Here is a 55,173-nt window from a genome sequence, read left to right on the forward strand (position 1 = left end):
CAGGTCGAGCCGCTGGCCCAGGAGGGCGACAAGCGGGCGCGGCGGGTGCTGTGGGGGTTGGAGCACGTGTCGGCGCTGCTGGCCGCCGCCCAGCTGGGCATCACGCTGTGCACGCTGGTGCTCGGTGTGGTCGCGGAGCCCGCCATCGCGCATCTGCTGGAGCCGGTGTTCCACGCGGCCGGGGTGCCCTCGGGCGCCGGGCACGTGGTGTCCTTCGTGATCGCGCTGACCCTGGCCACCTATCTGCACATGCTGCTGGGCGAGATGGTGCCGAAGAACATCGCGCTGGCCGAACCGGTGCGCAGCGCGCTGCTGCTCGGCCCGCCGCTGGTGGCGCTGGCCCGCGCCCTGCGTCCGGTGATCTTCACGATCAACGCCTTCGCCAACGGGCTGCTGAAGCTGCTGCGGGTGGAGGCCAAGGACGAGGTGTCGGCGACGTTCACCGACACCGAGCTGGCCGAGATCGTGAAGGACGCCACCGAGGCGGGGCTGATCGACGGCCGGGCGCAGGAGCGGCTGCACGACGCGCTGGAGCTGGGCAGCCGCCCGGTCCGGGACGTGGTGGTACCGCTGGAGCGGGTGGTCTACGCGGGCGTCGGTGTCACCCCGGAGGAGCTGGAGCGGCTGTCGGCCGAGTCGGGGTTCTCCCGGTTCCCGGTGGTCGACGTGGGGCGCCGGATCGTGGGCTATCTCCATGTGAAGGACGCGCTGGACGCCTCGCCGCGCGACGTGCCGTTCCGGCTGCGCGACATGCGGCCGATCGCGCGGGTGCGGGAGACCTCCCCGCTGGACGACGTGCTGACCGCGATGCGCGGCAGCCGTACGCATGTGGCGGCGGTGACCGGCGCGGACGGGAAGCTGGCCGGTCTGGTGACCATGGAGGACGTGCTGCGGGAGCTGTTCGGCCAGCCCGCCTGAGCGGTGCCGCGGGCGCGGGTGGGGGGACCGACCGGTGGGTATGGCGTCGCGGGTTACCATCTCTGTCGCCATGCAGACGAATCCCACACCTCCCGCGTACACCAGCCTCGTCGCCGTCGGCGACTCCTTCACCGAAGGCATGTCGGACCTGCTGCCCGACGGCTCCTACCGGGGCTGGGCGGACCTCCTCGCGGCCCGGATGGCCGCCCGGACCCCCGGCTTCCGGTACGCCAACCTGGCGGTGCGCGGCAAGCTGATCCAGCAGATCGTGGATGAGCAGGTCCCGCTCGCGGCCGCGATGCGCCCCGACGTGATCACGCTGGTCGGCGGCCTCAACGACACCCTGCGGCCCAAGTGCGACATGGTCCGGGTACGGGACCTGCTGACCGAGGCCGTGGAGACGCTGGCGCCGAACTGCGAGCGGCTGGTGCTGATGCGCAGCCCCGGCCGCCAGGGCCCGGTGCTGGACCGGTTCCGGCCGCGCATGGAGGAGCTGTTCGCCTGCGTCGACGAGCTGGCCGCCAAGCACGACGCGGTGGTGGTCGACCTGTACGGCGCGCCCTCGCTGGGCGACCCGCGCCTGTGGGACGTGGACCGGCTGCACCTGACCCACGAGGGACACCGCAGGGTGGCGGAGGCGGTCTGGCAGACCCTCGGCCACGACGCGGAGGACGCCGAGTGGCGCACCCCCATGGCGGCCACCCCGCCGCCCGGCTGGCGGGACCGCCGGGTCGCGGACGTCCGCTTCACCCGGCAGTACCTGCTGCCGTGGATAGCCCGCCGCCTCACCGGCCGCTCCTCCGGCGACGGACTCCCGGCCAAGCGCCCGGACCTGCTGCCGTACGAGCTGATCCAGGAGGACCGGGCGTAGCAACGCGGGCACAGGACCGTCCGCCGGGCCGGAAGGGCCGGACCGGACCGGCGGACGGTGATCAGGGGTTCAGCGCAGGGACCACACCTGGTTGGGCTGGGTGCCGCCCGCGAAGCAGTCCCAGATCTGGATGCGGGTGCGGTTGGCGGTTCCCTGGCCGACCGCGTCCAGGCACTTGCCCGAGTTGGGGTTGACGATCGTGCCGTTGGCGTTGGTGACCCACTGCTGGGCCGGGTTGTTCAGGCAGGTCCAGAGCTGGACCGGCGTGCCGTTGGCGGTGCGCTGACCGGAGACGTCGAGGCACTTGCCCGAGTTCGGGTTCACGAAGGTGTTCCCCACCCGGTTCCACTTCTGCGCGACCGAGCCGTTGCAGTCCCAGAGCTGGACGGTGGCGCCGTCGGCGGTGCCCGCGGCGTCGACATCGAGGCAGCGCCCGCTGCCCCGGCCGACGACCGTGCCGCCGCCTCCCCCGCCACTTCCGTCGGCGGTGAAGGAGAAGTTGTCCACACCGAGTCCGGTACCGCCGACCCACGGCTCGAAGCCGAACTGCACGCTGGTCATGTACCAGGCGGAACTCATGTAGCCGCGGGCGATGACGTCGCTGGTGAAGTCCTTGATGCGGACATCGAGGCTGTTGGTGCCCTGCTGCCGGACGTAGGAGACGACGTTCCAGGAGATTCCGCCGTTGGACAGGCGGCCCTCCCAGACGTCCCAGGTGGCGCCCGCGAGGTTCGCGGTGCCGACCTTGCTGCCGGCCGGCTGGGGCGGTCCGGCGTGGTTGCCCCAGATCATCAGCTCGGCGCCGTTGTTCTGTCCCGCCGGGTTGGGGCTGGTGTCGAACCAGACGTCGTACGCGGCGTCCCACGAGCCACCGGCGGTGTGGTAGGCGACGGTGGTCCGCGGGTTGCCGAAGTCGCTGACTCTCAGGGGCAGTCCGCTGCCGGAGGTGCAGTTGCCGTAGTGGCAGCCCGCGTAGATCGAGGGGTAGGCCGCGGGCGCGCCGTTGGTCGGGACGTTGTGGCTCGCGGTGGTGATGTCGAAGCCGGAGGCGGTGACGTCGAGACACTGCGGGGTGTCGTCACCCCACTCGTTGTTCTGCACGATGTAGCGGCCGCCGCCGATGGTCGCGCTGCCGAACTTGTCGCAGATCCGGGTGCCCGCATGGGCGGTTCCGGGATGTACCAGAGCCAGTGAGGCGCCCAGCAGCAGCACGGTCAGCACGCCGGTGAGGCGGCGGAGCAGGGGGGTTAAGGACAGGTTCATCGGGTCTCCTCGTGTCAGCCGGCGGAAAGCACTGCCCAGTCGAGTTCGGCGTAGCCGTCGGCCTTGGCCAGGCGGATGTGGTTGACGCCCTGGGTGAGGGTGACCTGCACCGAGGACTGCGCCTCCACCCGGTCCTGGGCGGCCGTGCCGAGCCACGCGCCGGTGGGCTGGTAGGTCATGGACTGCTGGTCGCGGCCGTTGACCGTCACCCGGTGGGTGGCCGGTGCCGTGGTGCCGTCGGCGTAGCCGACGGTGAAGCGGTAGGTGCCGGCCGCCGGGGCCTGGACGGCGAAGTCGACCGCGCTGTCGCTCTGGTCGAGGCCGCCGACGTAGTCGGGGAACGCGTTGTAGGCGAAGGGACGGATGCGCGCCGCGGTGACGGCGGCGAGTTCGGCTTCGTACCGGTGGGTGTCGGGGCGGACGTCGATGTAGTCCAGCTCCGCGTAGCCGGTGCCCTTGGCCAGGGTGACGGTGTTCTGGCCCGCGTCGAGCCGCACGCGCGTATGGACGAGATGCGGTTCGGTGTCGAGCCAGCCTCCCGTCGGCGGGTAGGTGACGGGCTGCTGGTAGCGGCCGTTGACCGTCACCCGGTGGGTGGCGTCCGTCGTGGTGCCGTTGGCGTAGCGCACGGCCATCGTGTAGATGCCCGCGGCCGGGGCGTCGACGGTGAAGGCGGCCGAGGACGCGGACGTGTCCAGGCCGCCGACGTACGCGCCGCCGGAGGCCCACGCGGTGTCGGAGCCGGTGTGGAGCACGGCGCCGGTCAGGCGGGCCTTCTCGGCCTCGTACTTGGTGGGGTAGGAGGCGGGCGCCGCGGTGGGGGTGACGGTGACGCGGTAGCCGTCGTACTGCCGCATGCCCTGGATCGGCACGGTCAGGTTGCCGGAACCGTCCAGGGTCATGGTCTTGTCGAGGATGTTGTAGCCGCCGCTCTGCGGGTCCCCGGCGCGTTCGACGGTGCGGTCGGTGGCGTTCGGGTCGTCCGTCCAGTGCGCGTGGTCCAGCCGCACCCGGACCTGGGGGCCGAGACCGCGGGCGGCGAGGCCCAGCAGCCGTACCTGCTGGTCGCCCGTCTCGCCCCCGGCCAGCAGGGTCACGGCGCGGCTGGCGGAGTCCCAGGAGGCCACTCCGTCGGCGGCCTGGTAGTGCCGGGTGTCCCAGCGGCTGACCGCCAGTTGGGTGCCCCGCAGCTGCTGGTACCAGTTCTCGAAGTACCACCCGGCGTTCGGTGCGAGCCGCCCCGCCGCCGTGCGCCTGAGCGTGTTGCCCAGCAGCCCGACGTTCGTGTACGTGCCCATCGACGCGGCGTCGACGCCGTAACGGGCGAACTCCGCCCAGTGCTTGACCATCGTTCCGGGCACGCCCTCGAAGTCGCCGCTGCCCGGGCCGTACTCCTCGATCACCACGGGTTTCGGCGCGCCCGGCAGGCCGAGTTCACGCTCGAGCGGCCGGTAGTAGCGGGTCAGGTTCTCGGGTACGTCACCGGGGCTCGGGCCCAGGCTGTGCCAGCCGATGATGTCCGGGACGGTTCCGTCCCGCATGGCGTTGACCAGGAACGCGCGCATCCTCGGCTGCCGGTCGGCGGACTCCCACGGGTTGTAGTGCTCGTAGCCGGGTCCCGTGATCGGGACCGTGGCGTCGATGGCCCGGATGCGGCGCACGGTCTGCGTCCACAGCCAGTTCACCTTGGCGTCGTAGGTGCCGCCCTGGACCTGCGGGTCGGTCATGAACGGGCTGTCGGGCGAGGTGCCGAGCTTGTTGTCCGGCTCGTTGAAGGGGGCGACCGCGTAGACCTGGGAGCGGTACTTCTGTATCGACCTCGTCGCGCTGTCCACCTTGGACAGCCAGTCGTTCATGCCCTTCCAGACGTACGGCCAGCCGCCCATCAGGTCGTTGTAGCGGACGATCATCCGCACTCCGGTACCGGACAGCTTCCCCGCCACGGTCTCCGTGGAGGTCGGATAGGTGGTGTCGCCGTCCGCGCTCGCGTGCTGAGCGAGGAGGTTCTGCGTCTGCCCGGCGAGGGTGGCGGGGGTGTCGGGCTGTGAGGCGACCCCTAACAGCGAACCGAGCCCGGGCTTCTTCATCGGCCCGCTCTGCGCTCCGGTGTCCACCGTGATCACCTGGGGCGCCGCGGCCGCCGCTGTCGCCGGAGTCGTCGGGGCCGCCGGGGCCGCGGTGGGCAGCAGCACGCCCAGGACCGAGCCCGCCGTCACCGCCGCCTTCCACGTTGCCTTCCACGTCGCGTGTCTCATGAGTCCTCCTCGGTCATCGGCAGGTGGTGGCGAAGCCGTCGCCGCTCAGCATGCGGCAGAAGGCGGCGCGGCCCTGGGGGTAGCGGCTGATCAGGGAGTTGACGTGCCAGCCGCTGGAGGGAGGTACGGACATGGGGGCGCCGGGCGAGGTCTGGCCGTCGAAGCCGTAGCGCCAGTCGATGTTGATGTAGGTGACGGCGCGCACCACGTCGGAGAGGTCGTAGCCGGTGCCGATGAAGCGGGTCTGGGCGCCGTCGACGACGCCGTTGGGCAGCGGGCCCCGGTAGGTGACCAGGGTGTGCAGCCGCTGCATGAACGCGGTGTGGTCGGCGTCCGGCTGGGTGCCGTCGGAGGCCAGCCGGTCGGACATCCGCTGGACGCCGGACTCCGCGACGAGCATCGGCTTGCGGTGCTGCTTCGCCCACCACATCATCCGGAGGATGTTGAGGTCGACCGGGTAGCCGTGCGGGATGGCGTTGACGTTGCCGTTGACGTAGTCGTCGTAGTAGCCGGAGCAGGTGCGGGCGGCGGTGTCCTGGGTGCCGTTCCAGTAGGTGGTGCCGTTCTCCCGGTAGGGCTGGCACAGGTCCTGGTTGAAGACGCTGACGCCGACCCAGTCCACGGTGTCGTCGCCGGGATAGAGCTTGTCGAACTCCCCGCGCACCGGGTGGTAGACGAACTGCACCCGGCTCCCGGCCCCGCTGCGCGCCCGAACGGTCTGGGCGACATGGCGGAAGGCGTTCCGGTACGGGGCGCAGTCGGTGCCGTTGGTGCAGAAGAAGGCCGAGCTGACCTCGTAGTCGACGCGGACGAGGAAGGTGGCCGAGGGGTGGGCGGCGATGAAGGAGGAAAGGGCCGCGAACTGGCCGTCGTACCGGCCCGCGGCGATGTCGGCGGTCGCCCGCTGGACTGCGGTCTGCTTGGTGGCGTTGTCACCGTTCCAGCCGGGCGGGTCGTCCTTCCAGCTCACGCCGACCTCGATCTGCTTGCCCCGGTCGGCGAGGAACGAGGCGTAGTCGCTCTGGCAGCCGCTGCCGCAGGCGCCGGAGAAGCGGCCGTCGCGGACGCCGTAGTAGACCGAACCGCCCTGGGGGTTCGCCCCGGTGGCGGAGGTCAGGTCGTTCCAGGCTCCGGTGTTGCCCTGGCCGACGAGCAGGGCGCGCGGGGCTGGGGCCGCCGCGCGGGTGGCCGGGGCGGCGGCGGTGAGGGCGGCGACGACGCAGAGGAGGGCCGCGAGCAGGGCGGTGGGGCGGCGTTTCGACAGGGGCACGATGGAACTCCTTGCGCGGTGGGGGGAGTCAGTGCTCGTGGTAGGTCGCGTGGTCGAAGTCGGCGTACCCGCCGTCGGCGCCGATGTCCTGGACCCACAGGCCGAGGAAGGCGCCGGTGAAGGCGGGGCTGGCGGCCCGGCCGTCGGGGGCCTGCTTCTCGCCCGCGTACTCGTCGGACAGGATCGTCGCGTCCAGCGGACCGCCGAGGGCCGTCCAACTCCCTTCCGGCAGGCGGTACTCGAACCGGACGCGGGGCAGGTCCAGCGTCACCCGCAGGCCGACGGGCCCGCTGTCGGGCAGCTCCAGCGTGGGGCCCTCCAGCCGCTCACCGTCGTCGCAGGTGAGCAGCGCCAGCACCCGGCGGCCCTGGTCGTCGCGGGTGAGGTAGGCGTAGTGCCAGTCGCGGCTGTCGTAGTACGCGGTGACACCGGCGAGTTGGCGGGTGGTGGCGGGGGCGAACTCGACCGAGGTCTCCAGGGAGCAGTGCGGGGCGGTGGCGCGCCGGGCGACCAGGCTGGGGGTGCGGAGGCCGCGCGGTGACTGGCCGCCGTGCAGGCGGAGGTGGGAGGGGCGGGCGGCCAGGTCGGCCCAGTCGGGGGTGGCGGGGCGGCGCAGGGTGGCCCAGTAGGGGCCGAGCCGGGCGGTGTCGAAGTCGTCGCGGGCGGGCGGGGCCGGGAAGGGGTGGGCGGGGAGCCGGGGTGCGGGAACGTGCTCGGCGGGGATGCCGCCGGGGACGCGCGGCCAGCCGTCGGGCGACCACTCCACCCGCTGGAGGGCGGTCTCGCGGCCGAGGACGCACCGGCCGAGCGGGGTGCCGGGGCGGCCGGTGAGGTGGGCGAGGTACCACTCGCCGGTCTGCGTCTCGACCAGGCTGCCGTGACCGGCCTTCTGCAGCGGGAGGTGGGGGCGGCCCCGCGAGGTGAGGGTGGGTCCGGCCGGGTCGGGTTCGTACGGGCCGAGCAGGGTGCGGGAGCGGGCGACGGTGACCTGGTGGTCGTAGGACGTGCCGCCCTCGGCGGTCATCAGGTAGTAGAAGCCGTCGCGCCGGTACAGGTGGGGGCCCTCGGTGACGCCCGCCCCGGTGCCGTGGAAGATGGTGCGGACCTCGCCGGTGAGGCGGCCGGTGGCGCAGTCCCAGCGCTGGGCCTGGATACCGGCGAACGGGTCGCGGCGCGGGCGCCAGTCGCCGGTCAGCGACAGCATCCAGCAGCGGCCGTCCTCGTCGTGGAACAGCGACGGGTCGAAGCCGCGGGCGTGCACCGGCACCGGGTCGGACCAGGGCCCCTCGGCGGTGGGTGCGGTGGTGACGAGGTTCTGCGCGTCCCACCAGCCGCCGTGGTGGTTGTCCACGCGGGTGAAGACCAGGTGGAACAGCCCGTGCGCGTACGACAGGCAGGGCGCCCACACCCCGCCGGAGTCCGGGACCCCGGCGAGGTCCAGCAGTCGGCGCTCCCCCAGCGCGCCGGGCAGCGGGCGCCAGTGGACGAGGTCGCGGGAGTGGTGGATACGGACGCCGGGGCACCATTCGAAGGTCGAGGTGGCCAGGTAGTAGTCGTCGCCGACGCGCAGGAGGGAGGGGTCGGGGTGGAAGCCGGGCAGCACCGGGTTGGTGATGGTGGCGGGCTGTCCGGCGCGGGACGCGGACGGGGTGGCGGAGGTGGTGGCTCCGGTGGTCATGGATGCCTTTCCGGGCGGGCTGCGGGAGTCACTTGCCGAAACCGGCGGTCAGGCCGCCGAGCAGCTGGCGGCGGCCGAAGAGGTAGGCGACGAGCAGCGGCAGCAGGGACAGGACGACGGCGGCCATGGTCGCGGGGACGTCGACGCCGCCCTGCTGGCCCTGGTAGTTCCACAGGCCGAGCGTCGCGGTGCGGCGGGCGTCGCTCTGGGTGAGGACCAGCGGGAAGATGAAGCCGTTCCAGGCGCCGAGCGAGGTGTAGATACCGATGGTGACCAGGCCGGGCCGGGTCAGGGGCAGCACCAGGGCGCGGAAGGTGTGGGTGGCGTTCGCGCCGTCCACGGTCATCGCCTCGTACAGCTCGCCGGGGATGTCCCGCAGGGTCGAGGTGAGGACCAGGACCGCCATCGGCAGGGAGAAGGCGGCGGTGGGCAGGACGATCGCGGTGAGGGTGTCGTAGGTGTGCAGCCGGGTGATCAGCAGGTAGACGGGCACGATGGTGGCCTGCGCCGGGATGGCCAGGCCCATCAGCAGCGCCGAGAAGCCGAGCCCTACGAACCGGCTGCGGCCGCGGACGATCGCGTAGGCGGCGGGCAGCGCCAGGGCGAGGACCAGGGCGACCGTGCAGACGGTGACCAGGAGGCTGTTCCACAGGTAGGTGGCGAAACCGGAGTCCAGCACGGTGCGGTAGTTGGACAGCACGGGGTGGTGCGGCGGGGACAGGGGGCCGGAGTCCAGGTAGTCGCTCTTCTCGCGGAGGCTGGAGGCCACCACGTAGTAGAGCGGCACGGCCACGATCACCAGCCAGATCCCGGCTCCCAGGCCGCCGAGCCGGTCGGGGGTCCGGGCGGCCATCACAGTCCTTCCCGGCGGCTGGTCATGCGCCCGAAGCCGGTGACGCGGACGACCACCAGGGACAGCGTGGTGCCGGTGACCAGCAGCAGCACGGCGAGGACGCTCGCGTAGCCCATGTCGAAGCTGCTGAACCCGGTCAGGTACATGTGCAGCGGCAGGATGCGGGTGGCGGTGCCGGGGCCGCCGTTGGTGAGGATGAGCACGATGTCGAAGTACGTCAGCGAGCCGACCAGGATGAGCACCGACGAGGTGACGACGGTGTCCCTCAGCTGGGGCAGGGTGACGGAGAAGAACTGCCGCCAGCGCCCGGCGCCGTCGATGGTGGCCGCCTCGTAGAGCTGGGCGGGCACCTGGCGGGCGGCGGCCTGGTAGAGCAGGGTGTGGAACGGTACGAACTGCCAGGTGATGACGGCCATGATCGTCCACAGCGCCAGGCGGGGGCTGCCGATGAAGTTGCCGTCGCCGACCCCCAGCCAGGGGCCGACGGTGTGCGCCAGACCGAAGTTGGGGTCCAGCAGGGCGGCGAAGAGCAGGGCGACCGCGGCGGTGGACATCAGCAGCGGGAGGAAGAAGAGCGTGCTCAGTACGGCCCGGCCGCGCTGGTGACCGGCGCACCAGACGCCGAGCGGCAGGCAGATCAGGGTCTGCGCGGCCCAGGTGACCGCGGTCAGCAGCAGGGTGAGGCGCAGCGACTGGCCGAGCTGCGGATCGTGCGTCAGGCGGGCCCAGTTGGCCGTCCCGGCCCAGGACGGGCTGCCGAGGCCGCTCCACGAGCAGAAGCTCAGGACCACGACCAGGGCCATGGGCACGACGGCGAACAGGGCGAAGTAGAGGAGGGCGGGGACGGCCCAGAGCGCGCCGGGCCGTCCGGAGGCGGGGGTTCTCATCCGGCTTCCATGGCTGAGACGAACTGGCGGGGCGTGGATTGCTTGTTGAACACCCGCTGGAGGTTGGTCAGCAGCTTCTGGGCGGTGGCCGGGTCCAGTGCCTGGTCCCAGGACTGGGTGAAGGACGTTGCCTGCTTGACCAGTTGGTAGACGAAGGTGGTGTAGTCGGCGTTCGGGCCGGACTCCAGCTCGTCCTCGATGCCGACGATGGCCGGGACCTGGCCGATGGCGATGAGGTCCTTGACGTAGGCGGGCCGGGTGACGGTGTCGGTGATGAAGCCGACGGCCGCGTCCCGGTCACGGGACTTGGCGGTGACGGAGAAGAAGTTGGAGGGGTTGCCGACGACATTGCGCGGGTCGCCCTTGCCGTCGGGGACGGTCGGGAACGTCGTCCAGCCGAGCTTGCCCTGCTGCACGAAGTCCGGGGCGGTGGCGAGCTGGCCCGCGTACTCCCACGAGCCCATCAGCTCCATCCCGGCGCGCCCCTTGGCGAGCAGGGCGTCGGCGCCACCCGAATCCTGGCCCACCGAACCGTAGTTGGTGCCGAAGGCGCCCCGGTCGACCAGCTGGCGGATCATGGTGAGCGCGGTGCGTACCGCGGGGTCCTTCCAGGCGCCGGGGCTGCCGTCCTGGATGCGGGCGAAGACCTGGGGGCCGCCGACGCGGTCCAACAGGTACTCCAGCCACATCAGTTCGGTCCAGGGCTGGGAGCCGGCCAGCGCGATCGGGGTGACGCCCTTGGCCTTCATCCGGTCGACGGCGTCCAGCAACTCCGTCCAGGACTTGGGCGGGTGGGCGACACCGGCCGCGGCGAGGACGTCCTTGTTGGTGAACAGGGCGACCGGCTGCATGCCCTCCATCGGTACGCCGTAGCTCTTGCCGTCGATCGTTCCGGCGGCCAGCACGCTCGGCAGGAACTTCGCCTTGAAGGACGGGGAGAGGCCGCTGCCGAGATCGGCGGCGTCGCCGGACTTCACATAGGTGGAGAGGTTGCCGCCGCCCCAGTTGAGGAAGACGTCCGGCGCGGCGGGTGAGCCCAGCGCGGTCTGGAGCTTCTGCTTGTAGGGGTCGTTGACGAAGAACTGGATCGACGCCTCGGTGCCCTCGGCGGAGGCGTTGAAGGCGCTGACCGATCTCTTCTGCACCGGGTTCAGCGCCGTGTCCTGGAGGGACCAGACGGTGACCTTGCCGGGCCCCGCTCCCCCGCCGCCCGGACCGCCGCTGCCGCACGCGGTCGCCGTGAGAGCGAGGACGATGGCCGTCACCAGGGGGGCCGTTCTGAGGATCAGTGCGCGCTTCATCGTGACGAGCTCCTCCGAGGAGCCGTGCGACCACGGCCCCACTCGAACGAAACTAACGATAGTTTCCGCGACAGGGAACGTAGGATTTCGAACGGTCGGCGTCAACGCTTCGGTAAGTAACAGTGGCATCACGGGTGAAGGCGGGGCGTCAGGGCTCCGGGCCACGGAAACTTTCCACGGCGTCCTCTACGCTGGCCGCGACCGTCGACAGCAGCGAGGTGCCCCGTGGCCGAGACCGACCGCACGTCCATGCCCGAGAGCACCGGTTCCGGCGCCCGCGTGACGATCGCGGAGATCGCCCGTGAGGCGGGGGTGTCGGTGGCGACGGTCTCCAAGGTCCTCAACGGCCACGCGCATGTCGCCGACGCCACCCGGCAGCGCGTCGAGTCGCTGCTGGAGAGCCACAACTACGTGCGGCGCCGCAGCCGTCCGACCCACACCGTCGGGCTGATCGACCTGGTCATCAACGAGCTGGACAGCCCCTGGTCGGTCGAGGTGGTGCGCGGGGTCCAGGAGGCCGCCGCCCAGCACGACACCGGTCTGGTGGTCACCGCCGTGCACGGCAGGCCCGCGGACACCCTGCGCTGGCTGGACAACCTCACCAAGCGGGGCAGCGACGGCGTCATCCTGGCCGTCACGGTCCTGGCCGAGGCCCAGCGGCGCAAGATCCAGGAGCTGGGCGTCCCGCTGGTCGTCATCGACCCGGTCGGCAACCCCGACGCCTCCATCCCGTCGGTCGGCGCGACCAACTGGCACGGCGGCCTCGCCGCGACCCAGCACCTGCTCGGCCTCGGCCACCGCCGGATCGGCGTGATCACCGGCCCCGAGGACGTCCTCAGCGCCCGCGCCCGCCTCGACGGCTACCGCGCCGCCCTGGAGAGCGCCGGGATCGGCGTGGACCCCCGGCTGGAGGTGCGCGGCGACTTCCACCACGGGACCGGCATCACCGGCGCCGAGCACCTGCTCGCGCTGCCCGAGCCGCCCACCGCGATCTTCGCCAGCAGCGACCTCCAGGCGCTCGGCGCCTACGACGCGGTCCGCCGCGCCGGGCTGCAGGTCGGGCGGGACATCAGCGTCGTCGGCTTCGACGACCTGCCCGTCGCCTCCTGGGCGTCCCCGCCGCTGACCACCGTGCGCCAGCCGCTCAGCGACATGGCCACCATGGCCGCGCGCATCGTCCTGCGGGGCGTCGACGAGGTGCTGCCCGGCGGGATGCGCCGCCTGGAGCTGGCCACCACCCTCGTCGAACGGCAGAGCACCGGCCACCCTCCGGCCCACTGATCCGAGGCGGCGCCACAGGGCGATCCGGTCGGGGCATTGACGTGTCCCCGGTGCGCTTCTACGGTTCCGGATCGGAAACTGACGGATAGTTTCCGATTCTCGGAACCTCTTCTCGCACGCACAGCATGCGCCAGCGCACCGTGCCGGTCACGGCACCCGCACCCCCACCGCATCCACCGCCGGGGAGATCCGCCTTGAGACTTCGCGCCGCCCTCGTGGCATCCACCGCCTCACTGGCCGCCGTACTCGCCCTGCTCACCACGGGCACGGCGACCGGAACCACCACGCCCACCGCACCCATCGCGGCCCTGACCGCCCGCAACCTGCCCGCCGACGGCAGAATCCTGCCCGTCATGGGCCAGGACTCCGACACCCTGTCCGACTACAAGACGCAGGTCCTCGACAACAGCGCGCTGGGCGCCCCGAGACCCGGCGGCGTCACGCTCTACACCAACCTCGTCGAGGGCGGCAGCCCGGCGCCGCTGGCCGGTGTGTTCTCCCCGGCGAACTGGGGCAGCGGCACGGTCGACTTCGGCAGGACGCTCTCCCAGTACCCGGGCGCGTCCCTCGCCGTCGGCCTCTACCTGTCCGACGCCACCTCGGGCTGCGTCAACAAGCCGCTCCGGGCCCTCATCGGCCGCACCGACGCCGACATCACCCCGCAGCTCACCCAGCAGTACCGGGGCGACCTCGACCGGCTGCTGAACCAGTTCAAGACCTGGAACCGCCCGGTGTTCCTGCGGATCGGCTACGAGTTCGACGGGCCGTGGAACTGCTACAACAGCGACTACTTCAAGCAGGCGTTCCAGTACGTCAAGGGCCGCATCGACGCGCTCGGCGCCACGAAGGTCGCCACCGTCTGGCAGACCGCCGCCTGGCCGCTGAACACCTCGCCGGACCATCCCGAGTACCACTACACGGTCACCGACCCGAACCACCTGAACCCCTGGTACCCCGGTGACGGTTACGTGGACTACGTGGGGCTCTCCGACTTCTACAACGCCGGTTCCCTGGCCACCCAGTGGGGCTGCAGCCGGTACGACATCAGCCCCGTCACGCTGCAGAACCGGGTCCTCGACTTCAGCCGCGCCCACGGCAAGCCAGTCATGGTCGCGGAGGCCGCGCCGCAGGGCTACAGCACCTCCGCCCCGACCAAGAGCTGCATCATGCGCAAGAGCCCGCAGGCCACCAGCGCCGCCACACTGCTGAACGAGTGGTACGCGGGCTACTGGTCCTGGATCGAGGCCAACCGGGACGTCGTCCGGGTCGCCGCGTACATCAACACCAACTGGGACTCCCAGACCCAGTGGCAGTGCGCCGACGGCGCCGCGGCGGGCGGTCCCGGCTGCGCCAACGGCTACTGGGGCGACTCCCGTATCCAGGCGAACCCGGCCGTCCGGGACAGCTTCCTGGGTGAGCTGCGCAAGTGCTACTTCGTCGGCGGCGCCAGCGGGTCCTGCACGGGCGGGGGCACGACACCGCCCCCGACCACACCGCCCCCGGCCGGTGACTACACCCAGGGGGTGGCCACCGGCGGCGACGGCGGCCGCACGATCTGGTTCAAGCCCACGACGGGCGCGGAGTCCTTCGTCGCGGTCCACTACGCCATCGACGGCGGCAGCACGCTGAACTACATGGCCACCTACAACAGCTCCACCGGCCGCTGGGAACTACCGGTCAGGGTGGCCGCCGGGCACACGCTCACGTACTCCTTCGACTACCAGCCCACTACGCAGACGTACCAGATCACCACGCAGACCTACTCCTTCACCGGCTGAGTCCGGCGCCGTCGGCCGGCGTCGCCTCCCCTAGGGCGACGCCGAGCCGGTCGGCGACGGTGGTGAGGGCGGGGCCCAGCGGGAGGGCGACCCGTGCGCGGGCGTGGACGTCGCCCCGGGTCGGGTCCAGGTTGACGACGAGCACCGGCTTCCCGGCCTTGGCCGCCTGGCGGACGAAGCGGAGCCCGGACATCACCGTCAGCGAGGAGCCCAGCACCAGCAGCGCGGCCGCCTCGTGGACCAGGGCGCGGCAGTGCTCGACCCTCGGGACCGGGACGGACTCGCCGAAGAACACCACGTCCGGCTTGAGAACGCCGCCGCAGACCGTGCAGGGCAGGACGCGGAAGTCCCCGACCTGGTCGTCGGTGAGGTCGGCGTCGCCGTCCGGGTTGATCCCGGCGGCCACCGGGTCGAAGCCGGGGTTCGCCTCCTCCAGGCGCGCGGCGAGGACGCGGCGGGCGCTGACGTCGCCGCAGGAGAGGCAGACGACACGGTCGAGGCTGCCGTGGAGTTCCACCACGTCCTCGCTCCCGGCCGCCTGGTGCAGGCCGTCGACGTTCTGCGTGATCACGCCCGAGAGCAGGCCGTGCCGTCCGAACGCGGCGACCGCCCGGTGCCCGGCGTTGGGGCGGGCCCGGCCGAAGGTGCGCCAGCCGAGGTGGCTGCGGGCCCAGTACCGGCGCCGGGCCTGGGGTCCGGCGGTGAAGTCCTGGTAGGTCATCGGGGTGTGCCGACTCAGGCTCCCGCCCTCGCCCCGGTAGTCGGGGATGCCGGACTCCGTGGAGATGCCCGCCCCGCTGAGGACGAGCACCCCGCCCGCGCCCAGCGCCTCGACGACCGGCTCCGGATCAGTGATGCCCGGCGGCAGCTCCCCGCTCGGGGTCCAGCTCAACGTAGGACGCATGCGCATACTGCAAGAGTAAGGAACGCGCCCCCGGTGCCCGCCCGGCGCGTCTTCGCTGCCCGCCTCGCGCGCCTTGTAGCTTCCTCCGAGCCGCCCCGCGACGCTGGCCTGCACGAATCGCCAGTACACTCGGTCCACGTGACTTCAGCGCCCGTCAAGCCCCGCATCCCCAACGTCCTCGCCGGACGGTACGCCTCCGCCGAGCTCGCCACGCTCTGGTCGCCCGAGCAGAAGGTGAGGCTGGAGCGGCAGCTCTGGCTCGCCGTGCTGCGTGCCCAGAAGGACCTGGGCATCGAGGTGCCGGACGAGGCGATCGCCGACTACGAGCGCGTCCTCGACACCGTGGACCTGGCCTCCATCGCCGAGCGCGAGAAGGTCACCCGGCACGACGTGAAGGCGCGGATCGAGGAGTTCAACGACCTCGCCGGGCACGAGCACGTCCACAAGGGCATGACCTCGCGCGACCTCACCGAGAATGTCGAGCAGCTGCAGATCCGGCTTTCCCTGGAGCTGGTCCGCGACCGCGCGGTGGCCGTGCTGGCCCGCCTCGGCAGGCTCTCCGGCGAGTACGCCGAGCTGGTCATGGCCGGGCGCTCGCACAACGTGGCCGCGCAGGCCACCACCCTGGGCAAGCGCTTCGCCACCGCCGCCGACGAGCTGCTGGTGGCCTACGGCCGGGTCGACGAGCTGCTGGGCCGCTACCCGCTGCGCGGCATCAAGGGCCCGGTCGGCACCGCGCAGGACATGCTGGACCTGCTGGGCGGGGACGCGGCCAAGCTGGCCGAGCTGGAGCAGCGCATCGCCCACCACCTGGGCTTCGGCCAGGCGTTCACCTCGGTCGGCCAGGTCTACCCGCGCTCGCTGGACTACGAGGTCGTCACCGCGCTGGTGCAGCTGGCGGCGGCGCCGTCCTCGCTGGCCAAGACGGTCCGGCTGATGGCCGGGCACGAGCTGGTCACCGAGGGCTTCAAGCCGGGCCAGGTCGGCTCGTCCGCGATGCCGCACAAGATGAACACCCGCTCCTGCGAGCGCGTCAACGGCCTGATGGTGATCCTGCGCGGCTACGCCTCGATGACCGGCGAGCTGGCGGGCGACCAGTGGAACGAGGGCGACGTGTCCTGTTCGGTGGTGCGCCGGGTCGCGCTGCCGGACGCGTTCTTCGCGCTGGACGGCCTGCTGGAGACGTTCCTGACCGTGCTCGACGAGTTCGGCGCCTTCCCGGCCGTCGTCGCCCGCGAGCTGGACCGCTACCTGCCGTTCCTCGCCACCACCAAGGTGCTGATGGGCGCGGTGCGCGCGGGCGTGGGCCGCGAGGTCGCGCACGAGGCGATCAAGGAGAACGCGGTGGCCACCGCGCTCGCCATGCGGGAGCAGGGCGCCGAGCGCAACGACCTGCTGGACAAGCTCGCCGCCGACGACCGGCTGCCGCTGGACCGCGAGCAGCTGGCCGCGCTGATGGCGGACAAGCTCTCCTTCACGGGCGCCGCCGCCGACCAGGTCGGTGTGGTCGTGGGCCGGATCGAGGAGATCGCCAAGCAGCGCCCGGAGGCGGCCGGTTACACCCCCGGAGCGATCCTCTGACCTCCTTCAGCCAGGCGGAACTGGAGGCCGCCCGCGACCGTCTCGTCCCCGACGTGCTCGCGGACGGCCTCCATGTCCTGTTCTGCGGCATCAATCCGGGCCTGATGTCGGCGGCCACCGGCCACCACTTCGCCCGCCCCGGCAACCGCTTCTGGCCGGTGCTGCACCGCTCCGGCTTCACCCCGCGCCAGCTGAAGCCCGCCGAGGAGCGCGAGCTGCTCTCCTACGGCCTCGGCATCACCAACGTGGTGGCCAGGGCGTCGGCCCGCGCGGACGAGCTGTCGCCCGAGGAGTACGTCGAGGGCGGTCGGCTGCTGGCCGCCAAGGTGGAGCGGTGCGCGCCCCGCTGGCTGGCCGTGGTCGGGGTGACCGCGTACCGGGCGGCCTTCGGCGACCGCAAGGCCCAAGTGGGACCGCAGGAGCGGACGTTCGGGGAGACCCGGGTGTGGGTGCTGCCCAACCCGAGCGGCCTGAACGCCCACTGGACGGTGGCGGGCATGGCGGAGGAGTTCGCGCGACTGCGCGAGGCGGCCGGGGACTAGGGCGGCGCCGTACGGGTGACCGTGGCGAGGAGGTGTGTCTCGTCGGCCTCGTCCCGGTCGGCCACGCCGACGGCCAGCCAGACCGTGCCCGTCTGCCAGACGTCGAGTTCGTCGGTGCGCAGGCAGAGGGTGGCCCAGGGTTCGGGTATCTCTTCGCCGCGTGCGAGGCGTAGGCGGAGGGTGAGCTGGCCCCAGGGCGGTGCCTCGCCCCAGCGGGCGCCGAGGCGCTGGGCTATCGCCTCGCGGAGGGCGTGGAGGTCGTCCGCAGCCGGTCCCGGCCGACCTCCGTCGAGTTCCACGGTGTGGTGCCCGGCCCCGCCCGCCGGGAGGTCCCGCGTGCGGAGCCGGTCGATGGCGGCCAGATGCCGTGCGACGACGTCCATGTGTTCCAGTAAAGCCGCCGCCACTGACAATTGGCGGTGTGTCAGGCGTCCCGCCGCCGCACGCTCCACGCGCCCGCGCCCAGTGCCGCCGCCGCCCACAGCGCGGTCACGGCGAGCCCGGTCCAGGGGCCGAGCGGGCCCTCGGAGGTGCTGTGCAGGGCGAGTTGGCCCGCCCGGTCGGGCAGGAGGTCGGCGGCGCCGGAGTCCAGGTCCCCGACGACGAAGGACACGATCAGCAGGAACGGGATCAGCAGCCCCAGCGTGCCGACCCCGCTGCGCAGCACGGCCGCGAGTCCGGCGGCGAGGAGCGCCATCAGCGTCAGGTACAGCGCGCAGCCAACCACCCCGCGCAGCCCCTCCGCCCAGGTGAGCCCCACCGCCACACTCCCCACGGCGAGCGTCACCAGCCCGGTGAGCAGTCCCACCGCGAGCACCGGCAGCGCGACGGCGACGGCCTTCGCGGCGAACCAGCGCGTCCGGTCCGGCACCGCCGCGAGCGTCAGCCGCAGCGCGCCGCCCCGGTACTCGCCGGACACCGCCAGCGCGCCGAAGGACACGGCGGCGACCTGGCCGAGGCTGACGCCGAAGAACACCGCGTACAGCGGGTCGGAGTGGTCCGACCGGGCGGCGGTGACCGAGGAGAAGGCCACGGTGACGAGGAGCACCGCGGTCAGGGCGCCGAGCAGCGACCGCAGCGTACGGATCTTGATCCACTCGGCGTGCAGTACGGGGACGAACGGCATGGTCAGACCTCCTGCGGCTGTGCGATGAACTCGGCCTGGTCGGCCGTCAGATCGAGGTACGCCTCTTCCAGGCTGGCTTCCTGGGCGGCGAGTTCGAGTACGGGCAGCCCCGCCTCGGCCAGGAGACGCCCGAGGTCGTCCCCGCGCGCGTGCCGTACGGTCCAGGTGCCGTCCGCCGCCCGCTCCCCCTCGTGCCCGTGCCGGGCGAGGAGCGCGCCGAGCGCGTCGGCGTCGGTGGTGCGGACCCGGACCCGGGGGCGCACGCGGGCGTCGATGAAGTCGCGTACCGGGGTGTCGGCGAGGAGGCGGCCCCGGCCGAGGATGACGAGGTGGTCCGCGAACACGGCGGTCTCGCCCATCAGATGGCTGGAGACCAGGACCGTACGGCCTTCCGCGGCGAGCCCACGCAGCAGGGTGCGGACCCAGACGATGCCCTCGGGGTCGAGGCCGTTGGCGGGTTCGTCGAGCAGGATCACCTCGGGGTCGCCGAGCAGGGCGGCGGCGATGCCGAGCCGCTGGCGCATGCCGAGGGAGAAGGTGCGCACCCGGCGCCGGGCCACGGAGGCGAGGCCGGTCCGCTCCAGCACCGCGCCGACGCGGGCCGCGGGGAGGCGGTTGCTCACGGCGAGGGCCAGCAGGTGGTCGTGGGCGGTGCGGGAGCCGTGCGCGGCGTTCGCGTCCAGCAGGGCGCCCACCCGGCGCAGCGGGTCGCGGAGTCCGGCGTAGGGGCGGCCGTCGAGGGTGGCGGTGCCGGAGGTGGGGCGGTCGAGGCCGAGGACGAGGCGCATGGTGGTGGACTTGCCCGCGCCATTGGGGCCGAGGAAGCCGGTGACCCGGCCGGGGCGGACGGTGAGGGTCAGGCGGTCGACGGCGCGTCTGCCGCCGTACTCCTTGGTGAGGTCGCGGAGTTCGATGCTGGTCATGGCACGAGCCTCGCCGGGCGGGCGGCCGCAGCGCCTCCCCCGCGGGCGGGGACCCGCTCCCCCGCGCGGGGGAGGCCACGGGCGGGGCGCCGCTGTCAGGATGGCCGCATGGTCCGCTTCCTGCGCCCGCTGCTGCGCGGGACGACGTACACGCGCCTGCTGCATCTGTGGCTGCCCATGCTGAGCGTGGCGTTCTGGATGTTCATCGACCCGCGCACCCCGTGGGCGCCCGCGCTGTTCCTCGTTCCCCTCGCTCTGATTCCGGCCGTACGGCGAGGTGAGGGCGTGCAGGCGCGGCTGCTGCTGACGCCCGGCGAGACGGACTCCGGCATCTCCGAAGAGCCTGCGGTGAGTTGGCGGGACCGGGGGCGCACGCTGCTCTGGCTGGAGCTGCGGATGCTGCTCGGCGCGGTGGCCATGTTCGCCACGGTGCGCTTGCCGATCCTCGCCTTCGAGCTGGCGATGTGCGCGTGGGGCCCGCCGCCCTCCTCCCTGGACGGACTCGCGCCGCACCGGGCCTACGCCCTGCTGACCCCGCTCCCCCTCCTCGCGCTGTACGGCGTGGTGCTCGGTCTCGGCGCGCTGATCACCCGGTGTGCGCGGTGGCTGCTGGGTCCGTCGGCGGCCGAGCGGCTGGCCGCGCTGGAGGAGCGGACCGAGCAGCTGCTCGAACGGACCCGGATCGCACGGGAGTTGCACGACTCGATCGGGCACGCGCTGACCGTGGCCGTGGTGCAGGCGGGTGCCGCGCGGGCGGCCGGTGACCCGGAGTTCACCGGGCGGGCGCTGGCCGCCATCGAGGAGACGGGCCGGGCCGCGCTGGAGGATCTGGAGCGGGTGCTCGGGGTGCTGCGGGAGGCGGAGCGGCCGGTGAGCGCCCGGCCGACGCTGGCGGACGCGGGCCGCCTGCTGGAGTCGGCGCGGGCCTCGGGCGCGAAGGTGGACTTCGAGGTGACGGGCGCGGTGGAGTCACTGCCGGGCCCGGTGTCCCGCGAGGGCTACCGCATCCTCCAGGAGGCGCTGACGAACGTCCTGCGGCACGCGGGCGCCGTCCCGGTGCGGGTACGGGTGACCGTCGGCGGGCGCGAACTCGCCCTGGAGATAGGCAATCCCCTCCCGGCGGGACTGCCCGGAAGCAGCGGCGGCAGCGGGCTGCGCGGAATACGGGAGCGGGCCGCCCTCCTCGGCGGCAGCGCCCACACCGGCCCGGAGGCGGGCGACTGGCTGGTCCGTGCCGAGCTTCCCCTGGGCTGATCTACGCTGGCCGGATGCCGGTCACCGTACTCCTCGTCGACGACGAACCCCTGGTCCGCGCCGGTCTGCGGGCCGTCCTCGGGGCGCAGAGCGACATCGAGGTGGTCGGCGAGGCGGCCGACGGGGCGGCCGTGATCCCGCTGGTGCGCTCCCTGCGCCCGGACGTGGTGGCGATGGATGTCCGGATGCCGCTGCTGGACGGCATCGAGGCGACCCGCGCGGTACTGCGCACGGTGCCCGATCCGCCGAAGATCCTGGTGATCACCACCTTCGAGGACGACGAGTACGTCTACGAGGCGCTGCGCGCGGGTGCGGACGGGTTCCTGCTGAAGCGGTCCCGTCCGGAGGAGATCGTGCACGCGGTACGGCTGGTGGCGGCGGGCGACTCGCTGCTGTTCCCGGCGTCGGTGAGGCAGTTGGCGGCCCGGTACGGCCCGGACCGGGCCCCCGCCGAGCCGTTGGCGGGGGCCCGGCTGACCGAGCGGGAGGCGGAGGTGCTGCGGCTGATGGCGCGCGGGCTGACCAACGCGGAGATCGCCGCGCGGCTGGTGGTGGGGGCGGAGACGGTGAAGTCCCATGTGAGCGCCGTACTGGCGAAGTTGGGTGCGCGGGACCGCACCCAGGCGGTGATCGCGGCCTACGAGTCGGGATTCGTCGCGCCCCGGTGACCGCCCGGCCCTCGCCGGGGTGGTCGGGGCCGAGTACGATCCGCCCCACACACGCCCGCGAGCTGGGAGGACGGACCGTGGGGCAGTTGACCGGTGGTGATCCCTCGCTGCTGCGAAGGATCAATTCCGCGGTGGTGCTGCGCGCGCTGCGCGACACCGACTGCGCGACGCTCACGGAGATCACCCGGGCCACCGGGCTGTCCCGGCCCACCGTCGAGGGTGTCGTGGAGGGCCTGGCGGAGGCGGGGCTCGTGGTGGAGCGGGCGGCCGAGGCGGGCACCGCGCGCCGTCAGGGGCGGCCCGCGCGCCGGTTCCGGTTCCGGGCCGAGGCGGGGCATCTGCTAGGGCTGGAGATCGGCGCCCATCGGGTGGTCGCGGTCGTCTCCGACCTGGACGGCCGGGTGCTGGGCACGCAGACCAGGGAGGTCGACGAGAAGGCACCGGCCGACGAGCGGCTGGAGCGGCTGCGCGCGACGGTCGCCGAGCTGCTGCGCCGGACCGGGGTGGCGCGGAACTCGCTGCGCGCCGTGGGTGTCGGCACACCCGGCATCGTGGAGGCCGACGGAACGGTTCGCCTGGGCACCGCGCTGCCCCAGTGGACCGGCCTGCGGCTGGGCGAGCGGCTCAGCCGCTCCTTCCGGTGCCCGGTGCTGGTGGAGAACGATGCCAACGTGGCCGCGGTGGCCGAGCACTGGCAGGGCGCCGCGAAGGACACCGGCGACGTGGTGTTCGTGCTGGCCGGGCTGAGTCCGGGCGCGGGCTCCCTGATCGGGGGTCGGCTGCACCGGGGGTACGGCGGGGCGGCCGGGGAGATCGGCGCGCTGCATCTGCTGGGCCGGGGGGCGACCCCGGAGGCGCTGCTGTCCACCACGGACGAACCGCTGCCGCCGCTGGACGAACAGGCGGTCACGCATGTCTTCGCGCTGGCCCGCGAGGGCGACGGCTCGGCGCTGGCGGCGGTGGAGCGGTTCATCCAGCGGCTGGTGCACGACGTGGCCGCGCTGGTCCTCGCGCTCGATCCGGAGCTGGTGGTGGTCGGCGGCTGGGCGGCCGGACTGGACGGCGTCCTCGATCCGCTCCGCCGCGAGCTGGCCCGCTACTGCCTGCGGCCGCCCGCCGTGACCCTGTCCCTGCTGGGTGAGGCGGTGGTGGCCACCGGCGCGCTGCGGCTGGCGCTGGACCATGTGGAGCGGCAGCTGTTCGCGGTCGAGGGCGCCGTGGGGGCGTGAAGCCCCCGCGCGGGGCGCCCGGATGCCGCGCGCCCCGGTGGAGTACCGGGGCGCGACGGGATGTGCGGTGCGGTCAGGAGGCGCGCCGTTCGGGGTCGTGGTGTATCTCGACGTCCGGGGTGTCGCCGAAGGTGAGGCGGCAGGTGTCGGCGCGGTAGGTCGCCACGCCGAGCGCGGCGATGCGGCCGCGCGCCTTGAACCGGGTGGTGACGACGAGGACGGGCGAGCCGGGCAGCCGGTCCAGTTCCCTCGCGTCCTCGGCACCGGCCGAGCCCAGCTCCACCGCCCGTTCCTGGCCGTCGAGTTCGAGGCGCTGGAGTTCACGCAGCACCGCACGCGCGCGGGCCGGACCGGAGGGCGCGTCGATCGCGCTCAGGTCGGGCACCGAGGCGGCCGGGATGTACAGCAGCTCGGTGGCGACCCGCCGCCCCTGCGACATCCGGGACCGGCGTACGAGGTGCACCTCCGCGTCTCCGGTGTCCAGGGCCGCCGCGACCGGGGCGGGCGGTACGGCCCGCTCGCAGTCCATGGGCTGCCAGGCGTCGTCACCGGTACCGGGCCAGGTGTGCCGCCCGGTGCCGAGGGCGACGCCGACCCGCGGCGGCGCGACGGTCGTACCGACGCCCCGGCGGCGCTGCAGCCGTCCCTCCAGCTCGAGTTGCTCCAGCGCCTGCCGGAGCGTGGCGCGGGCGACGCCGAACCGGGCGGCGAGATCGCGCTCGTTCGGCAGGATCTCCCCGACCGAGAACTCGGAGTCCAGTGCCTCGCTCAGTACGGTCTTGAGGTGCAAGTACTTCGGTTCCGGCACCGTTTCCAGTTGCGTGGTCCCCACCCTGTCCTCCGCAAGTGCCGTGCTCCGGCGGTTTTGGCGCCCTTGTTTATTAAAGGTTGTTGCAGTTCTTTGCGACCATAGGGCGGCCCTGATGCTTGGTCAAGACCAATTGTCCCATCCCTGCCCGCTCGCCCGGTGGCCGGGTGACCAAGCGTTCACATGGAGTTCGCACGCCGAGGGGAGTCGCCCTCGGCGAGTACGCGCAGCTTGTCGGGGTTGCGGATGATGTAGACGGCGCTGATCGCGCCGTCGGTGATACCGAGCTGGAACAGGGTGTCCGGCCTGCCCTCGGACAGCACGAGCACCGCGGCACCGCCGTTGACCTCGATGAACCGCACCGTCATGTCCGGCAACGGCTTCGTGCCGACGGCGGCCAGGAACCGCCCCACCTTGTCGGCGCTGAACAGCACCCGCACCGGCGCCTTCGCCTTGCCGCCGCTGTCGCCGACCAGACGGGCGTCGGGAGCGAGCAGGGACATCAGTCCGTCGAGGTCACCCTCCGTGGCCGCCGCGAGGAACCGCTCGGTCAGCTTCCGGCGCTGGGCGGGGTCCACGTCGTAGCGCGGCCGGCGCTCCTCCACGTGTCTGCGGGCCCGCGCGGCCAACTGCCGTACCGCGGGCTCGCCCCGTTCCAGCAGCTCCGCGATCTCGGCGTACGGATAGCCGAACGCCTCCCGCAGCACGAACACCGCCCGCTCCAGCGGGGACAGCGACTCCAGTACGACGAGGACGGCCACGGAAACGGAGTCGGCGAGCAGCGCCCGGTCGGCGGTGTCCGGGACGGTGTCGCCGAAGTCGGTGGGGTAGGGCTCGGGCAGCCAGGGGCCGACGTACGCCTCGCCGCGCGAGGTGACCTGGCGGAGCCGGTCCAGGGCCAGCCGGGTGGTGACGCGGACCAGGTAGGCGCGGGGTTCGCGGACCTCGGTGCGATCGGCGCGGGACCAGCGCAGCCAGGCGTCCTGCACCACGTCCTCGGCGTCCGCGACACGGCCCAGCATGCGGTAGGCGACGCCCGTCAGGAGCGGCCGGTTCTCTTCGAAGACATCGATCGCGGTCTCGGTCGTCACGCCTCCCATCCCATCCCGGCGTGCCCGCCGGTGTCCAGACGAATTCGGTCCATCCTGGCGCGTTCCGGAGCATGGGGGGGGGCGGGGCGCGAGGTCTGCGGGAGAGTTAAGATCATCCGCTCGTACACCATGATCGAGGGGGAACTGTCATGAGTATCCGCGACGCCGTGGTCAGCGCCGAGGGTGACCGCATGCGCTGGGTGGAGCTGCCGGGGGGCGAAGCGCCCCGCGTCTACCTGCACGGTCTGGGCGCCACCGCGTCCGCCTACTTCGCCGAGGCCGCCGCCCATCCGCTGCTCGCCGGGCACCGCACGCTGCTGGTCGACCTGCTGGGGCACGGTCTGAGCGACCGGCCGCAGGACTTCGACTACAGCCTCGAGTCGCACGCCGACGCACTGGCCACCGCGCTGACCGCGGCCGGGGTGACGGGGGCCGAGCTGATCGGGCACAGCATGGGCGGGTCCGTCGCCGTCGTGCTGGCGGACCGGCATCCGGAACTGGTCTCCCGCCTGGTGCTGATCGACGCCAACCTCGATCCGGTCGACCCCGCACCGGCGGCCGTCGCCAGCGGCAGCATCGCGTCCTACTCCGAAGCGGAGTTCGTGGCCGGCGGATGGGAGAAGTTGCGGGACCGGGTCGGTCCGTTCTGGTGGGCCACCATGCGCCTGACCGACCGTACGGCCCTGTACCGCAGCGCCAGGCGGCTCGCCCGCGGCACCGTCCCCACGATGCGGGAGATGCTGGTGCGCTCGCCCGTTCCGCGCACCTTCCTCTACCCCGAGGCCGACGGGCCGCTGCCCGGTGAGGACGAGCTGCGGGAGGCCGGGGTGTCCGTGGTGGCGGTCGCGGACTGCGGCCACAACATCATGATGGACGCCCCGGAAGCCTTCGCCAGCCTGGTCGCGGCGGCGCTCGCGGCCTGAGAGCACCGGAGTTTCGCGACACGGCACCGGAGGGCTACCCGCCGGTAGCAATTGCTGACAAGCTGTCTACGGCCCCTGTCAGCAGCCGTACCGAGGAGCGACACATGTCCGCCACCGTCTCCTTCAAGGTTCCCGCCCCGGCCGGGACGAAGGATGTGACCGTCTCGTACCAGCGGGTGGGGCGGGGTGAACCGCTGGTGCTGCTGCACGGCATCGGGCACCACCGCCAGGCGTGGGACCCGGTGGTGGACATCCTGGCCACCGAGCGCGAGGTGATCGCCGTGGACCTGCCCGGCTTCGGCGCCTCGCCGGACCTGCCGGACGGCCTCACCCACGATCTGCCGACCATCAACTCCGTGCTGGGCGCGCTGTTCGAGGCGCTGGACCTGGACCGCCCGCACGTGGCCGGGAACTCGCTGGGCGGGCTGCTCGCGCTGGAACTGGGCCGGGAGAGGACCGCACGGTCCGTCACCGCGCTGGCCCCGGCCGGGTTCTGGACCGAGGCCGAGCGGCGGTACGCCTTCGGGATGCTGCTCACCATGCGCGGGCTCGCCCAGCGGCTGCCGCTGCCCGTGGTGGAGCGGCTGTCCCGCAGCGCGGTCGGCCGTACCGCGCTGACCAGCACCATCTACCGGCGCCCCGCGCGCCGGGCTCCGGAGGCGGTGGTCGCCGAGACGCTGGCGCTGGCCGGGGCCACCGCGTTCGAGGCGACACTGCGCACCGGTAACACCGTGCGGTTCACCGACGCGCTGGCGGGCGTTCCGGTCACCGTGGCCTGGGGCGCCCATGACCGTATTCTGCTGCGCCGCCAGGGGGTGCGGGCCAAGCGGATCATTCCGCACGCCCGGCTGGTGCGGCTGCCCGGCTGCGGGCACGTCCCGATGAGCGACGACCCGGCGCTGGTCGCCCGCGTCATCCTCGACGGCAGCAGCCGGGCGGCCGGGGTCTGACGTCCCGTACCCTCGAAGGCGTGTCGCGCGCCGGCGTCATCCCCCGGAGCGCGGCACGCCAACTGCTGTGCTGAGCAGTGGCTTTGACGGGTCGTCCGCTGGCGGTAGAAAGCGCGACGAATTCGGGCACAACCACGCTTTACCCATCGGTCACAGAGCGTTCGTGATCACGCAACACCATTCCTGCACAGTGGCCGCATGACTGCGGACATCTCTCGAACGAACCGGTCGAACCTGCCGAACCGGCAGAACCGGCCATCGACCCGGACCCGGCACGGACGGCCCGTGCACCACTGGCGGCGCGACCTCGTCGAACTCGCGGCGCTGTTCACGGCCGTCGCGGTGGCCGACGCGGTGGCGAACCTGATCGGACACGGCCCCGACGGTCCCGCCCTGCTGCTGATCTCGGCGCTCGCGCTGGCGGCGACGGCCGGGTTCCACACCTGGTGGGCTCGGCGCCATGTGCACGCACCTCCTACCGGCGAGGCAGGCGATACCGGCGCCCGGCCGAGCGCACCCGCGCACTCGGCCGGGCCGTCCGCGCAGGCCGGGCCCGGCGTCCTGTGGCGGATGCGGACGACCGTGCGGGACGAACCCGGTTCACTGGCCGCGCTGTGCACGGCGCTGGCCACGCACCGGGTCGACATCCTGAGCCTCCAGACGCACCCGCTGGCCGACGGCACGGTGGACGAGTTCCTGCTGCGGGCGCCGGACGCCCTGACCGCCGCCGAACTGACCCGGGTGATCGCGGAGTCGGGCGGCAACAGCACCTGGATCGAGCGGGCCGACGCCCATGACCTGGTCGACGCCCCCACCCGCGTCCTGAGCCTCGCCACCCGCACCGCGCTGGACGCCGCCGAACTCCCGCTGGCGCTGCGCCAGTTGCTGGGCCGGTGCACGATCCGCTCGCTGCCCGCCGGTACGGGCGGCGAGCCGGTGCCCGCCGAAGGGGTGCTGGAGGACACCGTGCTGCGGCTGCGCGCGCCGGGCGGGGGCGTGCTGAGCGTGGAGCGGCCGTATCTGCCGTTCACCCCGACCGAGTTCGCGCGGGCGCGGGCGCTGGTGGAGCTGGACAGCCGCCTCGGCCCGCGCATCCCGCGCTCGCGTGACGTACTGACGCTGCCCGAGGGCAACGCCATCACCGTGCGCCGGGTCGACACCGGAGACCTGGACGCGGCCCGGGCGATGCACGAGCGCTGCTCGGACCGCACCCTCGACCTGCGCTACCACGGGCCGGTGCGCGACGCCGACCGCTATCTGAACCACCTGCTCAGCCCGCGCTTCGGCCGCACCCTGGCGGCGCAGACCGCCTCGGGCCGCCTGGTGGGCCTCGGCCATCTGCTGTGGGACGGCGAGGAGACCGAGGTCGCCCTGCTGGTCGAGGACGACTGGCAGCGGCGCGGTGTCGGCACCGAACTGCTGGAACGGCTGGTGCGGATGGCGGTGGACGCGGGCTGCGCGAGCGTGTACGCGGTGACCCGGTCCGCCAACACCGGGATGGTCGCGGCTATGCGCGGCCTCGGGCTGCCCCTGGACTACCAGGTCGAGGAGGGCACCCTCGTGATCACCGCCCGCCTGTCCCCGGCCCGCTCGGGCGCCCCTTCGCGGAGCGACGACGAGCAGCTCCGACTCTGATCTCCCGGTACGGCGGACGGCCCGGCGGTGACCAGCCGCCGGGCCGTCGTCATGGGAACTCCCGTCACTAAAGGCTCAGTTGACGGCCTCGTACAGCGGTACCGGCGCCGGGACCTGCTCCCCCAGCGCGCCGGACAGGTCCGCCCACAGGTCCTCGGTGTCCTCCAGGCCGACCGAGAGCCGCAGCAACCGGTCGCCCACCCCGGCGTCCTGCCGGTCGGCGGAGTCCACGATGCGGTGGCTGATGGACGCCGGGTGCTGGATGAGGGTGTCGACGCTGCCCAGGCTGACCGCCGGGGTGATCAGCCGGACCCGGGCGATCACCTCGTGCGGGTCGCCGTGCGTCTCGAACGCGACCATCGCGCCGCCCAGCTTCGGGTAGTGGACGCGGGCCACCCGCGGGTCGGTGGCGAGCCTGCGGGCCAGCTCGGCGGCGGTCGCGGAGGCCGCGCGGACCCGGACCGGCAGCGTGGTCAGCCCGCGCAGCAGCAGATACCCGGCGAGCGGATGCAGCACCCCGCCGGTGGCGAACCGCACCTGCCGCAGCTGCCCGGCGAACTCCTCGTCGCAGGCCACCACGCCCGCCATCACGTCACCGTGCCCGCCGAGGTACTTGGTGGCGCTGTGCAGCACCAGCCGCGCGCCGTGCTCGGCGGGGCGCTGCAGCACGGGCGTGGCGAAGGTGTTGTCGACGAGCAGCGGCACGGTCCCGCAGGAGTGGGCGACCGCCCGGATGTCGACCTCGGTGAGGGTCGGGTTGGCCGGGGACTCGACCATGACCAGCCCGGTGTCGGGGCGCAGCGCGTCCGTGATCCCGGCCGGGTCGGTCCAGGTGACCTCGGTGCCGAGCAGCCCGGCGGTCAGCAGGTGATCGCTGCAGCCGTACAGCGGCCGGACGGCGACGACATGGCGCAGCCCGGCCGCCGAGCGGGCGAGCAGCACCGCGCTGAGTGCGGCCATGCCGCTGGCGAACGCGACGGCGGACTCGGTGCCTTCGAGGCGGGCGAGTCCGGTCTCGAAGCGGGCCACGGTCGGGTTGCCGAGCCGGGCGTAGACGGGCTGTCCCGCGGGGAGGATGCCCTCGGCCGCGAAGGCGTCGATGCGGGCGGCCTCCTCCCGGCTGTCGTGGGAGGGGTAGGTGGTGGACAGGTCGATGGGCGGGGTGTGCAGGCCCTGTGCGGTCAGGTCCTCCCGTCCGGCGTGCACGGCCTCGGTGGCCAGTGCCCTGCGTACGGTGTCGGCGGCGCCGTTGCTCGCTGATTCCATGACCGAAGGGTGAACACCGGACGGGTTCAGGGGGCGAACACCCGTGTTACGTTCGGCCGATGGACGCCTCCGTCGTACTGGACCCGGTGGATCTGCGGCTGCTCCGGCTGCTGCAGAACGACGCCCGGACCACGTACCGCGATCTCGCCGCGCGGGTGGGGGTGGCGCCGTCGACCTGTCTGGACCGGGTGGCCCGGCTGCGCCGGTCGGGCGTGATCCTCGGCCATCAGCTGCGGCTGGACCCGGCGAAGCTGGGCCGGGGTCTGCAGGCCCTGCTGTCGGTGCAGGTCAGGCCGCACCGGCGGGAGTTGGTGGGGCCGTTCGTGGAGCGGGTGCGGGCGTTGCCGGAGGCGCGGACGGTGTTCCATCTGACCGGCCCGGACGACTATCTGGTGCATGTGGCGGTCGCCGACATGGCCGACCTCCAGCGGCTGGTGCTGGACGAGTTCACCTCGCGGCGTGAAGTGGCGCGGGTCGAGACCCGGTTGATCTTCCAGCAGTGGGAGTGCGGGCCGCTGCTGCCGCCCGGTCATGCCGAGAGCTGAAAACACCGGTGCACGGGTGACGCGGACGCGGCTCCGGTACCAGGATGGGCGCCATGTCCGACACCAAGAGCTTGCTGCCCCGTCAGGTCGCCGACGCCTATGTGGACGACCTCATCGCACTCGACCCGGTCACCGGCACCTACCTCGGCGTACGGGAGAGTTCCAGCCGGTTGCCCGACTACTCCCCCGCGGGCCAGGACGCGCTGGCCGACCTGGCACGTACGACGCTCGCCCGGCTGGACGAGGCCGAACGGCTGCCCGGCGCGGACAGTGACGCCGAGCGCCGCTGCGGGCGGCTGCTGCGCGAGCGGCTGACCGCCGAGCTGGCCGTGCACGACGCGGACGAACAGCTGCGCGCGGTCGGCAACATGCACACGCCCGGCCACTCCGTGCGGGACATCTTCTCGGTGACCCCGCAGGAGACGGAGGAGGACTGGGCGGCGATCGCCGAGCGGCTGCGCGCGGTCCCGGCCGCCTACGAGGGCTACCGCGCCTCCCTCGCCCTCGGTCTGGAGCGCGGCCTGCACGCGGCGCCCCGGCCGACGGCCACCTTCGTCGAGCAGCTCACCGAGTGGGCGGACACCGGCGAGGGACGCGGCTGGTTCGAGGACTTCGCCGCGGCCGGTCCCGAGGCGCTGCGCGCGGAACTGGACGAGGCGGCCCGCGCGGCAACGGCCTCGGTGGCCTCCCTGCGCGACTGGATGCGGGACGTGTACGCCCCGGCCGTCGCGGACGCCCCGAACACGGTGGGCCGCGAGCGGTACGCGCGCGGCGCCCGCTACTTCAACGGCACCGACCTGGACCTGGACGAGGCGTACGCCTACGGCTGGGCGGAGTTCCACCGGCTGCTCGGCGAGATGGAGAAGGAGGCGCAGAAGGTGCTGCCGGGCGCGGAGACGCCCTGGGTGGCGCTGGCGCACCTGGACGAGCACGGGCGGCACATCGACGGCGTGGACGAGGTCCGGGAGTGGCTCCAGGGCCTGATGGACCGGGCCATCGCGGACCTGGACGGCACCCACTTCGAACTCGCCGAGCGGGTACGGCGGGTGGAGTCCCGTATCGCCCCGCCGGGCGGGGCCGCTGCGCCGTACTACACGGGTCCCTCGGAGGACTTCTCCCGGCCGGGCCGGACCTGGCTGCCGACGATGGGCGAGACCCGGTTCCCGGTGTACGACCTGGTCTCCACCTGGTACCACGAGGGCGTGCCCGGCCATCACCTGCAGATCGCGCAGTGGGCGCATGTCGCGGAGAACCTGTCCCGCTACCAGGCCACGGTGGGCATGGTCAGCGCCAACGCCGAGGGCTGGGCGCTGTACGCCGAGCGGCTGATGGACGAGCTGGGCTATCTCACGGACGCGGAGGAGCGGCTCGGCTATCTGGACGCGCAGATGATGCGCGCGGTCCGGGTGATCATCGACATCGGTATGCACCTGGAGCTGGAGATCCCGGCGGACTCGCCGTTCCACCCCGGTGAGCGGTGGACGCCGGAGCTGGCGGAGGAGTTCTTCCGGGCGCACAGCAGCCGTCCGGCGGACTTCGTGGTGAGCGAGCTGACCCGCTATCTGACGATGCCGGGCCAGGCGATCGGCTACAAGCTGGGCGAGCGGGCCTGGCTGCTGGGCCGGGAGCGGGCGCGGGAGCGGCAGGGCGACGCCTTCGACCTCAAGGCGTGGCACATGGCGGCGCTGTCCCAGGGTTCGCTGGGCCTGGACGACCTGCTGGACGAGCTGTCCCGGCTCTGACTCGGCCGTACGGCTCTCTCCGGGTGGCGTGGCCCCCGTACCGGCTGCTTGCTGGTGCGGGGGCCGTCGCTCGATGGAGGTGGGCCGCTCATGCAGCGCAACAGGCCGGGTCAGCGGGCGCTCGAGACGCCTCGGGCGGCCGGGCTGGCCGGGGTGGTGTTCGCGCTGCTGCTGGCGGCGACGATCGTGCTGATGCGGCTCGGCATCCCGGAGGGCGTCGACGCGGTCGGCGCCGAGGGGTTCACCGACTCCGCGCGGCGGGACGCGGTGCGCACGGCGCTGGCGCTGATCCCGTTCGCGGGCATCTTCTTCCTGTGGTTCCTCGGCGCGGTGCGCGCGCATGTGGGGGACGTGGAGGACCGGTTCCTGGCGACGGTGCTGCTGGGCAGCGGGCTGGTCTTCACCGCGATGCTGTTCGGCGCGGCCGCCTCGGCAACGGCGGTGCTGGCCGTGGCGCACCCCGCGGGCAGCACCCCGTCGCTCGCCACCTGGGACTTCGGCCGCCATTTCGCGTACACGCTGATGACGGACTACGCGATGCGGATGGCGGCGGTCTTCGTGTCCTCGATGTCGGTGATCGGCAAGCGGATGGGCGTGCTGCCGCGCTGGCTGACCGTGGTCGGCGCCGTGACCGCGCTGCTGCTGCTCTTCGTCTCCTCCACCGTGCCCTGGGCGGAGCTGGTCTTCCCCGCCTGGTCGCTGCTGCTGAGCGTGCACATCCTGCTGGTCAGCGGGCGTCGGCGGCGGGTGACCCTGACCTGACCCCGCTCACCCGATCGGCGCGTCCCGGCGCGCGGCCCCCGCACCCACACCCCGATGCTTGCGGTCGGGGGACGACCGGAGCAGGCCACCGGAAAGGGCGCAGCGTCGATGCGGATCGTCGTCGATCTCAACAAGTGCCAGGGATACGCCCAGTGCGCGTTCCTCGCCCCCGACGTGTTCACCATGCACGGCGAGGAGGCGCTGCTGTACAACCCGCTCGCCGCCGAGGAGCACCGGGACGCGGTCGCCCGCGCGGCCGCCGCCTGCCCGGTGCAGGCGATCACGGTGGAGGGATTGCACGAGGGCGCGCCCGTCGAGCCCGTGCAGGTCCTCACCGGTGCCCCCTGGGAGCCGCGCGATGGCCGCTGACTACCTGGACTGGCTCCGCCGCGAGGGCCGGATCGTGATCGTCGGCGCCTCGCTGGCCGGACTCCGGGCCGCCGAGACGCTCCGCGAGGAGGGCTTCACCGGCTCCCTCACCCTGATCGGCGACGAACCGTACGAGCCGTACGACCGGCCGCCGCTGTCCAAGTCGGTGCTGCTGGGCAAGGCGTCGCCGGAGCACACCGAGCTGCCCCGGCGCAGGCACCTGGACGCCGAGTGGCGGCTCGGTGTCCCGGCGGCCGGGCTGGACCTGACGGGCAAGCGGGTGCTGCTGGCCGACGGCGAGGAGGTGGAGTACGACCGGCTGCTGATCGCCACCGGGGTGCGCGCCCGGCCCTGGCCGGTGGCGGAGGAGGCCGAGCTGGACGGCGTGTTCGTGCTGCGCACCCGGGACGACGCGGTTGCCCTCACCGAGCGGCTGCGGGCCGGGGCGAAGCGGGTCGTGGTGATCGGCGCCGGGTTCGCCGGGTCGGAAGTGGCCTCCGCCTGCCGGGAGATGGGCCTGGAGGTCACCGTCGCGGAGCGTGCGGGCGCCCCGCTGGTGGGCGCGCTCGGCGGGGTGGTCGGGGCGGTCGCCGCCGACCTCCAGCTGGAGAACGGCGTCGACCTGCGCACCCATGTCACCGTGACCGCGCTGGAGGGCGACCCGATGGGCCGGGTGCGGTCGGTGCACCTGTCGGACGAGAGCGTGGTCGAGGCGGACGTCGTGGTGGTCTCGCTGGGATCGCTGCGTAACACCGAGTGGCTGACCGGGTCGGGGCTGGGCGCCGGACCGCGCGGCATCGCCAGCGACGCGGGCTGCCGGGCGTTCGACTTCCGGGGGATCGTCACCGACGACGTGTTCGTCGCCGGGGACGTGGCCCGCTCCCCGCACGCGCTGTTCGGCTACCAGTTCCTGTCGCTGGAGCACTGGGGCAACGCGGTCGCGCAGGCGGAGACGGCCGCCCACAACATGATCTGCCCCGCCTCCGACCGGCGCCCGCACATGTGGATGCCCGCCTTCTGGTCCTCTCAGTTCGGGGTGAACATCAAGTCGGTGGGCGTGCCGCCCATGGGCGAAGAGCTGATGATCATCCAGGGGTCCACGGCCGAGCGTCGGTTCGTCGGCGTGTACGGGTACAAGGGCCGGATCGTGGCCGCCGTGACCTTCGACAACGCGCGCTGGCTGGAGTACTGCCAGCGGCAGATCGAGCAGGGCGCGCCGTTCCCGGTGGAGTACCCGACGATGGACCGGCGCCCCGAGGGACGCAAGGCGGTACCGGCGGACTTCCCCGACCCGGCCCTGCCGACCCACGGCCCGACCGTGACCCTCAGCGGTTACTCACCGGCCGACCGTCGGCTGGTCTTCACCCCCGCCCACCACTGACCGCCGTCCGGCCCCGCCGCCTCCCCGATGCCCCAAGGACCTGTCATGACCGAACCCTCGCTGGTGGCCCGGATCACCGACTTCGCCAACCGCGCCGACCCCTACCCGCTCTACACCGAGCTGCGCCGCACCCCGGTGCTGCACGAGGAGCAGGACGGCCCGTACGTCATCTCCTCGTACTGGGACATCGAGAGCCTGCTGCACGACCCCCGGATCAGCTCGGACGCGGCGAATCTGGCGGCGGCGGGCGCGGACGAGCTGAACCAGGCGGAGAACACCGGGCTGCCGCCGTCGTTCATCCGGCTGGACCCGCCGGAGCACGACCGGCTGCGGCGGATCGCCAACAGCGCGTTCGGGCCGCCGCACGAGCCGCGCCGGATCGACGACATGCGGGACGAACTGCACGGCATCGTGACCGAGCTGATCGACGGGCTCGCGGGCGAGACCGAGATCGACCTCGTGGACCAGTTCGCCTACCCGTTCCCGGTGACGGTGATCTGCAGGCTGCTCGGGGTGCCGCGCGAGGACGAGCCCCGGTTCCGGTCCTGGGTGGACCCGCTGGTGGCGAGCCTCGACCCGGAGACCCGGCAGGGCGCGGACCCGGAGTTCGTGAAGACGGCGCAGGAGGCGCGGACCCAGCTCGGCATGTATCTGGCCGGGCTGGTGGAGGAGCGCGCCAAGGACCCGCGCGACGACATGCTGTCCGACCTGGCCGCCGGGAAGGGGCCGGACGGCGCGATGACCATGATGGAGGTGCTCAGCACGGCCGTCCTGCTGCTGATCGCCGGTCACGAGACCACCGTCAACCTGATCACCAACGGGGTGCTCACCCTGCTGCGGCACCCCGAGTACCTCCAGCGGCTGCGGGAGGAACCGGACTTGGCGGTGAACATCGTGGAGGAGCTGCTGCGTTACGAGCCTCCGGTGCAGCTCGTGCCGCAGCGCACCTGCATCACCGACATCGAGGTGCGCGGGGTGACCATCCCCAAGGGCTCGCGGATCTGGCTGATGCTGGCGGCGGGCAACCGGGACCCGGAGCGCTTCAAGAACCCCGACCGCTTCGACCCCGACCGGGACGACCTCCAGCATCTCGGCTTCGGCAGCGGCATCCACAGCTGCTTCGGCGCGCCGCTGGCCCGGCTGGAGACGCAGATCGCGCTGGCCGAGCTGGCGCGGCGGCTGGAGAACCCGCGGCTGGTGGCGGACCCGCCGCCGTACCGGCCGAACGCGGTGCTGCGCGGGCCGCGCCATCTGCCGCTCGCCATCGACGGGTTGCGGCCCTGACCGCTCAGGTACCGCGCCTGCGCAGCGACGACCCGGTCCGGTCCTTGACGACCTCCAGCTGGGCGTGGATGCGGCGGCGCAGGTCGCCGACGTGGCTGACGATGCCGACGCTGCGGTCCCGTTCGCGCAGCGAGTCCAGCACGTCGAGGACCTCGTCCAGCGTCTGGTCGTCGAGGCTGCCGAAGCCCTCGTCGATGAAGAGGGTGTCGAGCCGGACCCCGCCCGCCTCGTCGGTGACCACGTCGGCGAGGCCGAGGGCGAGCGCGAGGGAGGCGAAGAAGGTCTCGCCGCCGGACAGGGTGGCGGTGTCCCGCTCCCGGCCGGTCCACGCGTCCACGACATGCAGCCCGAGCCCGCTGCGCCCGCGTCCGCTGCGGTCGTCGGAGTGGACGAGGGTGTAGCGCCCGGCGGACATCAGCCTCAGGCGCGCCGTCGCGGCGGCGGCGACCTGCTCCAGGCGGGCGGCGAGGACGTACGACTCCAGGCGCATCCGGCGCTCGTTGTCCGCGCTGGTGCCCGCGGCGAGGGCGGCGAGCCGGGCGACCCGGTCGTACTCCTCGCGCAGCGGGGCGAGGCGCCGGGCGCCGTCCTCAGCGCGGGCGGAGAGCCGGTCCAGCTCGGCGGTGCGGCGGGCGGCCTCGTCACGGGCGGAGGCGGCTTCCCGCAGCCGCCGCTCGGCCCCGGCGGCACGCTCCCCGACGACGGCGAGGTCGGCGGGGGCCTGCCGGGACGCGGCCAACGTCTCGGGCTCGGCGAGCACGGCGCGTACGGCGGACTCCTCCGACTGCCGTTCGTCCAGCCGGTGTTGGAGCGCGCGATGGGTGGCGGAGTCCAGCAGGGCGGCGGCGGCCGCGCTGGGGGTGTCGAAGCCCGCGCGGTAGGCGGCGTCGGCCAGCCGGGCGTCCGCCTCCTTCAGGCGTACGGCCGCCTCCTCTGCCGTACGGGCGGCGTCGGCGGCCTCGGTGAGCACGGCCGCGAGTCGCTCCAGCTGGGCGGCGCGGGCGGCGACGCTGTCGGCGGTTCCGCGCGCTCGGGTCAACTCGGCTTCTAGGGTGGTCTGTTCGCGGTCGAGGGTGTCGCGCCGGGTGAGCCGGGCGGCGGCCCGTACGGCGGACTGCTGGCGGGACTCGAGCCGCTGCTCGCGTTCCGTCTCGGCCCGGCGCAGCTCCTCGCGCGCCGCGTGGAGGACGGAGGCGTCCCGGCGGGCCTGCTCGAACTCCTGCTCCAGCTCGGTGACTTCGGCGGCGATGCGGTCGACGGGGGTGTCCCCGACCTCGGCGGTGACCGCTTTCAGGTCGGCTCGCAGCCCCGTGTCCCGCTGCTTGTGCTCGTCGTGCTCCCGCTGGGCCTTCTGGTGCTCGTCGAAGGCGTGCTGCTCGGCGTCCCGGTCCACGTGTCCGGCGTCCTTGCGGGCCGGGGCGGGGTGCTCGGTGGCTCCGCAGACCGCGCAGGGGGCGCCGTCGGTGAGGTGGGCGGCCAGCTCGGCGGCGATGCCGGTGAGGCGCTGTTCCTTGAGGTCGAGCCAGTCTTCGCGCAGCTTCTGCGCGCGCTGCCCGGAGTCGAGGGCCCGGCGTTCGGCGGCCACGACGTCCGAGGTCAGCCGGTCGCGGCGGCGGGCCGCGTCGAGCCGCCGACTGGCGGGGTCGCGCCGGACGGCGAGGGACTCCGCGCGGGAGGCGGCCTCCTGGGCGGACTCGATACGGGTCTGGAGGGCCGCCCGGGCGGGCTCCCAGCCGTCCAGCCAGGCGTCCGCCTCGCGCAGGGCGTGTTCGTCCGCGCGCTCCTCCCGGTCGAGTCCGTCCCGCTCGGCGAGCAGTTCGGTGAGCCGGTGCTCGGCGCGGCGGGCGGAGGCGAGGCCGCCCAGTTCCTCGGTGGCGCGGCGGGCGGCGGCCGCGAGACCGGGGGCGCCGGAGTCGGCCTGGTCCTCGGGCAGCGCGCGCCGGGCGTTCGCCTCGGCGAGGGCGGCCCGCCGTTGCGCGTGCTCGGCGTCCTCGCGCAGCTCCAGCGCGGGCGCCACGGTCTCGGCCTTGCGGCCGCGCTCCATACGGGCCCGCGTCTCGTCGTACTCCCCCGCCCGCTCCGCGAGGCGCGCGGCACGGTCCTGGGCCTCGGTGAACCGGTGCTGGAGCCGGGCGAGTTCGCGAGCGTCGGCCAGCTCCGCCTGGGCGCGGGTGTGGGCGGACTCGGCGGCGGTGAGGCCGCAGTGGGCGATGGTGAGGCGTTCGCGAACGGTGCCGCGGGCGACGGCGGCCGCCGCGAGGACGGCGACGGCGAGCCCCGGATCGCCGGGCGCGAGGTCGGGCAGCTCCATGGCGTCACCGGCCGCCTGCTGCATGCGGTGGGCGTCGGCGAGCAGGGCGGTGTCGCCCTCGCGCACCCGTGCCTCGGTGGCCCGCCTGCGCTCCGCGAGCCGCTTCTCCACGTCGGCGAAGCGCTGGGTGTCGAAGAGGCGGCCGAGCAGCTTGCCGCGTGCCTCGGCGTCGGCGCGCAGGAAGCGGGCGAAGTCGCCCTGGGGCAGCAGGACGACCTGGCAGAACTGCTCGCGGCTCATGCCGAGGAGCTGGGTGATCTCCTCGCCGATCTCGTTGTGCGAGCGGCTGAGGTCCTTCCAGGTGCCGCGCACGGCGTCGTACTCGCGCAGCCAGGTCTGGGCCTTGTCGAGGGTGGTGCCGGTGCCGCGCTTCTTGGGGCGCTCCCACGGCGGCTGCCGGGTGATCTCCAGTCGGCGTCCGGCGACGGTGAGTTCGAGCCGGACCTCGGTACGGGTGCCCGGTTCGGCGTGGTCGCTGCGCAGGTGGGTGCCCTGGCCGCCCTGACGGGCGCCGGGGACGGAGCCGTAGAGGGCGTAGCAGACGGCGTCCAGGACGGAGGTCTTCCCGGCGCCGGTCGGGCCGTGCAGCAGGAAGAGTCCGGCGGCGGAGAGCGCGTCGAAGTCGACGCTCTGGGCGCCGCCGAAGGGGCCGAAGGCGGTGATGTCGAGCCGGTGCAGCCTCATCGGGCGACCTCCCGGACCACGTCGTCGGCGCGCACGGCGTCGAAGGCGTCGCGCAGCACTTCGGTCTCCCGGTCGTCGGGGGCGGCGCCGCGCACATGGGCGACGAAGTCCTCCGCGATCTGCTGGTCGCTGCGGCCCGCGAGGCGCCGGGCGTAGGAGACGGCCGGGTCGTCCGGGGCGCGGTCGGGGGCGAAGACCAGGCTGAGGGTGTGCGGGAAGCGGGCGGCGATCCGGGCCATGGGGTCGGCGGGGCGGACGGCGTCGGTGAGGGTGGCCTCGACCCAGGCGTCCTCGTGGTGGCTCAGCGCGGGGTCGTCGAGCAGCGCCTCCAGGGTGCCCCGGACGCGGGCCAGCGGGCGCGGCACCGGGCAGTCGAGGCGCTCGGCGGTGACGGCGCCTTCGGCGTCCAGGTCGACGAGCCACATGCTCTTGCGGTGGTCGGTCTCGGAGAAGGAGTAGGCGAGCGGGGAGCCGGAGTAGCGGACGCGCTCACTGATCCGCTGGCAGCCGTGCAGATGACCGAGGGCGACGTAGTCGACGCCGTCGAAGACCCCGGCGGGCACGGCGGCCACTCCGCCGACGGTGATGTCCCGTTCGCTGTCGCTGGCCTCGCCGCCGGTGACGAAGGCGTGGGCGAGGACGACGGAGCGGGTGCCGGGCGCGCGGCCCGCGAGGTCGGCCCGGACGCGGTCCATGGCGGCGGCGAGCACGGCCTCATGTCCGGCCTTGGGTACCGCGAACTCGTCCTTGACCAGGGCGGGTTCGAGGTAGGGCAGCCCGTAGAAGGCGACGTCGCCGTGGGCGTCGGTGAGGACGACCGGGGTGCCGACGGCGGCCGGGTCGGTGCGCAGGTGGATGCCCGCGCGGTCGATGAGTCCGGCGCCGACGCCGAGGCGGCGGGCCGAGTCGTGGTTGCCTGAGATCATCACGGTGGGCACGCCCAGCTCGGCGAGCCGGTGCAGGGCGTCGTCGAACAGCTCGACCGCGGCCAGCGGGGGCACCGCGCGGTCGTACACGTCTCCCGACACCACGACGGCGTCCACGGCCCGCTCGCGCACGGTGGCGACGAGGTGGCCGATGAACTCGGTCTGGGCCCCGAGCATGTTCACCCGGTGGAAGGCCCGGCCGAGATGCCAGTCGGAGGTGTGCAGGAGTCTCATGGACCCCGAGACTAACGGGAGGGTCGGACAACGCGCCCCGGTCACTTCGGATTTGGGCGTTATGCCCGATTGACCCGTTTCAGGCGTCTCCGTACGCCTCTCCGCCCAGCTCCAGCCCCGCCGATCCCGCCGTGGCGTCCGCCAGCCAGCCGCGGAAGGTGTCGACATCGGCGTCCGGCAGGGCGATGTCGATGGCGACCGCCTCGCCGTAGCGGACGTCGCGGACCTCGCGGCCGGTGGAGCGCAGGTCGTTCTGCACCTTGCCCGCACGCTGGTGGTCGACGGTCACCGTGGCCAGCCGGTAGCGGCGCCGGGTGAGCGTGCCGAGCGAGTCCAGCGCCTCGCCGACCGAGCCGCCGTAGGCCCGGATCAGCCCGCCCGCGCCGAGCTTCACCCCGCCGTAGTACCGGGTGACGACGGCGACGACGTACCGCATGTCGCGCCGCAGCAGCATCTGGAGCATCGGCACCCCGGCGGTGCCGCCGGGCTCACCGTCGTCGCTGGCCTTCTGGGTGGAGGCGTCGGCGCCGATCACGTACGCCCAGCAGTTGTGCGTGGCGTCGGCGTGCTCCTTACGGACCCCGGCGATGAACTCCTGCGCCTCCCGCTCGGTGGCGGCCGGGGCGAGCGCGCACAGGAAGCGGGAGCGGTTGATCTCGGTCTCATGCACACCCGCGCGGGCCACTGTGCGGTACTCGTCCTGCATCCGGCCAGCCTATTGCAGGGTGCGGGCGGCCCGATCCGGCCCTCGCGGGGCCCGCAGGCCGAGCCACTGATCGGCGTCCCAGGCCCGGAATCGCTCGACCTCGGTGAACCCCAGCTTTGCCGCGAGGCGCATCGAGCCGGTGTTGGCGGTCTGGGTGGCGAGGACCACCGGCTCACCGGGGAGGACGCTGCCGACCCACTCGAGTGCAGCGGCGCACGATTCCGCGGCGTACCCGAATCCCCACGCGCGTGGCAGGAACAGGTAGCCGAGATCGGGCTTCCCCGCGGCGGCCGGGCGATGGTGCGCGGGTGCTCTGCGGAGCAGGATCTGGCCGATCATCGCCCCGTCGAGATCGACGACGAAGCTCCCGGGCCACCGCTCGGGCACCTCGGGCAGCTCGCGCTCGAGCTCGGCACGCGGGCGGGGTCCACCGAGGTAGGTGTGCACGTCCGGCGACGCCAGCAGCTCGATGAACGTCGCACGGTCCCGGGCCTCGGGCTCACGCAGCACGAGCCTCTCGGTCCTGATCGGTGCGGGCGGCCAGGCAATGGGTCCGAGGTCAGTCATGTCGGCCAGCCAATCAGCGGGCGCAGCGGTGATCAAGGGGTGAGGGCCAGCTCGACTCGAGATGTCCGTGCGGAGCGCCGCGCGCTGCCGCCGCCGGTGTGCGGGGGAGGATGCGGGGCAGACGCGCTCAGCGATCAGGCGGTCCGCGCGGTGGGCCGTGGGTGAGGAGGCAGCAGCGTATGACCAGCGTCCCCGTGCAGCCCGCGGACCCCGGTGGACCCGCACCCGACTCCGTGCGGGCCCGCTGCCGTGGCTGGCTGCTGGAGGGGCTGAGCGAGCGGACCGCCCGGCATCCGGGGCCGCACCGCACCCCGCGCCCGGACCAGGAGGGCCACCGCTGGTGGCGGGTGATGTGCCTGACCGGCGTCGACTACTTCTCCACGCTCGGCTACCAGCCCGGCATCGCCGCCCTCGCGGCCGGTGCCCTCTCCCCGCTGGCGACCCTGGTGCTGATCGCGCTGACCCTGTTCGGCGCGCTCCCGGTGTACCGCATGGTGGCGCGGGAGAGCCCGCACGGCGAGGGTTCGATCGCCATGCTGGAGCGGCTGCTGTCCTGGTGGTCGGGGAAGATCCTGGTGCTGGTGCTGCTGGGGTTCGCCGCCACCGACTTCATGATCACCATCACGCTGTCCTCGGCGGACGCGGCGGCCCATGTGATGGAGAACCCGTTCGCCCCGCACTGGACCCAGGGCGAGGGCGTCTGGATCACCCTGGTCCTGCTCGGGCTGCTCGGCGCGGTCTTCCTGAAGGGGTTCCAGGAGGCCATCGGGATCGCCGTCGTCCTGGTCGGCACGTATCTCGCGCTCAATGTGGTCGTCCTCGCCGTCTGCGCCTACCAGGTCCTCACCCACCCGGTGCGGATCGAGGACTGGACGCGGCTGATGACGGCGGAGCACTCCTCCCCACTCGCCATGGTCGGCGTGGCCCTGCTGGTCTTCCCCAAGCTCGCGCTCGGCATGTCCGGCTTCGAGACCGGCGTGGCGGTGATGCCGCAGATCAAGGGCGGCGCCCAGGACACGTACGAGAACCCGGCGGGCCGTATCCGGGGCGCCCGCAAGCTGCTCACCACCGCCGCGCTGATCATGAGCTGCCTGCTGCTGCTCTCCAGCCTGGCCACGACGATCCTGATCCCCGAGAAGGACTTCAAGACCGGCGGCCCGGCCAACGGACGCGCCCTCGCCTATCTCGCCCACCAGTACCTCGGCGAGATCTTCGGCACGGTGTACGACCTGTCGACGATCACCATCCTCTGGTTCGCGGGCGCCTCCGCGATGGCCGGACTGCTCAACCTGGTCCCGCGCTATCTCCCCCGCTACGGCATGGCCCCGGAGTGGACGCGCGCGGTACGGCCGCTGGTGCTGGTGTTCCTGGTGGCGGCCGTGCTGATCACCCTGTGGTTCCACGCCAGCGTGGACGCGCAGAGCGGGGCGTACGCGACCGGTGTGCTGGTGCTGATGCTCTCGGCGGCCTTCGCCTCCACGGTGGCGGTGCACCGGCGCGGGCACCGGGCGGCCACGATCGGCTTCGGCACGATCACCGCCGTCTTCGCCTACACCCTGGTCGACAACGTGATCGAGCGGCCCGACGGCATCAAGATCGCGTCAATCTTCATCGTGCTGATCCTGCTGACCTCGTTCGGCTCCCGCGTGCACCGCGCCTTCGAACTCCGCGCCACCGACGTGGTGTTCGACGTGGCAGCGCTGCGCATCATCGACGAGGCCGCCGAGCACGGCCCGCTCCAGCTCATCGCCAACGAGCCGCAGGAGCACAGCAGGCGGGAGTACCGGGAGAAGGAGCGCGAGCAGCGCCAGCACACCCGGCTCCCCAAGGGCGCCTCCGTGGTGTTCCTGGAGGTGTTCGTGCGGGACTCCTCCGACTTCACCGCCGAGATCACCGTCCACGGCGACGAGAAGCACGGGGTACGGCGGCTGCGCGCGGACGGGCCGACGGTGCCCAACACCATCGCCGCCGTCCTGCTGGCCCTGCGCGACCGCACCGGCAAGGTGCCGCACGTCTACTTCAACTGGACCGAGGGCAACCCGATCGGCCATCTGCTGCAGTTCCTGGTCTTCGGCAACGGCGAGGCGGCGCCGGTCACCCGCGAGGTGCTGCGCCGCGCCGAGCCGGACCCGGAGCGGCGGCCCTGGGTGCACGTGGGCTGAAGCCTCAGCCGGGGTTGCCCAGCTCCCCGGCGAGGTCGAGGGCGAGCAGCCGGTCGGCGTAGAGGAAGGTCTCGAAGCGGGCGCCGTCCGGCAGTTCGGGCGTCTCCGCCACGTCCCGCAGCACCGCCAGTACGCCGGGCAGGTCGAGGTCGTCCTCCCAGGCCGCCCGCAGCCGGGCCCGCACCTCGTCGGGCACCGGGCGCGAGGGCCGGTTCCCCCAGCGGGCCACCCCGGTGCGCCAGGCGGCCGCGGTCCGCGCGGCCGCCTCCAGCGCCCCCTCGTCCAGCAGCGCGGGTTCGCCGCGCGGCACGGACAGCAGCGCCAGGCGCAGGGCGCCGGGGTCCTCGAGGAGCCGCTGTACGTCGTCGTCGGGGCCCTCCCACCGGGCCGGTGCCACGGCGACCATCACTCCGGCCTCGGGCGGGTCCTCGGTCGCGGCCCGTACGTGCACCACCTGGGCCTCCCCCAGGCCGGAGGCCACGTCCCGGCTGTCCTCGAAGGGGCGGATGCTCAACGCGATTGCGGCGGTGCCGAGTTCGGCCTGCTCGCGGGGTGCGGTGAGCATGGTCCAGACGGGGGTGCCGCCGAGTTCCAGGGCGCGCACGAGGAGGTCGGCGGTGAGCAGGACACGCAGCGCCGTCAGGTCCAGGCCGCCCGCACGGACCTCCACACGGGTCAGCCCGCGGCGGGCGGGGGTGGCGGGGACGGGCTCATCGGTCCGGGCGTCGAGGATGCGCAGCACGCAGCGAGCGTAGGCGCGCGGGCGGCCGGACGCAGCACCTTGTACCGATTCCGGACAGCGTGGCGGGCCAAGCGGGGGAATCGGCGTGCGGCGACCGCTGTTGTCCGGGTGGCACAGTTCCCCGCGCTTGGAGGAGGCCGCCGTGTACGGCGACGAGGCGACGATCCGCACCATCCTGACCGGTCTCGGCGACACCTGGGCGGTGGTCGGCCTCTCGGACAACCGGTCCCGCGCCGCCTACGGGGTCGCCGAGGTGCTGCGCCGGTACGGCAAGCGGGTGGTGCCGGTGCATCCGAAGGCGGAGCCGGTGGCGGGCGAGCAGGGGTACGCCAGCCTCGCCGACATCCCGTTCGACGTGGACGTGGTCGACGTGTTCGTCAACGGCGAGCTGGCGGGCGCGGTCGCCGACGAGGCGGTGGCCAAGGGCGCCCGCGCGGTCTGGTTCCAGCTCGGCGTGGTGGACGAGGCGGCGTACGAGCGGACGCGGGCGGCGGGCCTGGAGATGGTGATGGACGCCTGCCCGGCGATCGAGATCCCCCGCCTGGGCTAGATCCCGAGCCCCTCGACCACGATCGCGCCGGGAATCTCCGCGAACGCCTTGCCCGGCACCAGGAGTTTGCCGCGCCTGCGGCCGCTGCCGACCAGGACGTAGGGCAGGTCCAGCACGGCCGGGTCGATCAACAGCGGCCAGGCGGCGGGGAGTCCGAGCGGGGTGATGCCGCCGTACTCCATGCCGGTCTCGCCGGTCGCCAGGTCCATCGGGGCGAACGACGCCTTGCGGGCGCCGAGTTGACGGCGGACCGTGCCGTTGACGTCGACCTTGGTCCGGGACAGCACCAGGCAGGCGGCGAGCGTGGTCTCGCCGCCGCGCTTGCCCGCGACCACCACGCAGTTGGCGCTCAGCTCGGGCAGGTCGGCGCCGTAGTGCTCGACGAAGACGGCCGTGTCCGCGAGGTCCGGGTCGGTGTCGACGTACAGGATCTGCTCGGCGGGGACGGACCCCCGCCAGTTCCGTACCGCCTCGGCGACCGGGGCGGTCAGCTCGGTCAGGGCGTCGGGGGCGGGGGTGGCGTGGTCGAAGTCTCCGATGGGGGCGCGCATGGCGGCACCGTAACAGCCCGTTCCGGGCCGTCAGCGCACGGGCGGTACGGAGACCGCCATCACCATCCGGGTCGGTACGTCGCCCTCGTTGCCGTAGGTGTGCGGGGTGTCGGCCTCGAAGGTGGCGCTCGCCCCGGCCGGGACGGTGTGCCGTACCCCGTCGACCTCCAGGGTGAGTTCGCCGGAGGTGACGTGGACCAGCTCGACCGTGCCGGCGGGGTGCGGGTCGGCGCTGCTGTGCTCGCCCGGCATCAGGTTCCAGTCCCACAGCTCCAGCGGGCCGGGGGCCTCGGTGCCCGCCAGCAGCCGGTTGTAGCTGCCGCCCTCGGTGTGCCAGAGCCGGACCGCCTGGTCGGCGGGGACGACCCGCACGCGCGGGCCCTGTTCGTAGTCGAGCAGGGTGGTGACGCTGATGCCGAGCGCGTCGCCGATCTTGACGACGGTGCCGATGCTGGGGTTGGTGCGGGCCTGCTCGATCTGGATGAGCATGCCCCGGCTCACCCCGGCGCGGGCGGCCAGCGTGTCCAGCGTGAAGCCGCGCTCGGTGCGCCAGCGGCGGACGTTGCGCGCCAGGGACTGGGTCAGCAGGTCGAGGTCCGCCACATCACGTCCATTGCAAGTCACATCGGGGGTCACAGAGGCCACACGGGCCTCGTCGGTCACAGGAAGGAATGACCGGATCGGGTGCACGGGACCACGGTGTGCCGCACCCGGCCGTGCACCGCACTGTACTGCGCGGTGCGGTACGCGGCACACGCCCGCTCAGCCCTCCGCGTCCAGCTTGGCGAGCTGCTCGACCTGCGCCTCGTCCAGCGCGGCCAGCGCGCCCAGCTGCGCGCCGGTGACCCCGGCCGGGGGCGGTACCGGGGCGGGCGTGCGCAGCGGCGGCTGCCAGCCCTCCTCGGGGGTCCAGCGCCGTACGACGCGGGCGGGTGCCCCGGCGACCACGGCGTGGTCGGGGACCGTGCCGCGTACCACCGCTCCGGCCGCGACCACCACGTTCCGGCCGATCCGGGCGCCGGGCAGGATCACCGCGCCGGTGCCGATCCAGCAGCCGGGGCCGATCTCCACGGGCTCCATCCGGGGCCACTGGCGGCCGATGGGCTCGTGGGGGTCGTCGTAGGAGTGGTTGGTGGAGGTGACGTACACGTACGGGCCGAAGTAGCAGTCGCGGCCGATGGTGACCGTGGTGTCCGCGATGACATGGCTGCCCCGGCCGAGGACCACGCCGTCGCCGATGCGCAGGATCGGGTCGGGGCCGAGGTCGAGGTCCGGCATCAGACCGGCGGTGAGGGTGACCTGCTCGCCGATGATGCAGTAGTCGCCGAGCCTGATCCAGGGCTCGCCGAAGACCGTGCCGAGCGGGAAGGCGAGCCGGGTGCCCTCGCCGATCGCGCCGAACCGGAACCGGCCGGGCTGCCCGGCGGTGACCGCGCCCCTGCGCTGCGCCCAGCCCCACACGGCATGGACGGCACGCTGGGCGAGCCCCTGCCGCCAGGAGGGATACGTGTTCTTGGGCTTCGGCACCCGCCCACGTTACTCAGCGGTCACTCACCGCGAGGCGCCGGGCGGCTGTGATCTTCACCCCATCCGGCAGGCCCTGCCATGCCCTACCGTGCGGTCCTGTTCGACTTCGCCCGGCAGAGAGACGGTGGACACGCATGACGCACAAGGCCCTGATCGTGGGTATCGGCGGCCGGGAACCGGCGATCGACCCGGAGGCGTTCGTCGCCCCGAACGCCTCGGTGATCGGCGAGGTGACGCTGCGGGCGGGGGCGAGCGTCTGGTACGGCGCGGTGGTGCGCGGGGACGTCGAGCGGATCACCGTAGGCGCGGACGCCAACATCCAGGACAACGTCACCCTGCACGCCGACCCCGGCTTCCCGCTGACGATCGGTGAGCGCGTCTCCGTCGGCCACAACGCCGTGGTGCACGGCGCCACGGTCGAGGACGACTGCCTGATCGGCATGGGCGCGACGGTACTGAACGGCGCGGTGATCGGCGCGGGCTCCCTGGTGGCCGCCCAGGCGCTGGTCCCGCAGGGGATGGTCGTGCCGCCCGGTTCGCTGGTGGCGGGTGTTCCGGCGAAGGTCCGCCGGGAGCTGTCGGAGGAGGAGCGGCAGGGCGTCACCCTGAACGGCACCCTGTACGCGGACCTGGCGAAGACGCACCGGGCGGTGCACGAGTAGGAGGGGTGCTACGCCTGGTCGGCGCCGACCGCTTCGGCCTCGGGGGCCTGCTCCGTGGACTCCTTGCGCTCCGAGCGGCGCTTCATGACCACGAAGGAGCCGAGACCGACGACGAGCGCGGCGACCAGCGCCACCCAGGAGAACCGCTTGAGCCAGTCCTCCGCGACCATGCCGACGTAGTAGACGACGGCGGTGGTGCCGCCCGCCCAGACGACGCCGCCGAGGACGTTGGCGATCAGGAACTTCCAGTAGGGCATGCGGAGCACGCCCGCGAGGGGCCCGGCGAAGATGCGGAGCAGGGCGATGAAGCGGCCGAAGAACACCGCCCACATGCCCCACTTCTCGAAGGACCGCTCGGCGGTGGCGACGTGCGCCTCGCTGAAGTGCCGCGGGAATTTCTGCCCCAGCCAGGTGAGCAGCGGGCGTCCGCCCTTGCGGCCGATCGCGTAGCCGATGGAGTCGCCGATCACCGCACCGGCCGTGGCGCAGGCGCCGAGGACGAACGGGTCGACCCCGGTGTGCTGGGAGGACATGAGCGCGGCCGAGACGAGGACGATCTCGCCGGGCAGCGGGATGCCGAGGCTCTCCAGCCCGATCACCAGGCTCACCAGGGCGTAGACGGCGACCGCGGGCACCGAGTCGAGCCATTCCTGCACGTGCACCGCCGGTACCTCCCACTGACTGTCGCACCCTGCCGGGCGCGCCGTACACACGCACCCCCGGGAAGGCTACCCGGTCCCCGCACCCCGCCGACGGGCCCGGCCACTGAGCCCACGGCGAACCGGCGCATGACCGCGCGACCGGGCGCGCAGGCTGGAGCGATCGGCTCCGGGACGGCGGGCGCCGCGGCGGAGATCGAAGAGGTGCTCGACGGCGGGCTGCGGCGGATCGTGCTCACGCACGGGCACGAGGACCACACCGGTTCGGCGGCCTCGCTGGCCGTGCGCGGCGCGGCGGCGGCGCTGCGGGCGGCGGCCGCCGCGACGCGGTGAGGGTGGTCAGCCGTTCGGTCGCAGGGTCCAGACGACGGTCATCTCGCCGGAGACGGCGCCGTCCTCGCGCTGGATGGTGATGGCGACCGGGAACTCGGGGCGGCTGCCCGCGTCCAGCTCGGCGACGACCTCGGCGGCCGGGCGGCCCAGGGTGGCGGTGGCGGTCACCGGGCCGAGGGCGAGCTTCTTGTAGTCGATCTCGGCACGCACCGCGAGCGGCACCGCCCGCGAGAGCTGCTCGCCGAAGGCGGTGAGCACGATGGCCCCGCTCGCGGACTCGGCCAGCGTGAACATCGCGCCGGCGTGCGGGCCGCCCAGGTGGTTGTGGTACTCGGACTGGTCCGGCAGCCGGAGCACCGCGCGCTCGGGGGTGACCTCGATGAACTCCAGGTTCAGGGTCCGCACCATCGGCACCGCGGCGGCCAGCATGTCGCCCATGGAGGCGCTCTCAACTGTCATGACCGTGATGTTACCGACGGGTAGCGAACCTGGCCAGTCCCGCTCTCCCCTCGTTTCGGTACTGCCCTGACGAGGGACGGTGACCGAAACGTGTCCCCTGGCGCATTAGGGTTCTGGCCATGTGGCCAGGAGAGCAGCCGCCAGGGGGCGCGCAGAACCCGCAGGACAACCCGTATCAGCAGCCGGGTTACCAGCAGCCGAATCCGTATCAGCAGCCGGGTTACCAGCAGTACCCGCAGCCGAACTCCTATGGGCAGCAGCCCCAGTGGGGGCCGCCGACGCAGCCGCCGGGGAAGCCGGGGGGCGGGAACAACCGGGTCAAGGTCGTCGCCATCGTGTCGGCCCTCGCGGTCGTCGTCACCGCCGGGGTGACGGGGTATCTGGTCCTCGGTTCCAAGAACGACGGGCGCGACGAGGCCAAGGGCGGGAAGAAGACCAGCCAGGCGCCCACGCCCGCGCCGACGGGGAGTTCGTCCGCGCCGGACGACAACCCGCGTGGCGGGGAAGGGGAGAAGCCGGTCGTCGCGGGCTGGAAGGTCGTCGTCAACCCGAAGTTCGGCACCGCCTTCGACGTGCCGCCGGAGTGGCAGCTCGAATCCACGGACACCTCCTACTTCATGGAGGACCACGCGGACGACGACAAACTGATCACCTCGGTGTCCGCGCCCGCCGTCTACAAGTCCAAGTGGTGCACGGACGACAGCGACAAGGACGGCCGCACGGAGGACACCTCGCTGGCCGTCGCCGGTACGCGCGGCGAGAGCGGCGCGAAGAGCCCGGAGCAGGCCGCCGTGATGCGGGTGCCGTGGTACGTCTACGGCGGCTACACCCAGCCGGACAAGAAGAGCCTCACGTACGACAAGAAGGCCAAGCCCTACACCACGTCCTCCGGGGTCAAGGGCGCCTACACGTGGGCGCGTTCGTCGGGCAGTCCGCAGAAGGGCAAGTGCGCGAGCGACGGCAAGGCGATCTCCTTCGCCTTCCGCAACTCCGCGCAGGACATCGTGTCGTTCGACCTCTACGGCGCCAAGGGCGTGAAGGGGGAGGTCGACACGGCGACCATCATGAAGATCCTCTCCTCGGTGCGGCTGCACGGCGACCCCAGCGAGAGCTGACGGACGGCCGGTAAACCCGGTTGGCAGTCCCGGGGTCGCCCGGCCATAGTCGGCCGGTGATCCCGGACTCCTCCCCACGCCCCGCCTGGGCGGGCCGCAACTACTCGCTGCTGACCACCGCGGCCGTCGTCACGAGCCTCGGCGCCAACGGCTCGCTGATAGCGGCCGCGTTCGCCGTCCTGGACGCGGGCGGGGACGGCGGCGACGTGGGCCTGGTGGCCGCGGCCCGCACCCTGCCGCTGGTGGTGTTCCTGCTCATCGGCGGCGCGGTCGCCGACCGGCTGCCCCGGCACCGGGTGATGGTCGCGGCCAACGCCCTCAGCTTCGTCTCCCAGGCCGCCTTCGCCGTACTGGTCCTCTCGGGTGAACCCCGGCTGTGGCAGATGATGCTGCTCACCGCGCTCGGCGGCACCGGGCAGGCGTTCTTCAGCCCGGCCGCCGAGGGCATGCTGCTCTCCTCGGTCCAGGGGGAGCACGCGGGCCGGGCGTTCGCCCTGTTCCGCATGGCCACCCAGGGCGCGGCGCTCGGCGGGGCGGCGCTCGGCGGGGCCCTGGTCGCGGCGATCGGCCCCGGCTGGGTGCTCGCGGTGGACGCGGCCTGCTTCGCCTTCGCGGGCGTCCTCCGCGCCTTCCTCGACGTCAGCCACATCCCGCCCCGCGAACCGGGCGGCGGCATGCTGGCCGATCTCCGCGACGGCTGGCGGGAGTTCATCGGCCGACCCTGGCTGTGGGGCATCGTCGTGCAGTTCTCCCTGGTCAACGCGGTGGTCGGGGCGGCCAACGCGGTCTACGGCCCCTTGGTGGCCCGCGACAGCCTGGGCGGCGCCGGACCCTGGGGCCTGGCCCTGGGCGCCTTCGGCGCGGGCACGGCGGCGGGCGCCCTGCTGATGACCCGCTACCGCCCGCGCCGCCTCCTCCTCGCGGGCACCCTCGCCGTCTTCCCCCTGGCCCTCCCCTCGGCCGCCCTGGCCGTACCGGTACCCGTCGGGGTCCTGTACGGGGTCATGTTCGTGGCCGGTGCGACGGTGGAGATCTTCGGCGTCTCCTGGATGACCGCCCTGCACCAGGAGATCCCCGAGGACAAGCTCTCCCGCGTCGCGGCCTACGACTGGTTCGGCTCCGTGGCCCTGATCCCCCTGGCCACCGCCCTGGCAGGCCCGGCCCAGTCGACCTTCGGCCGCACCCCGGCCCTGTGGGGCAGCTCAGCCCTGATCGTCACCGCCACGGCCCTGGTCCTCCTGATCCCGGACATCCGCGGGCTGCGCCGCCGGGATACGGGGGACACGGTGACGCCGCGCACCCTCACGGATGGCGAAAGCCTCTCAGAGGACCAGCCAGTCAAAAGTCAATAGCCCCTGACGGCTAGTCATTTATGACCAGGGTCGGGATGCTGTGGGGAGCGTCGATCCGGACGTGCTCGCGCACCCGTCGAGAGGCAGCACGCATGTCTTCCGCACCTGCACCCGAGTCATCCAATCCGCGCCGCGCGCCACGACGCAGGCCGCCGGTCCCTTGGTGGGTCATCATGCTGTCGCTCGCCATCGCGACGGGGGCCTACGTCCTGCTCGTGGTGGTCGGAAAACAGGACGGCGCGGCCTCTGCGGGCTCCCTCGCCGCCCTGCTGACAGGCGTCCTGGCCGCGCTGTCCGCTCTCGGACGCGAGCAGTAGCCCGGCGGTCGGCCTCGCCGCGCGCCTCAGCCGATACCGAAAGCCCCGTCCGGGGGCGTGGGGGACGGGACGGCGTCGGCGTCGGGGACGGGGTGGGCCGTGCCGATGAACTTGCTTAGGGGCGGGCCGTGTTCGACGCGGGCGGGGAAGGCGTCGGCGGCCGTGCGGCGGGCCAGTGGGGCGGTGTTCAGGGGGTGTTGGGAGGCGAGGAGGACGGCGTTGCCGAAGCGGCGGCCGCGGAGGACTCCTGGCTCCGCGATCAGGGCGAGTTCCCCGAACAGGGCCGCGAGGTTGGCCAGTTGGGAGCGGAGGAAGGTGAAGGGCGCGCCGTCGGCGAGGTTGGCGAGGTAGACGCCGTCCGGGCGGAGCACCCGTGCCGCCTCGCGGGCGTAGTCCAGCGAGGTGAGGTGCGCCGGGACGCGGGAGCCGCCGAAGACGTCCGCGATCAGTACGTCGGCGCTGTCGTCCGGGGCCGCCTCCAGCCAGGCGCGCGCGTCGGCGGCGTGGGTGGTGATGCCCGAGCCGGGCGGCAGCGGCAGCTGCTCGGTGACCAGGTCGAGGAGGCCCTTGTCGGCCTCCACCACGTCCTGCCGGGAGCCGGGCCGGGTCGCGGCGACGTACCGGGGCAGGGTGAGCGCTCCCCCGCCCAGGTGCAGCACGTCCAGCGCCCGGCCGGGCTCGGCGGCCGTGTCGAGGGCGTGGCCGAGCCGACGGGCGTACTCGAACTCCAGGTGCTCCGGCTCGTCCAGGTCGACGTAGGACTGCGGGGCCCCGTCGACGGTGAGCAGCCAGGCCCGGTCCCGGTCGACGTCGGGCATCAGCTTGGCGGTGCCGTGGTCGACGGTCCGGCTCACGGGTATGGGTTCGCTCACCCGGCCATTGTCGCCGGTCCGACGGGGTGCGCGGAGCCGAGCCCCACGCACCCCGCACCGCTCAGCCGACGGAGGTGACCGTCCCCGCGCCCACGGTCCGCCCGCCCTCGCGGATGGCGAACCCGAGGCCCGGCTCCAGCGGCACCTCCCGGTCCAGCTCCACGGTCATCTCCACCGTGTCGCCGGGCCGGGCGACCGCCACCTCACCGAGGTCGATGTCCCCGGCCACGTCCGCCGTGCGGATGTAGAACTGCGGCCGGTACCCGCTGGACAGCGGCTTGGTGCGGCCGCCCTCGGCCCCGGAGAGCACGTACACCCGCGCGGCGAACCGGCGGCTCGGCGCCACACTCCCCGGCGCCGCGACGACATGCCCGCGCCGGACCGCGTCACGCGGCACCCCGCGCAGCAGGATCGCCACGTTGTCCCCGGCCTGCGCCTCCGGCATCGGCTTGCCGAAGGTCTCCAGACCGGTGACCACGCTCTCCACCCCGGCGCCGAGCACCTCCACCCGGTCGCCGACCCGCAGCGTGCCCCGCTCGACGGCGCCGGTGACGACGGTGCCGCGACCGGTGATGGTGAGCACGTTCTCCACCGGGAGCAGGAACGGCGCGTCCAGGTACCGCTCGGGCATCGGCACGTACGTGTCGACCGCGTCGAGCAGCGCCTCCACGGACGCCGTCCAACGCGGGTCGCCCGCGAGCGCCTTGAGCCCCGAGACCCGTACGACGGGCACCGACTCGCCCGGATACCCCTGGGAGGTGAGCAGTTCGCGCACCTCCAGCTCGACCAGGTCGGCCAGCTCCTCGTCGCCCGCGTCGGCCTTGTTGAGCGCGACCACGATGTGGTCGACCCCCACCTGCCGGGCGAGCAGCACGTGTTCGGCGGTCTGCGGCATGATCCCGTCGAGCGCGGAGACGACCAGGATCGCCCCGTCGAGCTGGGCGGCGCCGGTGATCATGTTCTTGACGAAGTCGGCGTGGCCCGGCATGTCGACGTGGGCGTAGTGCCGGGTGTCCGTCTCGTACTCGACGTGCGCGATGTTGATGGTGATGCCGCGCGCGGCCTCCTCCGGGGCCCGGTCGATGCGGTCGAACGGCACGAACGTGCCGGTGCCGCGCTCGGCGAGCACCTTGGTGATGGCGGCGGTCAGGGTGGTCTTGCCGTGGTCGACGTGGCCCATGGTGCCGATGTTCAGGTGCGGCTTGGTGCGCACGTATGCCGTCTTGGGCATGGCTGTTCCTCGTGGTCTTGGTGGTGCGTGGAGAGCACGGGGACCCCTGGGACTCGCCGACCCTCCCCTCGCGGGGTCCGCCGGGCTTGATCCGGAGAGGGTCAGCTTCGGGCGCCGTCGACGGCTGCCACGAGGACGAGGACGGCAGCCTTCGGCGCGTCCGCGACTGCGGATGCTGCGAGGAAGGCGTACCGGAACATGACGCAGATCATGGCGGACGCGTCGTCCCACGTCGAACGGTTTTCCGCGCCCGTCCGGCGGTCAACGGCCGCCGACCATACGCCGATCACACCCCCGCGTCGGTTACTGTCGCCGAATGCCCGATGCCACCACCCGCTCTGGGGGCACCGCCACGGCCGAGCCCCCGGCCGTCGCCCTGAGGCCGACCCCAGCCCTGCCCCTGACGCCCCTCACCCCCGCCGCCCGCGCGTGGCCCTCGCCGTACGCGCGTCTCGCGCTGCTGCTCACCCTGCTCGCGGGCGCGGCCGTCGCCGTCCTGGTCTTCGACCCGCAGCGCCTGCTCACCGACGGCTGGCCGCCGCAGCTCGGCGGGTTCGCGGCGGCGGCGGTGTTCGCGCTGGCGTACGGACTGTGCACGGTGGCGTTCGTCCCGCGCCCGCTGCTCAACCTGGCGGCGGGCGCGCTGTTCGGCTCCACCCTGGGGCTGACCTCGGCGCTGGCGGGCACGGTGCTGGGCGCCGGACTGGCGTTCGGGCTCGGGCGGGCGCTGGGGCAGGACGCGCTGCGTCCGCTGTTGCGCGGGCGCTGGCTGAAGGCGGCCGACGGGCAGCTCAGTCGGCACGGCTTCCGGTCGATGCTGGCGGCCCGGCTGTTTCCCGGCGTGCCGTTCTGGGCGGCCAACTACTGCGCGGCCGTCTCCCGGATGCGCACCGTGCCCTTCCTGCTCGCCACGGCGCTCGGCTCGATCCCGAACACGGCCGCGTACGCGGTCGCCGGGGCCCGCGCGTCCACGCCGACCTCACCCGCGTTCCTCATCGCGCTGGCCGCGATCGGGCTGCCCGCGCTGGCGGGTACGGTGCTGGCCTGGCGCAAACGCCATCATCTGCGCGCGCGTTGACGAAACCGCCGGGACGCCCCTGGTACCGGCCACGGACCCCCGGTGTTCATGACCATTCGATGACCAACCCCCTGTGAAGGCTTTGCCAACGGCGCCCGCTACGCTGCCCTGCGTCGCATGATCCCCTACGCTCCCCAGCGCTTGGACGCCTCTCCTCCATGTCTTGGTTTGAATCCCTCGTTCTCGGACTCGTCCAGGGGCTCACCGAGTTCCTGCCCGTCTCCTCCAGCGCGCATCTGCGGCTGACCGCGGCCTTCTCCGGCTGGCACGACCCCGGCGCGGCCTTCACCGCGATCACGCAGATCGGTACGGAGGCGGCGGTCCTCATCTACTTCCGCAAGGACATCGGGCGGATCGTCTCGTCCTGGTTCCGCTCGCTGTTCGACAAGTCCATGCGGGGCGACCACGACGCCCAGATGGGCTGGCTGGTGATCGTCGGGTCGATCCCGATCGGCGTGCTGGGCGTGACGCTCAAGGACCAGATCGAGGGGCCGTTCCGCGACCTGAGGATCACAGCGACCATGCTGATCGTGGTCGGTGTGGTGATAGGCATCGCCGACCGGCTGGCGGCCCGCGACGAGTCCGGCGGCCGACACCGCAGCGCCAAGCAGCGCAAGACCCTGCAGGACCTCGGCGTCAAGGACGGCCTGATCTTCGGCCTCTGCCAGGCGTGCGCCCTCATCCCCGGCGTCTCCCGCTCCGGCGCCACCATCAGCGGCGGCCTGTTCATGGGCTACAAGCGCGAGGACGCGGCCCGCTACTCCTTCCTCCTCGCCATCCCCGCCGTCCTCGCCTCC

The 55,173-nt window shown here is 73.0% G+C and carries 53 protein-coding genes (2 of these 53 running past the window's edge); 27 read left to right on the forward strand and 26 right to left on the reverse strand.

Annotated features, from left to right (window positions below):
• Nucleotides 1-918 carry the 3' portion of a hemolysin family protein gene (locus ACI2LY_RS22250; RefSeq protein WP_404708670.1) on the forward strand. It extends 96 nt beyond the left edge of the window, so only the last 918 of its 1,014 coding nucleotides appear in the window; the start codon falls outside the window, past its left edge; its stop codon occupies nt 916-918.
• Between the two features lie 70 nt (nt 919-988).
• Nucleotides 989-1,789: an SGNH/GDSL hydrolase family protein gene (locus ACI2LY_RS22255; RefSeq protein ID WP_404708671.1), complete on the forward strand. Its 801-nt coding sequence runs from the start codon at nt 989-991 to the stop codon at nt 1,787-1,789.
• 69 nt (nt 1,790-1,858) lie between these two features.
• Here the strand turns inward: ACI2LY_RS22255 and ACI2LY_RS22260 are convergent, their stop codons facing one another.
• Genes ACI2LY_RS22260 through ACI2LY_RS22290 form a run of 7 tightly spaced genes read right to left on the reverse strand, consistent with a single transcriptional unit; the run spans nt 1,859 to nt 11,296 of the window.
• Nucleotides 1,859-3,052 (reverse strand): RICIN domain-containing protein, encoded by a 1,194-nt coding sequence (locus ACI2LY_RS22260; RefSeq protein ID WP_404708672.1) that lies wholly within the window; start codon nt 3,050-3,052, stop codon nt 1,859-1,861.
• A 14-nt stretch (nt 3,053-3,066) separates the two neighbouring features.
• Complete coding sequence (locus tag ACI2LY_RS22265) at nt 3,067-5,307, reverse strand: CBM35 domain-containing protein (protein ID WP_404708673.1); 2,241 nt, start codon at nt 5,305-5,307, stop codon at nt 3,067-3,069.
• Nucleotides 5,308-5,320: 13 nt separating this feature from the next.
• Entirely contained in the window at nt 5,321-6,577 is a 1,257-nt protein-coding gene (locus ACI2LY_RS22270) for a hypothetical protein (RefSeq protein ID WP_404708674.1), read from the reverse strand.
• A 28-nt stretch (nt 6,578-6,605) separates the two neighbouring features.
• Nucleotides 6,606-8,255 carry a glycoside hydrolase family 43 protein gene (locus ACI2LY_RS22275; protein WP_404708675.1) on the reverse strand — a complete coding sequence of 550 codons (1,650 nt, stop codon included), beginning with the start codon at nt 8,253-8,255 and terminating at the stop codon, nt 6,606-6,608.
• Nucleotides 8,256-8,283: 28 nt separating this feature from the next.
• Nucleotides 8,284-9,108 (reverse strand): carbohydrate ABC transporter permease, encoded by an 825-nt coding sequence (locus ACI2LY_RS22280; protein ID WP_404708676.1) that lies wholly within the window; start codon nt 9,106-9,108, stop codon nt 8,284-8,286.
• Complete coding sequence (locus ACI2LY_RS22285) at nt 9,108-9,995, reverse strand: carbohydrate ABC transporter permease (protein WP_393915614.1); 888 nt, start codon at nt 9,993-9,995, stop codon at nt 9,108-9,110. Before ACI2LY_RS22285 ends, ACI2LY_RS22280 begins: the two co-directional genes overlap by 1 nt.
• Nucleotides 9,992-11,296 (reverse strand): extracellular solute-binding protein, encoded by a 1,305-nt coding sequence (locus tag ACI2LY_RS22290; RefSeq protein ID WP_404708677.1) that lies wholly within the window; start codon nt 11,294-11,296, stop codon nt 9,992-9,994. Before ACI2LY_RS22290 ends, ACI2LY_RS22285 begins: the two co-directional genes overlap by 4 nt.
• A gap of 225 nt (nt 11,297-11,521) precedes the next feature.
• Here ACI2LY_RS22290 and ACI2LY_RS22295 point away from each other — a divergent pair, with 225 nt between their 5' ends.
• Both ACI2LY_RS22295 and ACI2LY_RS22300 read left to right on the forward strand, forming a co-directional pair.
• A complete protein-coding gene (locus tag ACI2LY_RS22295) occupies nt 11,522-12,577 on the forward strand; it encodes a LacI family DNA-binding transcriptional regulator (protein ID WP_404708678.1) in 1,056 nt (351 codons plus the stop codon).
• Nucleotides 12,578-12,792: 215 nt separating this feature from the next.
• Nucleotides 12,793-14,355: an endo-1,3-beta-xylanase gene (locus ACI2LY_RS22300; protein ID WP_404708679.1), complete on the forward strand. Its 1,563-nt coding sequence runs from the start codon at nt 12,793-12,795 to the stop codon at nt 14,353-14,355.
• Here ACI2LY_RS22300 and ACI2LY_RS22305 read toward each other — a convergent pair.
• Nucleotides 14,345-15,265 (reverse strand): NAD-dependent protein deacetylase, encoded by a 921-nt coding sequence (locus ACI2LY_RS22305; protein WP_404708680.1) that lies wholly within the window; start codon nt 15,263-15,265, stop codon nt 14,345-14,347. The two genes, ACI2LY_RS22300 and ACI2LY_RS22305, sit on opposite strands and share 11 nt — an antisense overlap.
• 132 nt (nt 15,266-15,397) lie before the next feature.
• Between ACI2LY_RS22305 and purB the strand changes: the two genes are divergently transcribed.
• On the forward strand, nt 15,398-16,840 hold the full coding sequence (gene purB, locus ACI2LY_RS22310; protein WP_393593533.1) for an adenylosuccinate lyase: 1,443 nt from the start codon (nt 15,398-15,400) through the stop codon (nt 16,838-16,840).
• A 53-nt stretch (nt 16,841-16,893) separates the two neighbouring features.
• Complete coding sequence (gene mug / locus ACI2LY_RS22315) at nt 16,894-17,382, forward strand: G/U mismatch-specific DNA glycosylase (RefSeq protein ID WP_388999358.1); 489 nt, start codon at nt 16,894-16,896, stop codon at nt 17,380-17,382.
• Here mug and ACI2LY_RS22320 read toward each other — a convergent pair.
• Genes ACI2LY_RS22320 through ACI2LY_RS22330 form a run of 3 tightly spaced genes read right to left on the reverse strand, consistent with a single transcriptional unit; the run spans nt 17,379 to nt 19,431 of the window.
• Entirely contained in the window at nt 17,379-17,765 is a 387-nt protein-coding gene (locus tag ACI2LY_RS22320) for a hypothetical protein (RefSeq protein WP_404708681.1), read from the reverse strand. The two genes, mug and ACI2LY_RS22320, sit on opposite strands and share 4 nt — an antisense overlap.
• A gap of 41 nt (nt 17,766-17,806) precedes the next feature.
• The gene (locus tag ACI2LY_RS22325) at nt 17,807-18,508 is read right to left on the reverse strand and encodes an ABC transporter permease (RefSeq protein WP_404708682.1); all 702 of its coding nucleotides are present in this window, start codon (nt 18,506-18,508) and stop codon (nt 17,807-17,809) included.
• A 2-nt stretch (nt 18,509-18,510) separates the two neighbouring features.
• Nucleotides 18,511-19,431, reverse strand: a complete 921-nt coding sequence (locus ACI2LY_RS22330) for an ATP-binding cassette domain-containing protein (RefSeq protein ID WP_404708683.1) — start codon at nt 19,429-19,431, stop codon at nt 18,511-18,513.
• A gap of 108 nt (nt 19,432-19,539) precedes the next feature.
• On the opposite strand from ACI2LY_RS22330, the gene ACI2LY_RS22335 reads away from it, so the two are divergent.
• From ACI2LY_RS22335 to ACI2LY_RS22345, 3 genes are all read left to right on the forward strand, one after another.
• Nucleotides 19,540-20,685 carry a sensor histidine kinase gene (locus ACI2LY_RS22335; RefSeq protein WP_404708684.1) on the forward strand — a complete coding sequence of 382 codons (1,146 nt, stop codon included), beginning with the start codon at nt 19,540-19,542 and terminating at the stop codon, nt 20,683-20,685.
• A 14-nt stretch (nt 20,686-20,699) separates the two neighbouring features.
• Nucleotides 20,700-21,353: a response regulator gene (locus ACI2LY_RS22340; protein ID WP_404708685.1), complete on the forward strand. Its 654-nt coding sequence runs from the start codon at nt 20,700-20,702 to the stop codon at nt 21,351-21,353.
• 77 nt (nt 21,354-21,430) lie between these two features.
• On the forward strand, nt 21,431-22,582 hold the full coding sequence (locus ACI2LY_RS22345) for an ROK family protein (protein ID WP_404708686.1): 1,152 nt from the start codon (nt 21,431-21,433) through the stop codon (nt 22,580-22,582).
• 73 nt (nt 22,583-22,655) lie between these two features.
• Here the strand turns inward: ACI2LY_RS22345 and ACI2LY_RS22350 are convergent, their stop codons facing one another.
• Nucleotides 22,656-23,414 (reverse strand): GntR family transcriptional regulator, encoded by a 759-nt coding sequence (locus ACI2LY_RS22350; RefSeq protein WP_388999379.1) that lies wholly within the window; start codon nt 23,412-23,414, stop codon nt 22,656-22,658.
• 155 nt (nt 23,415-23,569) lie between these two features.
• Complete coding sequence (locus tag ACI2LY_RS22355; protein WP_404708687.1) at nt 23,570-24,481, reverse strand: RNA polymerase sigma-70 factor; 912 nt, start codon at nt 24,479-24,481, stop codon at nt 23,570-23,572.
• A 149-nt stretch (nt 24,482-24,630) separates the two neighbouring features.
• Here ACI2LY_RS22355 and ACI2LY_RS22360 point away from each other — a divergent pair, with 149 nt between their 5' ends.
• The 3 genes from ACI2LY_RS22360 to ACI2LY_RS22370 all read left to right on the forward strand — a co-directional run bounded on the left by ACI2LY_RS22360 (nt 24,631) and on the right by ACI2LY_RS22370 (nt 27,989).
• A complete protein-coding gene (locus ACI2LY_RS22360; RefSeq protein ID WP_404708688.1) occupies nt 24,631-25,404 on the forward strand; it encodes an alpha/beta fold hydrolase in 774 nt (257 codons plus the stop codon).
• Between the two features lie 104 nt (nt 25,405-25,508).
• On the forward strand, nt 25,509-26,354 hold the full coding sequence (locus tag ACI2LY_RS22365) for an alpha/beta fold hydrolase (RefSeq protein ID WP_404708689.1): 846 nt from the start codon (nt 25,509-25,511) through the stop codon (nt 26,352-26,354).
• A 285-nt stretch (nt 26,355-26,639) separates the two neighbouring features.
• Nucleotides 26,640-27,989: a GNAT family N-acetyltransferase gene (locus ACI2LY_RS22370; protein WP_404708782.1), complete on the forward strand. Its 1,350-nt coding sequence runs from the start codon at nt 26,640-26,642 to the stop codon at nt 27,987-27,989.
• 75 nt (nt 27,990-28,064) lie between these two features.
• Here the strand turns inward: ACI2LY_RS22370 and ACI2LY_RS22375 are convergent, their stop codons facing one another.
• The gene (locus ACI2LY_RS22375) at nt 28,065-29,255 is read right to left on the reverse strand and encodes a trans-sulfuration enzyme family protein (RefSeq protein WP_404708690.1); all 1,191 of its coding nucleotides are present in this window, start codon (nt 29,253-29,255) and stop codon (nt 28,065-28,067) included.
• 59 nt (nt 29,256-29,314) lie between these two features.
• Here ACI2LY_RS22375 and ACI2LY_RS22380 point away from each other — a divergent pair, with 59 nt between their 5' ends.
• From ACI2LY_RS22380 to ACI2LY_RS22405, 6 genes are all read left to right on the forward strand, one after another.
• Complete coding sequence (locus ACI2LY_RS22380; protein WP_404708691.1) at nt 29,315-29,800, forward strand: Lrp/AsnC family transcriptional regulator; 486 nt, start codon at nt 29,315-29,317, stop codon at nt 29,798-29,800.
• A gap of 53 nt (nt 29,801-29,853) precedes the next feature.
• On the forward strand, nt 29,854-31,542 hold the full coding sequence (locus ACI2LY_RS22385) for a DUF885 domain-containing protein (RefSeq protein WP_404708692.1): 1,689 nt from the start codon (nt 29,854-29,856) through the stop codon (nt 31,540-31,542).
• Between the two features lie 90 nt (nt 31,543-31,632).
• A complete protein-coding gene (locus ACI2LY_RS22390; protein ID WP_404708693.1) occupies nt 31,633-32,304 on the forward strand; it encodes a hypothetical protein in 672 nt (223 codons plus the stop codon).
• A gap of 108 nt (nt 32,305-32,412) precedes the next feature.
• Nucleotides 32,413-32,673: a ferredoxin gene (locus ACI2LY_RS22395; protein ID WP_164192385.1), complete on the forward strand. Its 261-nt coding sequence runs from the start codon at nt 32,413-32,415 to the stop codon at nt 32,671-32,673.
• Nucleotides 32,663-34,054 carry an NAD(P)/FAD-dependent oxidoreductase gene (locus ACI2LY_RS22400; RefSeq protein WP_404708694.1) on the forward strand — a complete coding sequence of 464 codons (1,392 nt, stop codon included), beginning with the start codon at nt 32,663-32,665 and terminating at the stop codon, nt 34,052-34,054. The genes ACI2LY_RS22395 and ACI2LY_RS22400 overlap by 11 nt, the downstream gene beginning before the upstream one ends.
• A 45-nt stretch (nt 34,055-34,099) precedes the next feature.
• A complete protein-coding gene (locus ACI2LY_RS22405) occupies nt 34,100-35,338 on the forward strand; it encodes a cytochrome P450 (protein ID WP_404708695.1) in 1,239 nt (412 codons plus the stop codon).
• A 4-nt stretch (nt 35,339-35,342) separates the two neighbouring features.
• Here ACI2LY_RS22405 and ACI2LY_RS22410 read toward each other — a convergent pair whose 3' ends face one another.
• The 4 genes from ACI2LY_RS22410 to ACI2LY_RS22425 form a co-directional block, all read right to left on the reverse strand.
• Complete coding sequence (locus ACI2LY_RS22410) at nt 35,343-38,333, reverse strand: AAA family ATPase (RefSeq protein WP_404708696.1); 2,991 nt, start codon at nt 38,331-38,333, stop codon at nt 35,343-35,345.
• A complete protein-coding gene (locus ACI2LY_RS22415) occupies nt 38,330-39,493 on the reverse strand; it encodes an exonuclease SbcCD subunit D (protein WP_404708697.1) in 1,164 nt (387 codons plus the stop codon). Before ACI2LY_RS22415 ends, ACI2LY_RS22410 begins: the two co-directional genes overlap by 4 nt.
• Before the next feature lie 79 nt (nt 39,494-39,572).
• The gene (locus ACI2LY_RS22420; protein ID WP_404708698.1) at nt 39,573-40,199 is read right to left on the reverse strand and encodes a YigZ family protein; all 627 of its coding nucleotides are present in this window, start codon (nt 40,197-40,199) and stop codon (nt 39,573-39,575) included.
• Between the two features lie 9 nt (nt 40,200-40,208).
• Nucleotides 40,209-40,766 carry a GNAT family N-acetyltransferase gene (locus ACI2LY_RS22425; RefSeq protein ID WP_404708699.1) on the reverse strand — a complete coding sequence of 186 codons (558 nt, stop codon included), beginning with the start codon at nt 40,764-40,766 and terminating at the stop codon, nt 40,209-40,211.
• Between the two features lie 179 nt (nt 40,767-40,945).
• On the opposite strand from ACI2LY_RS22425, the gene ACI2LY_RS22430 reads away from it, so the two are divergent.
• Entirely contained in the window at nt 40,946-42,928 is a 1,983-nt protein-coding gene (locus ACI2LY_RS22430) for an amino acid transporter (protein WP_404708700.1), read from the forward strand.
• Nucleotides 42,929-42,932: 4 nt separating this feature from the next.
• On the opposite strand, the gene ACI2LY_RS22435 is transcribed toward ACI2LY_RS22430, so the two are convergent.
• Entirely contained in the window at nt 42,933-43,670 is a 738-nt protein-coding gene (locus tag ACI2LY_RS22435; protein WP_404708701.1) for a hypothetical protein, read from the reverse strand.
• A gap of 142 nt (nt 43,671-43,812) precedes the next feature.
• On the opposite strand from ACI2LY_RS22435, the gene ACI2LY_RS22440 reads away from it, so the two are divergent.
• Nucleotides 43,813-44,220 carry a CoA-binding protein gene (locus ACI2LY_RS22440; protein WP_404708702.1) on the forward strand — a complete coding sequence of 136 codons (408 nt, stop codon included), beginning with the start codon at nt 43,813-43,815 and terminating at the stop codon, nt 44,218-44,220.
• Here the strand turns inward: ACI2LY_RS22440 and ACI2LY_RS22445 are convergent.
• The 3 genes from ACI2LY_RS22445 to ACI2LY_RS22455 all read right to left on the reverse strand — a co-directional run bounded on the left by ACI2LY_RS22445 (nt 44,217) and on the right by ACI2LY_RS22455 (nt 46,298).
• Complete coding sequence (locus tag ACI2LY_RS22445) at nt 44,217-44,771, reverse strand: YbaK/EbsC family protein (protein ID WP_404708703.1); 555 nt, start codon at nt 44,769-44,771, stop codon at nt 44,217-44,219. The two genes, ACI2LY_RS22440 and ACI2LY_RS22445, sit on opposite strands and share 4 nt — an antisense overlap.
• Before the next feature lie 30 nt (nt 44,772-44,801).
• On the reverse strand, nt 44,802-45,374 hold the full coding sequence (locus ACI2LY_RS22450; protein ID WP_401448651.1) for a helix-turn-helix domain-containing protein: 573 nt from the start codon (nt 45,372-45,374) through the stop codon (nt 44,802-44,804).
• Nucleotides 45,375-45,533: 159 nt separating this feature from the next.
• Nucleotides 45,534-46,298: an acyltransferase gene (locus ACI2LY_RS22455; protein ID WP_404708704.1), complete on the reverse strand. Its 765-nt coding sequence runs from the start codon at nt 46,296-46,298 to the stop codon at nt 45,534-45,536.
• A gap of 134 nt (nt 46,299-46,432) precedes the next feature.
• Here ACI2LY_RS22455 and ACI2LY_RS22460 point away from each other — a divergent pair, with 134 nt between their 5' ends.
• Nucleotides 46,433-46,960 carry a gamma carbonic anhydrase family protein gene (locus ACI2LY_RS22460; protein ID WP_393915581.1) on the forward strand — a complete coding sequence of 176 codons (528 nt, stop codon included), beginning with the start codon at nt 46,433-46,435 and terminating at the stop codon, nt 46,958-46,960.
• Nucleotides 46,961-46,968: 8 nt separating this feature from the next.
• Here the strand turns inward: ACI2LY_RS22460 and ACI2LY_RS22465 are convergent, their stop codons facing one another.
• A complete protein-coding gene (locus ACI2LY_RS22465) occupies nt 46,969-47,622 on the reverse strand; it encodes a DedA family protein (protein WP_404708705.1) in 654 nt (217 codons plus the stop codon).
• A 126-nt stretch (nt 47,623-47,748) separates the two neighbouring features.
• Between ACI2LY_RS22465 and ACI2LY_RS22470 the strand changes: the two genes are divergently transcribed.
• On the forward strand, nt 47,749-47,952 hold the full coding sequence (locus tag ACI2LY_RS22470; RefSeq protein ID WP_404708706.1) for an MBL fold metallo-hydrolase: 204 nt from the start codon (nt 47,749-47,751) through the stop codon (nt 47,950-47,952).
• 6 nt (nt 47,953-47,958) lie between these two features.
• Here ACI2LY_RS22470 and ACI2LY_RS22475 read toward each other — a convergent pair whose 3' ends face one another.
• Nucleotides 47,959-48,411: a DUF4442 domain-containing protein gene (locus tag ACI2LY_RS22475; RefSeq protein WP_030808882.1), complete on the reverse strand. Its 453-nt coding sequence runs from the start codon at nt 48,409-48,411 to the stop codon at nt 47,959-47,961.
• 119 nt (nt 48,412-48,530) lie between these two features.
• Here ACI2LY_RS22475 and ACI2LY_RS22480 point away from each other — a divergent pair, with 119 nt between their 5' ends.
• The 3 genes from ACI2LY_RS22480 (at nt 48,531) to ACI2LY_RS22490 (ending at nt 51,195) form a co-directional block, all read left to right on the forward strand.
• Nucleotides 48,531-49,526: a hypothetical protein gene (locus tag ACI2LY_RS22480; RefSeq protein WP_404708707.1), complete on the forward strand. Its 996-nt coding sequence runs from the start codon at nt 48,531-48,533 to the stop codon at nt 49,524-49,526.
• A 56-nt stretch (nt 49,527-49,582) separates the two neighbouring features.
• Nucleotides 49,583-50,878: an MFS transporter gene (locus ACI2LY_RS22485; RefSeq protein WP_404708708.1), complete on the forward strand. Its 1,296-nt coding sequence runs from the start codon at nt 49,583-49,585 to the stop codon at nt 50,876-50,878.
• A gap of 173 nt (nt 50,879-51,051) precedes the next feature.
• Nucleotides 51,052-51,195, forward strand: coding sequence for a hypothetical protein (locus ACI2LY_RS22490; protein WP_404708709.1), 144 nt, complete (start codon nt 51,052-51,054; stop codon nt 51,193-51,195).
• Between the two features lie 26 nt (nt 51,196-51,221).
• On the opposite strand, the gene ACI2LY_RS22495 is transcribed toward ACI2LY_RS22490, so the two are convergent.
• Together ACI2LY_RS22495 and tuf are read right to left on the reverse strand one after the other, a co-directional pair.
• Complete coding sequence (locus ACI2LY_RS22495) at nt 51,222-52,067, reverse strand: spermidine synthase (protein ID WP_404708710.1); 846 nt, start codon at nt 52,065-52,067, stop codon at nt 51,222-51,224.
• A 61-nt stretch (nt 52,068-52,128) separates the two neighbouring features.
• Complete coding sequence (gene tuf / locus ACI2LY_RS22500) at nt 52,129-53,298, reverse strand: elongation factor Tu (RefSeq protein ID WP_404708711.1); 1,170 nt, start codon at nt 53,296-53,298, stop codon at nt 52,129-52,131.
• 316 nt (nt 53,299-53,614) lie between these two features.
• Here tuf and ACI2LY_RS22505 point away from each other — a divergent pair, with 316 nt between their 5' ends.
• Entirely contained in the window at nt 53,615-54,376 is a 762-nt protein-coding gene (locus ACI2LY_RS22505; protein WP_404708712.1) for a TVP38/TMEM64 family protein, read from the forward strand.
• Between the two features lie 158 nt (nt 54,377-54,534).
• On the forward strand, nt 54,535-55,173 hold the 5' portion of the coding sequence (locus ACI2LY_RS22510; protein WP_404708713.1) for an undecaprenyl-diphosphate phosphatase. The gene runs 240 nt beyond the window's last position; only the first 639 of its 879 coding nucleotides appear in the window; the start codon lies at nt 54,535-54,537; its stop codon lies beyond the right edge, outside the window.

Source organism: Streptomyces sp. NPDC002176 (genome assembly GCF_044903645.1).
Lineage (GTDB): Bacteria > Actinomycetota > Actinomycetes > Streptomycetales > Streptomycetaceae > Streptomyces.

Excerpts from the sequence above, each read along its gene's own strand:
- ACI2LY_RS22335 (WP_404708684.1), top strand. The coding sequence starts at position 19,540 with ATGGTCCGCTTCCTGCGCCCGCTGCTGCGCGGGACGACGTACACGCGC.
- ACI2LY_RS22390 (WP_404708693.1), top strand. The coding sequence starts at position 31,633 with ATGCAGCGCAACAGGCCGGGTCAGCGGGCGCTCGAGACGCCTCGGGCG.
- ACI2LY_RS22305 (WP_404708680.1), bottom strand. The coding sequence starts at position 15,265 with ATGCGCATGCGTCCTACGTTGAGCTGGACCCCGAGCGGGGAGCTGCCG.
- ACI2LY_RS22290 (WP_404708677.1), bottom strand. The coding sequence starts at position 11,296 with ATGAAGCGCGCACTGATCCTCAGAACGGCCCCCCTGGTGACGGCCATC.
- ACI2LY_RS22330 (WP_404708683.1), bottom strand. The coding sequence starts at position 19,431 with ATGACCAGCATCGAACTCCGCGACCTCACCAAGGAGTACGGCGGCAGA.
- ACI2LY_RS22365 (WP_404708689.1), top strand. The coding sequence starts at position 25,509 with ATGTCCGCCACCGTCTCCTTCAAGGTTCCCGCCCCGGCCGGGACGAAG.
- ACI2LY_RS22385 (WP_404708692.1), top strand. The coding sequence starts at position 29,854 with ATGTCCGACACCAAGAGCTTGCTGCCCCGTCAGGTCGCCGACGCCTAT.
- tuf (WP_404708711.1), bottom strand. The coding sequence starts at position 53,298 with ATGCCCAAGACGGCATACGTGCGCACCAAGCCGCACCTGAACATCGGC.
- ACI2LY_RS22405 (WP_404708695.1), top strand. The coding sequence starts at position 34,100 with ATGACCGAACCCTCGCTGGTGGCCCGGATCACCGACTTCGCCAACCGC.
- ACI2LY_RS22470 (WP_404708706.1), top strand. The coding sequence starts at position 47,749 with ATGACCGCGCGACCGGGCGCGCAGGCTGGAGCGATCGGCTCCGGGACG.
- ACI2LY_RS22395 (WP_164192385.1), top strand. The coding sequence starts at position 32,413 with ATGCGGATCGTCGTCGATCTCAACAAGTGCCAGGGATACGCCCAGTGC.
- ACI2LY_RS22285 (WP_393915614.1), bottom strand. The coding sequence starts at position 9,995 with ATGAGAACCCCCGCCTCCGGACGGCCCGGCGCGCTCTGGGCCGTCCCC.
- ACI2LY_RS22375 (WP_404708690.1), bottom strand. The coding sequence starts at position 29,255 with ATGGAATCAGCGAGCAACGGCGCCGCCGACACCGTACGCAGGGCACTG.
- ACI2LY_RS22340 (WP_404708685.1), top strand. The coding sequence starts at position 20,700 with ATGCCGGTCACCGTACTCCTCGTCGACGACGAACCCCTGGTCCGCGCC.
- ACI2LY_RS22460 (WP_393915581.1), top strand. The coding sequence starts at position 46,433 with ATGACGCACAAGGCCCTGATCGTGGGTATCGGCGGCCGGGAACCGGCG.
- ACI2LY_RS22255 (WP_404708671.1), top strand. The coding sequence starts at position 989 with ATGCAGACGAATCCCACACCTCCCGCGTACACCAGCCTCGTCGCCGTC.
- ACI2LY_RS22420 (WP_404708698.1), bottom strand. The coding sequence starts at position 40,199 with ATGCAGGACGAGTACCGCACAGTGGCCCGCGCGGGTGTGCATGAGACC.
- ACI2LY_RS22505 (WP_404708712.1), top strand. The coding sequence starts at position 53,615 with ATGCCCGATGCCACCACCCGCTCTGGGGGCACCGCCACGGCCGAGCCC.
- ACI2LY_RS22320 (WP_404708681.1), bottom strand. The coding sequence starts at position 17,765 with ATGGACGTCGTCGCACGGCATCTGGCCGCCATCGACCGGCTCCGCACG.
- ACI2LY_RS22480 (WP_404708707.1), top strand. The coding sequence starts at position 48,531 with ATGTGGCCAGGAGAGCAGCCGCCAGGGGGCGCGCAGAACCCGCAGGAC.
- ACI2LY_RS22425 (WP_404708699.1), bottom strand. The coding sequence starts at position 40,766 with ATGACTGACCTCGGACCCATTGCCTGGCCGCCCGCACCGATCAGGACC.
- ACI2LY_RS22260 (WP_404708672.1), bottom strand. The coding sequence starts at position 3,052 with ATGAACCTGTCCTTAACCCCCCTGCTCCGCCGCCTCACCGGCGTGCTG.
- ACI2LY_RS22445 (WP_404708703.1), bottom strand. The coding sequence starts at position 44,771 with ATGCGCGCCCCCATCGGAGACTTCGACCACGCCACCCCCGCCCCCGAC.
- ACI2LY_RS22325 (WP_404708682.1), bottom strand. The coding sequence starts at position 18,508 with ATGCCGTTCGTCCCCGTACTGCACGCCGAGTGGATCAAGATCCGTACG.
- ACI2LY_RS22380 (WP_404708691.1), top strand. The coding sequence starts at position 29,315 with ATGGACGCCTCCGTCGTACTGGACCCGGTGGATCTGCGGCTGCTCCGG.
- ACI2LY_RS22475 (WP_030808882.1), bottom strand. The coding sequence starts at position 48,411 with ATGACAGTTGAGAGCGCCTCCATGGGCGACATGCTGGCCGCCGCGGTG.
- ACI2LY_RS22410 (WP_404708696.1), bottom strand. The coding sequence starts at position 38,333 with ATGAGGCTGCACCGGCTCGACATCACCGCCTTCGGCCCCTTCGGCGGC.
- ACI2LY_RS22265 (WP_404708673.1), bottom strand. The coding sequence starts at position 5,307 with ATGAGACACGCGACGTGGAAGGCAACGTGGAAGGCGGCGGTGACGGCG.
- ACI2LY_RS22415 (WP_404708697.1), bottom strand. The coding sequence starts at position 39,493 with ATGAGACTCCTGCACACCTCCGACTGGCATCTCGGCCGGGCCTTCCAC.
- ACI2LY_RS22430 (WP_404708700.1), top strand. The coding sequence starts at position 40,946 with ATGACCAGCGTCCCCGTGCAGCCCGCGGACCCCGGTGGACCCGCACCC.
- ACI2LY_RS22280 (WP_404708676.1), bottom strand. The coding sequence starts at position 9,108 with ATGGCCGCCCGGACCCCCGACCGGCTCGGCGGCCTGGGAGCCGGGATC.
- ACI2LY_RS22360 (WP_404708688.1), top strand. The coding sequence starts at position 24,631 with ATGAGTATCCGCGACGCCGTGGTCAGCGCCGAGGGTGACCGCATGCGC.
- ACI2LY_RS22490 (WP_404708709.1), top strand. The coding sequence starts at position 51,052 with ATGCTGTCGCTCGCCATCGCGACGGGGGCCTACGTCCTGCTCGTGGTG.
- ACI2LY_RS22400 (WP_404708694.1), top strand. The coding sequence starts at position 32,663 with ATGGCCGCTGACTACCTGGACTGGCTCCGCCGCGAGGGCCGGATCGTG.
- ACI2LY_RS22275 (WP_404708675.1), bottom strand. The coding sequence starts at position 8,255 with ATGACCACCGGAGCCACCACCTCCGCCACCCCGTCCGCGTCCCGCGCC.